54 protein-coding genes and 1 tRNA gene (1 of these 55 cut by a window edge) are annotated in these 55810 nt (G+C 71.8%); 39 read left to right on the top strand and 16 right to left on the bottom strand.

Translation table 11 applies throughout. From position 1 onward, the window contains the following. The 11 genes from murD to AB0M92_RS23145 form a co-directional block, all read left to right on the top strand. Positions 1-1241, top strand: the 3' portion of a protein-coding gene (gene murD / locus AB0M92_RS23195) for a UDP-N-acetylmuramoyl-L-alanine--D-glutamate ligase (protein ID WP_366104184.1). The gene continues 187 nt to the left of window position 1, outside the view; the window shows 1241 of its 1428 coding nt (coding positions 188-1428); its start codon lies beyond the left edge, outside the window; the stop codon is at positions 1239-1241. Between the two features lie 80 nt (positions 1242-1321). Then, positions 1322-2728: a putative lipid II flippase FtsW gene (gene ftsW, locus AB0M92_RS23190; RefSeq protein ID WP_366104183.1), complete on the top strand. Its 1407-nt coding sequence runs from the start codon at positions 1322-1324 to the stop codon at positions 2726-2728. Positions 2729-2734: 6 nt separating this feature from the next. After that, entirely contained in the window at positions 2735-3829 is a 1095-nt protein-coding gene (gene murG, locus AB0M92_RS23185) for an undecaprenyldiphospho-muramoylpentapeptide beta-N-acetylglucosaminyltransferase (protein ID WP_030863673.1), read from the top strand. A gap of 16 nt (positions 3830-3845) precedes the next feature. Then, the gene (locus AB0M92_RS23180) at positions 3846-4706 is read left to right on the top strand and encodes an FtsQ-type POTRA domain-containing protein (protein ID WP_366104182.1); all 861 of its coding nucleotides are present in this window, start codon (positions 3846-3848) and stop codon (positions 4704-4706) included. 280 nt (positions 4707-4986) lie between these two features. Further along, on the top strand, positions 4987-6192 hold the full coding sequence (ftsZ, locus tag AB0M92_RS23175; protein ID WP_366104181.1) for a cell division protein FtsZ: 1206 nt from the start codon (positions 4987-4989) through the stop codon (positions 6190-6192). Then, positions 6189-6977 (top strand): peptidoglycan editing factor PgeF, encoded by a 789-nt coding sequence (pgeF, locus tag AB0M92_RS23170; RefSeq protein WP_366104180.1) that lies wholly within the window; start codon positions 6189-6191, stop codon positions 6975-6977. Before ftsZ ends, pgeF begins: the two co-directional genes overlap by 4 nt. Beyond that, positions 6964-7683: a YggS family pyridoxal phosphate-dependent enzyme gene (locus tag AB0M92_RS23165; protein ID WP_366104179.1), complete on the top strand. Its 720-nt coding sequence runs from the start codon at positions 6964-6966 to the stop codon at positions 7681-7683. The genes pgeF and AB0M92_RS23165 overlap by 14 nt, the downstream gene beginning before the upstream one ends. A gap of 149 nt (positions 7684-7832) precedes the next feature. Continuing rightward, entirely contained in the window at positions 7833-8441 is a 609-nt protein-coding gene (gene sepF / locus AB0M92_RS23160; RefSeq protein ID WP_048480482.1) for a cell division protein SepF, read from the top strand. 60 nt (positions 8442-8501) lie between these two features. Next, positions 8502-8798 carry a YggT family protein gene (locus tag AB0M92_RS23155; protein ID WP_030155988.1) on the top strand — a complete coding sequence of 99 codons (297 nt, stop codon included), beginning with the start codon at positions 8502-8504 and terminating at the stop codon, positions 8796-8798. A gap of 82 nt (positions 8799-8880) precedes the next feature. After that, positions 8881-10155 (top strand): DivIVA domain-containing protein, encoded by a 1275-nt coding sequence (locus tag AB0M92_RS23150; RefSeq protein ID WP_366104178.1) that lies wholly within the window; start codon positions 8881-8883, stop codon positions 10153-10155. A 112-nt stretch (positions 10156-10267) separates the two neighbouring features. Next, a tRNA-Arg gene (locus AB0M92_RS23145) sits at positions 10268-10340 on the top strand. A 67-nt stretch (positions 10341-10407) separates the two neighbouring features. Here the strand turns inward: AB0M92_RS23145 and ileS are convergent. Further along, positions 10408-13554 carry an isoleucine--tRNA ligase gene (ileS, locus tag AB0M92_RS23140; RefSeq protein WP_366104177.1) on the bottom strand — a complete coding sequence of 1049 codons (3147 nt, stop codon included), beginning with the start codon at positions 13552-13554 and terminating at the stop codon, positions 10408-10410. Positions 13555-14197: 643 nt separating this feature from the next. On the opposite strand from ileS, the gene AB0M92_RS23135 reads away from it, so the two are divergent. The 5 genes from AB0M92_RS23135 to AB0M92_RS23115 all read left to right on the top strand — a co-directional run bounded on the left by AB0M92_RS23135 (position 14198) and on the right by AB0M92_RS23115 (position 18889). Beyond that, positions 14198-15028 (top strand): TraR/DksA family transcriptional regulator, encoded by an 831-nt coding sequence (locus tag AB0M92_RS23135; protein ID WP_366104176.1) that lies wholly within the window; start codon positions 14198-14200, stop codon positions 15026-15028. 114 nt (positions 15029-15142) lie between these two features. Further along, positions 15143-15703 carry a signal peptidase II gene (gene lspA, locus AB0M92_RS23130; RefSeq protein ID WP_366104175.1) on the top strand — a complete coding sequence of 187 codons (561 nt, stop codon included), beginning with the start codon at positions 15143-15145 and terminating at the stop codon, positions 15701-15703. 74 nt (positions 15704-15777) lie between these two features. Further along, positions 15778-16719: an RluA family pseudouridine synthase gene (locus AB0M92_RS23125; protein ID WP_366104174.1), complete on the top strand. Its 942-nt coding sequence runs from the start codon at positions 15778-15780 to the stop codon at positions 16717-16719. Continuing rightward, on the top strand, positions 16716-17189 hold the full coding sequence (locus AB0M92_RS23120) for a GNAT family N-acetyltransferase (protein WP_366104173.1): 474 nt from the start codon (positions 16716-16718) through the stop codon (positions 17187-17189). The genes AB0M92_RS23125 and AB0M92_RS23120 overlap by 4 nt, the downstream gene beginning before the upstream one ends. A 107-nt stretch (positions 17190-17296) precedes the next feature. Beyond that, positions 17297-18889, top strand: coding sequence for a Na+/H+ antiporter (locus AB0M92_RS23115; RefSeq protein ID WP_366104172.1), 1593 nt, complete (start codon positions 17297-17299; stop codon positions 18887-18889). Positions 18890-18966: 77 nt separating this feature from the next. On the opposite strand, the gene AB0M92_RS23110 is transcribed toward AB0M92_RS23115, so the two are convergent. From AB0M92_RS23110 to AB0M92_RS23100, 3 genes are read right to left on the bottom strand one after another with little or no spacing between them, the layout of a single operon-like run. Next, the gene (locus AB0M92_RS23110) at positions 18967-19983 is read right to left on the bottom strand and encodes an SDR family NAD(P)-dependent oxidoreductase (RefSeq protein ID WP_366104171.1); all 1017 of its coding nucleotides are present in this window, start codon (positions 19981-19983) and stop codon (positions 18967-18969) included. Further along, positions 19980-21164, bottom strand: a complete 1185-nt coding sequence (locus AB0M92_RS23105; protein WP_366104170.1) for a UDP-N-acetylglucosamine--N-acetylmuramyl-(pentapeptide) pyrophosphoryl-undecaprenol N-acetylglucosamine transferase — start codon at positions 21162-21164, stop codon at positions 19980-19982. Before AB0M92_RS23105 ends, AB0M92_RS23110 begins: the two co-directional genes overlap by 4 nt. Before the next feature lie 59 nt (positions 21165-21223). Next, positions 21224-22093: an IS5 family transposase gene (locus AB0M92_RS23100; protein WP_366104169.1), complete on the bottom strand. Its 870-nt coding sequence runs from the start codon at positions 22091-22093 to the stop codon at positions 21224-21226. A 273-nt stretch (positions 22094-22366) separates the two neighbouring features. Here AB0M92_RS23100 and AB0M92_RS23095 point away from each other — a divergent pair, with 273 nt between their 5' ends. Then, complete coding sequence (locus tag AB0M92_RS23095; protein ID WP_366104168.1) at positions 22367-23068, top strand: response regulator transcription factor; 702 nt, start codon at positions 22367-22369, stop codon at positions 23066-23068. Further along, complete coding sequence (locus AB0M92_RS23090) at positions 23065-24468, top strand: HAMP domain-containing sensor histidine kinase (RefSeq protein ID WP_366104167.1); 1404 nt, start codon at positions 23065-23067, stop codon at positions 24466-24468. Before AB0M92_RS23095 ends, AB0M92_RS23090 begins: the two co-directional genes overlap by 4 nt. A gap of 15 nt (positions 24469-24483) precedes the next feature. Here AB0M92_RS23090 and AB0M92_RS23085 read toward each other — a convergent pair whose 3' ends face one another. Next, a complete protein-coding gene (locus AB0M92_RS23085; RefSeq protein ID WP_366104166.1) occupies positions 24484-25536 on the bottom strand; it encodes a mechanosensitive ion channel domain-containing protein in 1053 nt (350 codons plus the stop codon). A gap of 57 nt (positions 25537-25593) precedes the next feature. Here AB0M92_RS23085 and AB0M92_RS23080 point away from each other — a divergent pair, with 57 nt between their 5' ends. Next, positions 25594-26172 (top strand): dienelactone hydrolase family protein, encoded by a 579-nt coding sequence (locus AB0M92_RS23080; protein WP_366104165.1) that lies wholly within the window; start codon positions 25594-25596, stop codon positions 26170-26172. A 74-nt stretch (positions 26173-26246) separates the two neighbouring features. Here AB0M92_RS23080 and AB0M92_RS23075 read toward each other — a convergent pair whose 3' ends face one another. The 5 genes from AB0M92_RS23075 to AB0M92_RS23055 form a co-directional block, all read right to left on the bottom strand. After that, complete coding sequence (locus AB0M92_RS23075) at positions 26247-27188, bottom strand: zinc metalloprotease (protein WP_366104266.1); 942 nt, start codon at positions 27186-27188, stop codon at positions 26247-26249. 233 nt (positions 27189-27421) lie between these two features. After that, entirely contained in the window at positions 27422-29086 is a 1665-nt protein-coding gene (locus tag AB0M92_RS23070) for an alkaline phosphatase D family protein (protein ID WP_366104164.1), read from the bottom strand. A gap of 144 nt (positions 29087-29230) precedes the next feature. Continuing rightward, complete coding sequence (locus AB0M92_RS23065; RefSeq protein WP_366104163.1) at positions 29231-30025, bottom strand: thioredoxin domain-containing protein; 795 nt, start codon at positions 30023-30025, stop codon at positions 29231-29233. 52 nt (positions 30026-30077) lie between these two features. Continuing rightward, entirely contained in the window at positions 30078-30767 is a 690-nt protein-coding gene (locus AB0M92_RS23060; protein ID WP_366104162.1) for a hypothetical protein, read from the bottom strand. A gap of 146 nt (positions 30768-30913) precedes the next feature. Then, the gene (locus AB0M92_RS23055) at positions 30914-32239 is read right to left on the bottom strand and encodes a DUF2252 domain-containing protein (protein WP_366104161.1); all 1326 of its coding nucleotides are present in this window, start codon (positions 32237-32239) and stop codon (positions 30914-30916) included. A 170-nt stretch (positions 32240-32409) separates the two neighbouring features. Between AB0M92_RS23055 and dnaE the strand changes: the two genes are divergently transcribed. Continuing rightward, the gene (gene dnaE / locus AB0M92_RS23050; protein ID WP_366104160.1) at positions 32410-35952 is read left to right on the top strand and encodes a DNA polymerase III subunit alpha; all 3543 of its coding nucleotides are present in this window, start codon (positions 32410-32412) and stop codon (positions 35950-35952) included. A gap of 106 nt (positions 35953-36058) precedes the next feature. Here dnaE and AB0M92_RS23045 read toward each other — a convergent pair whose 3' ends face one another. After that, positions 36059-36226, bottom strand: coding sequence for a hypothetical protein (locus tag AB0M92_RS23045; protein WP_366104159.1), 168 nt, complete (start codon positions 36224-36226; stop codon positions 36059-36061). A 222-nt stretch (positions 36227-36448) separates the two neighbouring features. Between AB0M92_RS23045 and AB0M92_RS23040 the strand changes: the two genes are divergently transcribed. The 4 genes from AB0M92_RS23040 to AB0M92_RS23025 all read left to right on the top strand — a co-directional run bounded on the left by AB0M92_RS23040 (position 36449) and on the right by AB0M92_RS23025 (position 40510). Next, on the top strand, positions 36449-37756 hold the full coding sequence (locus AB0M92_RS23040) for an NYN domain-containing protein (RefSeq protein ID WP_366104158.1): 1308 nt from the start codon (positions 36449-36451) through the stop codon (positions 37754-37756). Between the two features lie 155 nt (positions 37757-37911). Further along, on the top strand, positions 37912-38886 hold the full coding sequence (locus AB0M92_RS23035; protein WP_366104265.1) for an ABC transporter ATP-binding protein: 975 nt from the start codon (positions 37912-37914) through the stop codon (positions 38884-38886). Next, complete coding sequence (locus tag AB0M92_RS23030; RefSeq protein ID WP_366104157.1) at positions 38883-39737, top strand: ABC transporter permease; 855 nt, start codon at positions 38883-38885, stop codon at positions 39735-39737. Before AB0M92_RS23035 ends, AB0M92_RS23030 begins: the two co-directional genes overlap by 4 nt. Before the next feature lie 89 nt (positions 39738-39826). Continuing rightward, positions 39827-40510, top strand: coding sequence for a hypothetical protein (locus AB0M92_RS23025; protein WP_366104156.1), 684 nt, complete (start codon positions 39827-39829; stop codon positions 40508-40510). Between the two features lie 29 nt (positions 40511-40539). Here AB0M92_RS23025 and ybaK read toward each other — a convergent pair whose 3' ends face one another. From ybaK to AB0M92_RS23010, 3 genes are all read right to left on the bottom strand, one after another. Next, positions 40540-41031, bottom strand: a complete 492-nt coding sequence (ybaK, locus tag AB0M92_RS23020; protein WP_366104155.1) for a Cys-tRNA(Pro) deacylase — start codon at positions 41029-41031, stop codon at positions 40540-40542. A 13-nt stretch (positions 41032-41044) separates the two neighbouring features. Further along, entirely contained in the window at positions 41045-41785 is a 741-nt protein-coding gene (locus AB0M92_RS23015; RefSeq protein ID WP_366104154.1) for an LON peptidase substrate-binding domain-containing protein, read from the bottom strand. 61 nt (positions 41786-41846) lie between these two features. Then, positions 41847-43448, bottom strand: coding sequence for an oxidoreductase (locus AB0M92_RS23010; protein WP_366104153.1), 1602 nt, complete (start codon positions 43446-43448; stop codon positions 41847-41849). A 125-nt stretch (positions 43449-43573) separates the two neighbouring features. Between AB0M92_RS23010 and hisD the strand changes: the two genes are divergently transcribed. The 8 genes from hisD to hisF are packed head-to-tail and all read left to right on the top strand — an operon-like array spanning position 43574 to position 49311. Next, complete coding sequence (hisD, locus tag AB0M92_RS23005; RefSeq protein ID WP_366104152.1) at positions 43574-44896, top strand: histidinol dehydrogenase; 1323 nt, start codon at positions 43574-43576, stop codon at positions 44894-44896. Continuing rightward, complete coding sequence (locus AB0M92_RS23000) at positions 44893-46029, top strand: histidinol-phosphate transaminase (protein ID WP_366104151.1); 1137 nt, start codon at positions 44893-44895, stop codon at positions 46027-46029. Before hisD ends, AB0M92_RS23000 begins: the two co-directional genes overlap by 4 nt. After that, on the top strand, positions 46026-46619 hold the full coding sequence (gene hisB, locus AB0M92_RS22995) for an imidazoleglycerol-phosphate dehydratase HisB (RefSeq protein ID WP_030155936.1): 594 nt from the start codon (positions 46026-46028) through the stop codon (positions 46617-46619). The genes AB0M92_RS23000 and hisB overlap by 4 nt, the downstream gene beginning before the upstream one ends. Before the next feature lie 2 nt (positions 46620-46621). Further along, positions 46622-46789, top strand: coding sequence for a hypothetical protein (locus AB0M92_RS22990; protein WP_366104150.1), 168 nt, complete (start codon positions 46622-46624; stop codon positions 46787-46789). Further along, positions 46786-47436: an imidazole glycerol phosphate synthase subunit HisH gene (gene hisH, locus AB0M92_RS22985; RefSeq protein WP_366104149.1), complete on the top strand. Its 651-nt coding sequence runs from the start codon at positions 46786-46788 to the stop codon at positions 47434-47436. The genes AB0M92_RS22990 and hisH overlap by 4 nt, the downstream gene beginning before the upstream one ends. Further along, positions 47436-48167: a bifunctional 1-(5-phosphoribosyl)-5-((5-phosphoribosylamino)methylideneamino)imidazole-4-carboxamide isomerase/phosphoribosylanthranilate isomerase PriA gene (gene priA / locus AB0M92_RS22980; RefSeq protein ID WP_366104148.1), complete on the top strand. Its 732-nt coding sequence runs from the start codon at positions 47436-47438 to the stop codon at positions 48165-48167. Before hisH ends, priA begins: the two co-directional genes overlap by 1 nt. Beyond that, positions 48164-48559, top strand: coding sequence for a RidA family protein (locus tag AB0M92_RS22975; RefSeq protein WP_366104147.1), 396 nt, complete (start codon positions 48164-48166; stop codon positions 48557-48559). The genes priA and AB0M92_RS22975 overlap by 4 nt, the downstream gene beginning before the upstream one ends. Further along, entirely contained in the window at positions 48556-49311 is a 756-nt protein-coding gene (gene hisF, locus AB0M92_RS22970; protein ID WP_366104146.1) for an imidazole glycerol phosphate synthase subunit HisF, read from the top strand. The genes AB0M92_RS22975 and hisF overlap by 4 nt, the downstream gene beginning before the upstream one ends. Before the next feature lie 80 nt (positions 49312-49391). Here the strand turns inward: hisF and AB0M92_RS22965 are convergent, their stop codons facing one another. Continuing rightward, positions 49392-49880, bottom strand: coding sequence for a hypothetical protein (locus AB0M92_RS22965; RefSeq protein WP_366104145.1), 489 nt, complete (start codon positions 49878-49880; stop codon positions 49392-49394). A 223-nt stretch (positions 49881-50103) separates the two neighbouring features. Next, entirely contained in the window at positions 50104-50736 is a 633-nt protein-coding gene (locus tag AB0M92_RS22960) for a TIGR03085 family metal-binding protein (RefSeq protein ID WP_366104144.1), read from the bottom strand. An 84-nt stretch (positions 50737-50820) separates the two neighbouring features. Here AB0M92_RS22960 and hisI point away from each other — a divergent pair, with 84 nt between their 5' ends. From hisI to AB0M92_RS22925, 7 genes are all read left to right on the top strand, one after another. Next, the gene (gene hisI, locus AB0M92_RS22955; RefSeq protein ID WP_366104143.1) at positions 50821-51183 is read left to right on the top strand and encodes a phosphoribosyl-AMP cyclohydrolase; all 363 of its coding nucleotides are present in this window, start codon (positions 50821-50823) and stop codon (positions 51181-51183) included. 19 nt (positions 51184-51202) lie between these two features. Continuing rightward, positions 51203-52693: an anthranilate synthase component I gene (locus AB0M92_RS22950; RefSeq protein ID WP_366104142.1), complete on the top strand. Its 1491-nt coding sequence runs from the start codon at positions 51203-51205 to the stop codon at positions 52691-52693. Between the two features lie 14 nt (positions 52694-52707). Further along, positions 52708-53361, top strand: coding sequence for a TIGR02234 family membrane protein (locus tag AB0M92_RS22945; protein ID WP_366104141.1), 654 nt, complete (start codon positions 52708-52710; stop codon positions 53359-53361). Positions 53362-53474: 113 nt separating this feature from the next. Next, positions 53475-53726: an HGxxPAAW family protein gene (locus AB0M92_RS22940; RefSeq protein WP_366104140.1), complete on the top strand. Its 252-nt coding sequence runs from the start codon at positions 53475-53477 to the stop codon at positions 53724-53726. A 69-nt stretch (positions 53727-53795) separates the two neighbouring features. Continuing rightward, positions 53796-54278, top strand: a complete 483-nt coding sequence (locus AB0M92_RS22935; RefSeq protein WP_366104139.1) for a DUF2752 domain-containing protein — start codon at positions 53796-53798, stop codon at positions 54276-54278. Between the two features lie 171 nt (positions 54279-54449). Continuing rightward, positions 54450-55259 (top strand): indole-3-glycerol phosphate synthase TrpC, encoded by an 810-nt coding sequence (gene trpC, locus AB0M92_RS22930; protein WP_359176260.1) that lies wholly within the window; start codon positions 54450-54452, stop codon positions 55257-55259. 8 nt (positions 55260-55267) lie between these two features. Continuing rightward, positions 55268-55477, top strand: a complete 210-nt coding sequence (locus tag AB0M92_RS22925) for a tryptophan synthase subunit(beta) (RefSeq protein ID WP_366104138.1) — start codon at positions 55268-55270, stop codon at positions 55475-55477. Positions 55478-55810: the final 333 nt, after the last annotated feature.

Genomic DNA, 55810 nt, shown 5'->3' with positions numbered 1-55810 from the left:
GGCTCGCGGACGCCGAGACGCTGCCCGAGGGCACCGACCTGGTGGTGACCTCGCCCGGCTGGAAGCCGCAGAGCCCGCTCTTCGCCGCCGCCGCGGCGGCCGGCGTCGAGGTCGTCGGTGACGTCGAGATCGCCTGGCAGCTGCGCGGCCCGGACGCGGCCCCCTGGCTGGCGATCACCGGCACCAACGGCAAGACCACCACCACCCAGATGCTCGCGTCGATCCTGAGGGCGGCGGGCCTGAAGACCGCGGCCGTCGGCAACATCGGCACCCCGATCATCGACGTGGTGCTCGGCGAGGAGAAGCACGACGTGCTCGCCGTCGAACTCTCCAGCTACCAGCTGCACTGGGCGCCCTCGCTGCGCGCCCACTCGGCGGCCGTGCTCAACCTGGCCCCGGACCACCTCGACTGGCACGGCACGATGGAGGCGTACGCCGCCGACAAGGGCCGTATCTACGAGGGCAACACCGTCGCCTGCGTCTACAACGTCGCCGACCCGGCCACCGAGAAGCTCGTCGAGAACGCCGACGTCGAGGAGGGCTGCCGGGCGATCGGCTTCACCCTCGGCGCCCCCGGGCCCTCCATGCTCGGCGTCGTCGACGGCATCCTCGTCGACCGCGCCTTCGTGGAGAACCGGCAGAAGAACGCCCAGGAGCTCGCCGAGGTCAAGGACGTCAACCCGCCGGCCCCGCACAACATCGCCAACGCCCTCGCCGCGGCGGCCCTGGCCCGCGCCTTCGGCGTCGAGCCGCGCGCGGTCCGCGACGGGCTGCGCGACTTCCGCCCCGACGCGCACCGCGTCGCGTTCGTGGACGAGGTCGCGGGGGTCTCGTACGTCGACGACTCCAAGGCGACCAACACGCACGCCGCCGAGGCCTCCCTGGCGGCCTTCGAGCCCGTCGTGTGGATCGCCGGCGGGCTCGCCAAGGGGGCGACCTTCGACGAGCTCGTGCAGAAGTCCGCGAACCGGATGCGCGCCGCGGTGCTGATCGGCGCCGACCGGGCACTGATCGCCGAGGCGCTGGCGCGACACGCCCCCGAGGTCCCGGTCGTCGACCTCGACCGGACCGACACTGGGGCGATGCTCGCAGCGGTCCGGGAGGCGGCCCGGCTCGCAGAGCCCGGCGACACGGTTCTGCTGGCCCCGGCCTGTGCCTCGATGGACATGTTCGCGAACTACAACAAGCGCGGGGACGCATTCGCGGACGCGGTGCGCGAGCTGGCCGCCGAGAACGCGTAGGTCCGGCCGGCCGTTTCTCAGGTCGGCGAGTCCTCCCCGACCGGCTGCTCGCCTCGTACGAGTGGAGGGGAAGGTCACACATGCCGGCCAAGCAAGTGCTGCCGGGGCGGCGGCCGTCCGCCGTGAAGGCCGCCAAGTCCGTGAACGGCGCCAAGTCCGCCAGGACGGTCAAGGCGCAGGGCCGCAGGCGTCCGGCCTCCGGCGGGCAGCGGCCCGCCGGGCGCGGGCCGCTGGAGCGGCTGCGGCGTACGCAGCGGCAGTTGCGCAAGGCCTGGGACCGGCCCCTCACAGCGTATTACCTGATTTTCGGCAGCTCCCTGCTCATCACCGTGCTCGGCCTGGTGATGGTCTACTCGGCCTCGATGATCAAGGCGCTCCAGCTGGGCCTGGGCGACGCGTACTTCTTCAAGAAGCAGTTCCTGGCCGCCCTGATCGGCACCGTACTGCTGCTCGTCGCCTCCCGGATGCCCGTCAAACTGCACCGGGCGCTGTCGTACCCCGTACTCGCCGGAACCCTGTTCCTGATGGTCCTGGTCCAGGTCCCCGGGATAGGGGTCGCGATCAACGGCAACCAGAATTGGATCTCCCTTGGCGGTCCGTTCATGCTCCAGCCCAGTGAGTTCGGCAAGCTGGCCCTGATCCTGTGGGGCGCCGACCTGCTGGCCCGCAAGGGCGACAAGGAGCTGCTGAGCCAGTGGAAGCACCTGCTGGTGCCGCTGGTCCCGGTCGCCTTCCTGCTGCTCGGGCTGATCATGCTGGGCGGCGACATGGGCACCGCGATGATCCTCGGGGCCATCCTGTTCGGCCTGCTGTGGCTGGCCGGGGCGCCGACGCGGATGTTCGTGGCGGTGTTGGCCTTCGCGGGTGTGATCGTCGCACTGCTGATCAAGACCAGTCCGCACCGGATGGACCGGCTCGCCTGCCTGGGCGCGACGGATCCCGGCCGGGGCGACCTGTGCTGGCAGGCCGTGCACGGGATCTACGCTCTCGCATCGGGCGGATGGTTCGGTTCCGGTCTGGGCGCCAGTGTGGAAAAATGGGGACAACTGCCCGAAGCCCACACCGACTTCATCTTCGCCATCACCGGGGAGGAACTGGGTCTGGCGGGGACGCTGTCGGTACTCGCCCTGTTCGCGGCTCTAGGCTATGCGGGTATCCGCGTGGCCGGACGCACGGAGGACTCCTTCGTACGGTATGCCGCGGGAGGCGTGACCACCTGGATCACGGCGCAGGCCGTGATCAACATCGGTGCGGTGCTCGGTCTGCTGCCGATCGCCGGAGTCCCGCTCCCGCTGTTCTCGTACGGCGGGTCCGCGCTGCTGCCGACCATGTTCGCGGTCGGACTGCTCATCGCCTTCGCGCGTGAGGAGCCGGCGGCGCGCGCGGCGCTCGCGATGCGCCAGCCGAAGACCGGCTGGAAGCGGACCGGGCAGAGATGGAAGTCGATGAGACGGAGCGTCAAGAGGCGTCCGTCCGGAGAGCGGTGAATTTCGGTGCATGTCGTACTCGCCGGTGGGGGGACCGCCGGCCACATCGAGCCGGCGCTCGCCCTCGCGGACGCCCTGCGCAGGCAGGACCCTTCCGTGGGCATCACCGCCCTCGGCACGGAGCGCGGGCTCGAAACCCGCCTCGTGCCCGAGCGCGGCTATGAGCTGGGGCTGATCCCGGCCGTCCCGCTGCCCCGCAAGCCCACCCCCGAGCTGATCACCGTCCCCGGGCGGCTGCGCGGGACGATCAAGGCCGCAGAGGAGATCCTGGAGCGCACCAAGGCCGACTGCGTCGTCGGCTTCGGCGGCTACGTGGCCCTGCCCGGCTACCTCGCCGCCAAGCGGCTCGGGGTGCCGATCATCGTCCACGAGGCCAATGCCCGGCCGGGACTGGCCAACAAGATCGGCTCCCGCTACGCGCACGCCGTCGCGGTCTCCACCCCCGACAGCAAACTGCGCGGCGCCCGCTACGTGGGCATCCCGCTGCGCCGCTCCATCTCCACCCTGGACCGGGCCGCGGTCCGCCCGGAGGCGCGCGCCGCCTTCGGCCTGGACCCGAACCTGCCGACCCTGCTGGTCTCCGGCGGCTCGCAGGGCGCACGCCGCCTCAACGAGACCATCCAGCAGGTCGCTCCCACCCTCCAGCGCTCCGGGATCCAGATCCTGCACGCGGTCGGTCCGAAGAACGAACTGCCGCGTGTCGACAACATGCCCGGGATGCCGCCTTACGTGCCGGTACCGTACGTGGACCGGATGGATCTCGCGTACGCCGCCGCCGACATGATGCTGTGCCGCGCGGGCGCGATGACCGTCGCCGAACTCTCCGCCGTCGGGCTGCCCGCCGCGTACGTACCGCTGCCGATCGGCAACGGCGAACAGCGGCTCAACGCCCAGCCGGTGGTCAAGGCCGGCGGCGGCCTGCTCGTCGACGACGCGGAGCTGACGCCCGAGTGGGTGCTCAGCCAGGTCCTCCCGGTGCTCGCCGACCCGCACCGCCTGTACGAGATGTCCCGCGCCGCCGCCGAGTTCGGCCGCCGCGACGCCGACGACCTGCTCGTCGCGATGGTGTACGAGGCGATCGCCGCACACAGGAACCGCTAGCGCAGGAGGCACAGGAGTGGCCGGAGCGACGACCGCACAGCGCGGCAATCCCGGGTCCGCCCGGAAGGGCAAGGGCTCCGGCTCTCCCAAGCCGCCCAAGCCGCCCAGGTCGTCGGGACCGTCAGGGGGATCCGGCCCGCAGGGCCCCGGTGTCCAGCGCCTCGTCAGGCGCCTGCGGCACCGGGGCCCCGTGCTGCTCACCCTCCTCGCCGCCGTCCTCCTCACGGGGGGCGGCAGCTGGGTGCTCTACGGCTCCTCCTGGCTCCGCGTCGAGAAGGTGACCACGAGCGGCACCCGGGTGCTCACCCCCGAGCAGGTGCTGGCCGCCGCGGCCGTACCGGTCGGGGCGCCGCTCGTGAGCGTGGACACCGACGAGATCGCGGGCCGCGTCCGCAGCCGGCTGCCCCGCGTCGATTCGGTCGACGTGGTGCGGGCCTGGCCGCACGGGATCGGGCTGAAAGTGACGGAGCGCAAACCCGTCCTGCTCATCAAAAAGGACGCCAAGTTCGTGGAAGTGGACGCTTCGGGTGTGCGATTCGACACGGCCGCGAAAGCTCCCGCGGGCGTTCCGGTCCTCGAATTGTCAGCGGCACAGTCGCCGAGCGGCCGCCGCTTCGACGAGGAACGGCTGCTGCACGAGGCCGTGGGCGTCGCCGGAGACCTCCCCGAGGCGGTCGCCAAGGAGACCGTGCAGGTCAAGGTGGGCTCGTACGACTCGGTCGTACTGGAGTTGACCCGCGGGCGGACCGTGGTGTGGGGCAGCGGCGAGCAGGGCGAGGCGAAGGGACGCGCGCTGAGCGCCCTGCTGAAAGCCGCGCCCAAGGCTGACCACTTTGACGTGAGCGTCCCCACCGCCCCTGCGGTGTCCGGGAGTTGACGTCGGGTCGAACGGCGACGCACCCTGGTTGGCCACCGATACGGGTGATCACATAGGGTGAAAAGAAAAACGGGAGGTTCGGCGTGTTCGTTGAACACGCGCTACTTGTCGACTTAGTGTCCTGTTCGGAAGAGTCCAGGGAACAGGCACATACTTAACCCTAAACTTCAGGGTTAGGGTTCGGGTCGGCGCGTTCGGACCGTCCCACATTTCGGCATCAGTCGTCGCAACGCAGGCCCGCGAGGCGGCGACACGTAACTCGAGGCGAGAGGCCTTCGACGTGGCAGCACCGCAGAACTACCTCGCAGTCATCAAGGTCATCGGTGTCGGCGGCGGTGGTGTCAATGCCATCAACCGAATGATCGAGGTCGGTCTCAAGGGCGTCGAGTTCATCGCCATCAACACGGACGCCCAGGCGCTGTTGATGAGCGACGCCGACGTCAAGCTCGACGTCGGCCGTGAACTCACCCGGGGCCTCGGCGCCGGCGCCAACCCGGCAGTCGGTCGCAAGGCGGCAGAGGACCACCGCGAGGAGATCGAGGAGGTCCTCAAGGGGGCCGACATGGTCTTCGTCACCGCCGGCGAGGGCGGCGGCACCGGCACCGGCGGCGCACCCGTCGTCGCCAACATCGCGCGCTCGCTCGGCGCCCTGACGATCGGTGTGGTCACCCGGCCGTTCACCTTCGAGGGCCGGCGCCGCGCGAACCAGGCGGAGGACGGCATCGCCGAGCTCCGCGAAGAGGTCGACACCCTCATCGTCATCCCCAACGACCGGCTGCTGTCCATCTCGGACCGCCAGGTCTCGGTCCTGGACGCCTTCAAGTCGGCCGACCAGGTCCTGCTCTCGGGTGTCCAGGGCATCACCGACCTCATCACCACCCCGGGTCTGATCAACCTCGACTTCGCGGACGTCAAGTCCGTCATGTCCGAGGCCGGCTCGGCCCTCATGGGCATCGGCTCGGCCCGCGGCGACGACCGCGCGGTGGCCGCGGCCGAGATGGCGATCTCCTCGCCGCTGCTGGAGGCGTCCATCGACGGAGCCCGCGGTGTGCTGCTCTCCATCTCCGGTGGCTCGGACCTCGGTCTCTTCGAGATCAACGAGGCCGCGCAGCTGGTCAGCGAGGCCGCCCACCCCGAGGCGAACATCATCTTCGGCGCGGTCATCGACGACGCGCTCGGCGACGAGGTACGGGTCACCGTCATCGCCGCCGGCTTCGACGGCGGACAGCCCCCGGCCCGCCGGGACAACGTCATCGGTGCGGCGTCCACCAAGCGCGAGGAGCCGGCCCCGGCGCCGGTCCGCGCGGCCGAGCCGGCCCGTCCGGCCTTCGGCCAACTGGGTACGGTCACCCCGCGCGAAGAGGCCCCGGCCCCGGCCGAGGCGGCTCCGATCGAGACCGCGGCCCCCGCGCCGCAGGTCCCGACGGCCCGGCCGTACCAGGACAGCCCGGCCGAGGAACTGGATGTCCCGGACTTCTTGAAGTGACGCTGGACCAGTACGACGAGAGCGGCGCCCACTTCGCCTTCACCGACCGGTGGGGCGGGGTGAGCGCCGTTCCGTACGAGGAGCTCAATCTCGGCGGCGCGGTCGGAGACGACCCCACCGCCGTTCTCGCGAACAGGGCGGCCGCCGCAGCGGGCCTGGGCATCGAGCCGGACCACGTGGTCTGGATGAACCAGGTCCACGGCCGTGACGTGATGGTGGTCCCCGGACCCTGGGGCGCCGGCGCCGACGTCCCGGCGGTGGACGCGGTGGTGACCGCACGCCGGGGGCTCGCCCTCGCGGTGCTCACCGCGGACTGCACCCCGGTCCTGCTGGCCGACCCGGTCGCGGGGGTCGCGGGCGCGGCCCACGCGGGGCGGCCCGGACTGGTCGCCGGAGTGGTGCCCGCCGCGGTGGAGGCGATGGTCGCCCTCGGCGCCGAACCCGGCCGGATCATCGCCCGTACCGGCCCCGCGATCTGCGGGCGCTGCTACGAGGTGCCGGCCGAGATGCGGGCGGCGGTCGCCGAGGAGGTGCCGGCCGCCCACGGCGAGACGAGTTGGGGGACCCCGTCCGTCGACGTGGTCGCCGGGGTGCACGCACAGCTCGCGGAGGCGGGGGTGGTGAACCGGCACCGTTCGCCGGTCTGCACACTGGAGTCGCGAGACCACTTCTCGTACCGCCGCGACCGGGTGACCGGACGGCTTGCCGGATATGTCTGGTTGACGGAGCTTGACCGGGGGGCGACCCCCGGACCCCCGGGGGAAAAGAAGAATGACGGACCGTAAGACGGAGCTCGCGCAGAACCTCGCGCGGGTGGAGGAACGCATCTCGTCCGCCTGCGCGGCCGCGGGACGGGCGCGGGACGGGGTGACGCTCATCGTCGTCACCAAGACCTACCCCGCGAGCGACGTACGACTGCTGGCGGACCTGGGGGTCCGTCATGTGGCGGAGAATCGTGACCAGGACGCCGCCCCCAAGGCCGTGGCCTGCGCGGATCTGCCGCTCACCTGGCACTTCGTGGGCCAGTTGCAGACGAACAAAGTCCGCTCCGTGGCGGGATACGCGCATGTCGTGCAGTCCGTCGACCGGCCCAAGCTGGTCGCGGCGCTGTCGGCGGCCGCCGAGGGGGCCGGGCGCGAACTCGGCTGCCTCGTACAGATCGCCCTCGACGCCGAATCGGGGCAGCGCGGCACCCGCGGCGGCGCGGCTCCCGAGCAGCTCGCCGAACTCGCGGACCTCGTGGCCGGGGCGCCCGGACTGCGGATCGACGGCCTGATGACCGTCGCCCCGCTGGCCGGGCCCTACGCGGGACGCGAACAGGCCGCTTTCGAGCGGCTGGTGGAATTGTCATCCCGCCTGCGCGCGGACCATCCGGCTGCCACGATGGTGTCGGCCGGGATGAGCGCAGACCTGGAACAGGCCGTTGCGGCCGGTGCGACACATGTACGCGTCGGCACTGCGGTACTCGGCGCGAGACCCCGGCTCGGGTAACGTCGCGAAGAAAGTCGGACCACAGCAGAAAATATGGTCATTCCCGCTGACGGGCGGACAGACCACGTGGATCGCGGGCAGTTGGTGACTTTGGTGACACAGCGACACCTGCGACAGGGCGATCCACCACAGAGCGGAGGATTCAGAGAATGGCCGGCGCGATGCGCAAGATGGCGGTCTACCTCGGCCTCGTGGAGGACGACCGGTACGACAACCCGGGGTACGACCCCGACGACGAGTTCGAGCCCGAGCCGGAACCGGAGCGGGACCGCCGGCGCCAGCAGGCCGTGCACCAACCGCCCGTAACGGACGAACCGGTACGAGTTGCCCAGCCTCCCGCGCAACGGGAACCCATCCCATTGCCGGTAGAAAACGGACGTCCTGCGCGAATTGCCCCCGTGGCATCCATCACACCTGAACGCTCGAACCTGGAGAAGAACGCCCCCGTGATCATGCCCAAGGTCGTCTCCGAGCGGGAGCCGTACCGCATCACGACGCTGCACCCCCGGACCTACAACGAGGCCCGTACCATCGGGGAACACTTCCGTGAGGGCACTCCGGTGATCATGAACCTCACGGAGATGGACGACACGGATGCGAAGCGACTTGTCGACTTTGCCGCCGGCCTCGTCTTCGGTCTGCACGGCAGCATTGAACGCGTGACACAGAAGGTGTTCCTGCTGTCGCCTGCTAACGTCGATGTCACGGCGGAGGACAAGGCCCGCATCGCGGAGGGCGGGTTCTTCAACCAAAGCTAGACCGATCCGTCAGACACGGGGCCGGGGACTGAGCGAGAGCAGGGGAGAGGGAAGCGCGGGATGGGCGTCGCACTGCAGGTGGTCTACATCGCGCTGATGTGCTTCCTTATCGTGCTGATCTTCCGACTGGTGATGGACTACGTCTTCCAGTTCGCACGTTCATGGACTCCGGGCAAGGCGATGGTGGTCGTCCTTGAGGCCACCTACACTGTCACCGATCCACCGCTCAAGCTTCTCCGGCGTTTCATTCCGCCGTTGCGTCTCGGGGGCGTGGCACTCGACCTGTCCTTCTTCGTTCTGATGATCATCGTTTACATCCTCATCAGTTTCGTGAGCACCGCTGCGAGAAGCGTGTGAACGATGAGCTTCCCCGTGAGCGCGGGGACAGTCCCGATACGGTCTTGCCGACTGCCGACGACTACGTAGAGGTGAAGAAGACATGCCGCTGACTCCCGAGGACGTGCGGAACAAGCAGTTCACGACCGTCCGCCTCCGAGAAGGCTATGACGAGGACGAGGTCGATGCCTTCCTCGACGAGGTCGAGTCCGAACTGACGCGCCTGCTGCGCGAGAACGAGGACCTGCGCGCCAAGCTGGCCGCCGCCACGCGTGCCGCCGCGCAGAACCAGCAGCAGCAGGGCATGCGCAAGCCCGAACCCCAGGACCAGCGCGGCCCCGGAGGCCCCGGCGCCCCCGTGCCCGCCGCCATATCCGGCCCGCCGGCTCAGCAGGGCCCGCCGCAGATGGGTCCGCCCCAGCTGCCGGGTGGCCAGCCGCAGCTTCCGGCCGGCCCCGGCGGACACGGACCGCAGGGTCCGGGCGGCCCGGGTCCGATGGGCGGCCCCATGCACACCATGGGTGGCCAGCAGCAGATGGGCCAGCAGGGCATGGGTCAGCAGGGCATGGGTCAGCAGGGCATGGGCCAGCAGTCCATGGGCCAGCAGTCCATGGGCGGCCAGAACCCGCTCGGCCAGCAGATGCAGCCCATGGGCCAGCAGATGCAGCCGATGGGCCAGCAGATGCAGCCCATGGGTCAGCCGATGCAGCAGATGCAGCAGCCGCAGCTCCCGCAGCAGGGCCCCGGTGGCGACAGCGCCGCCCGCGTCCTGTCGCTGGCGCAGCAGACCGCCGACCAGGCGATCGCGGAGGCCCGCTCCGAGGCCAACAAGATCGTCGGCGAGGCGCGCAGCCGCGCCGAGGGCCTGGAGCGGGACGCCCGCGCCAAGGCCGACGCGCTGGAGCGGGACGCGCAGGAGAAGCACCGCGTCGCGATGGGTTCCCTGGAGTCCGCCCGCGCCACGCTGGAGCGCAAGGTCGAGGACCTGCGGGGCTTCGAGCGTGAGTACCGTACGCGCCTGAAGTCCTACCTGGAGTCGCAGCTGCGCCAGCTGGAGACCCAGGCGGACGACTCCCTGGCCCCGCCGCGCAACCCGGCCGGCCCGGCGCTCCCGCCGTCGCCGACCCCCTCGATGGCTCCGGCCGGAGCCATGGGCCACGCGATGAGCAACCCGTCGATGGGCGGCCCGTCGCCCATGGGCGGTCCCTCGCCGCTGGGTGGCCCGTCCCCGATGGGCGGCCCCTCGTACGGTGGCCAGCAGCAGATGTCCCCCGCGATGACGCAGCCGATGGCTCCGGTGCGGCCGGCCGCGCCGCAGCCCATGCAGCAGGCGCCGTCGCCGATGCGCGGTTTCCTCATCGACGAGGACGACAACTAGGCGGCACGCCCTCTGCGGCGACGTCGGCAGTCACGGGCCGGGCCCGGTTCCCCCACGGGGGTACCGGGCCCGGCCCGTTTTGCGGCCGGATATCATCGGCCCCGCGCGCGGTGGGCCGGTAGCGCAGGGGTCGTCGCGCCGCCTCCGCAGGAGGGAAGACGCCGGTTCGAATCCGGCTCGGTCCGCCGCGTGTGCGAAACGACGAACGGCGCCCCCCGGGACGGGGGGCGCCGTTCGGTTCTTCCCGCTCGGTTACGCCTTGCGGAGGCGGAAGGTCAGGCCGAGGGACTCGTCCGTGAACGGCTCGCCGTACGCGGCGTCCGCGTCGCCGGACGCGTAGTCCGTCGACAGGACCTCGTCCGCGATCAGCGACGCGTGGTCCGTCAGGGCCGTCACGACCTCCGGGTCCGAGGACGACCAGCGCAGGGCGATGCGGTCCGCGACGTCCAGGCCGGAGTTCTTGCGGGCCTCCTGGATCAGGCGGATCGCGTCACGGGCCAGGCCCGCCAGCCGCAGCTCCGGGGTGATCTCCAGGTCCAGGGCCACCGTCGCGCCGGAGTCGGACGCCACCGACCAGCCCTCGCGCGGGGTCTCGGTGATGATGACCTCCTCCGGGGAGAGGGAGATCTCCTCGCCGTTCAGCGAGATCACCGCGGAGCCGGACCGCAGCGCCAGCGACAGCGCCGCGGCGTCGGCCGCCGCCACCGCCTTCGCCACGTCCTGCACGCCCTTGCCGAAGCGCTTGCCCAGCGCCCGGAAGTTCGCCTTCGCCGTCGTGTCGACCAGTGAGCCGCCGACCTCCGACAGGGAGGCCAGGGAGGAGACGTTCAGCTCCTCCGTGATCTGGGCCTGGAGGTCCGCCGACAGGGCGTCGAAGCCCGCCGCGCCGACCAGGGCCCGGGAGAGCGGCTGGCGGGTCTTGACGCCCGACTCGGCCCGCGTCGCGCGGCCCAGCTCCACCAGACGCCGGACCAGCAGCATCTGCTGGGAGAGGGTGGGGTCGATCGCCGCCGTGTCCGCCTGCGGCCAGGAGGAGAGGTGCACCGACTCGGGCGCCTCCGGGGTGACCGGGACGATCATGTCCTGCCAGACCCGCTCCGTGATGAACGGGGTGAGGGGGGCGAGCAGGCGGGTGACCGTCTCCACCACGTCGTGCAGGGTGCGCAGCGCGGCCGCGTCGCCCTGCCAGAAGCGGCGGCGCGAGCGGCGCACGTACCAGTTGGACAGGTCGTCCACGAAGGAGGACAGCAGCTTGCCGGCGCGCTGGGTGTCGTACGACTCCATCGCCTCGGTGACCTCGACGACGAGGGCGTTCAGCTCCGAGAGCAGCCAGCGGTCCAGGACCGTGCGGTCCGCCGGCGCCGGGTCGGCGGCCGACGGGGCCCAGTTCGACGTACGGGCGTACAGCGCCTGGAAGGCGACGGTGTTCCAGTACGTGAGGAGGGTCTTGCGGACGACCTCCTGGATCGTGCCGTGGCCCACGCGCCGCGCCGCCCACGGGGAGCCGCCGGCCGCCATGAACCAGCGCACCGCGTCCGCGCCGTGCTGGTCCATCAGCGCGATCGGCTCAAGGGTGTTGCCCAGGTGCTTGGACATCTTGCGGCCGTCCTCGGCGAGGATGTGGCCCAGGCAGACCACGTTCTCGTAGGAGGACTTGTCGAAGACCAGGGTGCCGACCGCCATCAGCGTGTAGAACCACCCGCGCGTCTGGTCGATGGCCTCCGAGATGAACTGCGCCGGGTAGCGCTTCTCGAAGATCTCCTTGTTCTTGTGCGGGTAGCCCCACTGCGCGAACGGCATCGAGCCCGAGTCGTACCAGGCGTCGATGACCTCGGGCACGCGCACGGCCTCCAGCGAGCAGCCCTCGTGGGTGCAGGTGAAGGTGACGTCGTCGATGTACGGGCGGTGCGGGTCCAGGGCGGAGAGGTCCGTGCCCGTCAGCCCGCTCAGCTCCGCCCGGGAACCGATGCAGGTGAGGTGGTTCTCCTCGCAGCGCCAGATCGGCAGCGGGGTGCCCCAGTAGCGGTTGCGGGAGAGCGCCCAGTCGATGTTGTTGTTCAGCCAGTCGCCGAAGCGGCCCTGCTTGACCGAGTCGGGGAACCAGTTCGTCTTCTCGTTCTCCCGCAGCATCGCGTCCTTGACGGCGGTGGTGCGGATGTACCAGGAGGGCTGCGCGTAGTAGAGCAGGGCCGTGTGGCAGCGCCAGCAGTGCGGGTAGCTGTGCTCGTAGGCGATGTGCTTGAAGAGCAGGCCGCGCGCGTCGAGGTCGGCGGTCAGCTTCTCGTCGGCCTTCTTGAAGAAGACGCCGCCGACCAGCGGGACGTCCTCCTCGAAGGTGCCGTCGGGGCGGACCGGATTCACGACGGGCAGGCCGTACGCGCGGCAGACCGCGAGGTCGTCGGCGCCGAAGGCCGGGGACTGGTGGACCAGACCCGTGCCGTCCTCGGTCGTGACGTACTCGGCGTTCACGACGTAGTGGGCGGGCTCGGGGAACTCGACGAGGTCGAAGGGGCGCTGGTACGTCCAGCGCTCCATCTCCTTGCCCGTGAAGGTCTGGCCGGTGGCCTCCCAGCCCTCGCCCAGGGACTTCTCCAGCAGCGGCTGGGCGACGACCAGCTTCTCCTCCCCGTTGGTGGCCACGACGTAGGTGACCTCGGGGTGGGCCGCCACGGCCGTGTTGGACACCAGGGTCCACGGGGTCGTCGTCCAGACCAGCAGCGCGGCCTCGCCGGCCAGCGGGCCGGAGGTCAGCGGGAAGCGGACGTAGACGGAGGGGTCGACGACCGTCTCGTAGCCCTGCGCCAGCTCGTGGTCCGAGAGGCCGGTGCCGCAGCGCGGGCACCAGGGGGCGACCCGGTGGTCCTGGGTGAGCAGGCCCTTGTTGAAGATCTCCTTCAGCGACCACCACACGGACTCGACGTACTCGGGGTCCATGGTCCGGTACGCGTCGTCCAGGTCGACCCAGTAGCCCATCCGGGTCGTGAGCTCGGCGAACGCGTCGGTGTGGCGGGTCACGGACTCGCGACACTTGGCGTTGAAGTCGGCGATGCCGTACGCCTCGATGTCCTGCTTGCCGTTGAAGCCGAGCTCCTTCTCGACGGCGAGCTCGACGGGCAGGCCGTGGCAGTCCCAGCCGGCCTTGCGGGCCACGTGGTAGCCGCGCATGGTGCGGAAGCGCGGGAAGACGTCCTTGAAGACGCGGGCCTCGATGTGGTGCGCGCCGGGCATGCCGTTGGCGGTGGGCGGGCCCTCGTAGAACACCCACTCGGGGCGGCCCTCGGACTGCTCCAGGGTCTTGGCGAAGGTCTTGCTCTCCCGCCAGAAGTCGAGGACCGCGTGCTCAAGGGCAGGCAGGTCGACCTGGGCGGGTACCGGGCGGTACTGCGGCGGTGTGGTCATGAGGCTGAACTCTTCCTCCGGCGGGGTGTCACTTCCGTCCGGAGGGACGAGAGCCGTCCTCGTTCCCGAGGCCGCGCTGCTCCCGCGGTACCACCCTCCTTGGCCGCCGGACACGTGATCCGGTGGCCCCCTCATTGGGGTGCGAAGCCGGTTCTACTGGCCCCACGGGGATCCGTGCGGGCTTTCTTCCGGCGGCTCAGGGGTGATCCTTCGCATCGCGCTCGCCCCCGGGCTCTCACCGTCCCCGGGTCGCTCATGGCTGCGTCCGAAACTACTCGTCCCCGTCCATGCCTTTCGCTGGGCCCAGTGTACGGGGCGGGGACGCGCTCGGCAGACCGGTTTACGGGGGGTCGGAGCGGGGGTTCCCGAGGGGCTCGGGGCCGGTCCCGGGGCCGGTCCCGGGGCCGGTCCCGGGGCGGGCCGCGGAGCGGGGCCGGGCGGGTCGCGGGGTGACCCGAATGGGCTGACGGGCCCGTCCGGGATCCAGTGGGACGGGAGTGGCGGATTACCGGGCTTCCTGCTGGGCACAACGGATGCAGGTTGGCATCGATGGACGCGTGCCCCGTTGCCGCGAGGCCGGAGTCGATTTATCGTTCCGGCACGATTCGCGAGCAAGATCACAGTATGTGAAGGGGCCGCGGCCATGGTGGCGAAGAAGACCGCCGGGAGAACTGCCGAGAAGGCTGTCGGAAAGGCCGCCGGGAAGGTCGCGGCGGCGAAGGACGCGGCTCCGGCCCGGAAGAAGACGACCGCCGCCGGGAAGAAGACGGTCGTGAACTCCGTGACGAAGGCGCCGGCGAAAGCGGCGGCCAAGAAGGTGCCCGCAAAGAAGGTGCCCGCAAAGAAGGTGGCCGCAAAGAAGGCGGCCGACGGGAAGGCGACCGGCGTCGGGAAGACGACCGCGAGGAAGGCCACGGCCAAGGCGGCCGCGGCCGAGGGGGCGGCGCAGGCCGCGCAACAGACGGGAGCCCGGAAAGTGGTTGCCAAGAAGAGCACCGGCACGGCCAGGAAGACGGCCGCGGCCGCCACCAGCGGGTTGCCGAAGGCGAGGGTCACGGCAGCAGCGGCCCTGGCGCCGGGCGAGCTGGCCGTACGGCCCGGCGAGGACCCCTGGACCCCGGCGGAGGTGGCCGAGGCCCGTGCCGAGCTCCAGAGCGAGGTGCTGCGGCTGCGCGACGAGCTCCAGGCCTCCGACGAGGCCATCTCGGGCCTGATGCGGGACTCGGGCGACGGCGCGGGCGACGACCAGGCGGACACGGGCACCAAGAACATCACCCGCGAGTCCGAGCTGGCCCTCGCCGCGAACGCCCGCGAGATGCTCGAACAGACCGAGCGGGCCCTGGAGCGGCTGGACGCCGGCACGTACGGACTCTGCGAGAACTGCGGCAAGCCCATCGGCAAGGCCAGGATGCAGGCGTTCCCGCGCGCGACGCTGTGCGTGGACTGCAAGCAGAAGCAGGAGCGGCGGCACTAGGGGGTGTCTTTCGGAGGTGCCGGCGGTGACGGCCGGGCTGCCGCCGCGGGCGGACCCTGACGTACTCTCGTGTCTCGTCAGGGTCAGCCTGTTCGAGCTAGTCGAGGGACTCACGTGGCAGAGGCGGAGAGCATCATCGGTACGCCGGAGGTCGGGGACGACACCCAGCCGGAGTCCGCCGCGCCCAAGGGGCGTCGGCGGATCGTCGCGCTGCTCGTCGTCGCGCTGCTCGCCTACCTGCTCGACTTCGGCAGCAAGATGCTGGTCGTCGCGAAGCTGGAGCACCAGCCGCCGATCCGGATCATCGGCGATCTGCTGAAGTTCGAGGCGATCCGCAACCCGGGCGCCGCGTTCGGCTTCGGCGAGGCCTTCACCATCATCTTCACCTGCATCGCGGCCACCGTGATCATCGTGATCGTGCGGCTGGCCCGGAAGCTCTACAGCCTTCCGTGGGCGATCGCGCTGGGCCTGCTGCTGGGCGGCGCGCTGGGCAACCTCACCGACAGGATCTTCCGTTCGCCGGGGGTGTTCCGGGGGGCCGTGGTCGACTTCATCGCACCCGCCCACTTCGCCGTCTTCAACCTCGCGGACTCGGCGATCGTGTGCGGCGGCATCCTGATCGTGCTGCTCTCGTTCAGGGGCCTGGACCCGGACGGCACCGTCCACAAGGACTGATCGCGGGCTCATCGCGAGCTCATCGCGGGCTCATCGCGGGACGGGCGCGCCGTCGAGTCCTGCATACTCGACGGGTGAGTACGATTCCCGAGATCCGCACCCTGCCCGTTCCCGATGGCCTCGAAGGCGAGCGCGTGGACGCCGCCATCGCCCGTATGTTCGGTTTTTCCCGGACGAAGGCGGCCGAGCTCGCCGCCGCGGGGAAGGTGTCGGTCGACGGCAGCGTCGTCGGGAAGTCCGAGCGCGTGCACGGTGGCGCCTGGCTCGAAGTCGAGATGCCCGCGCCGCCGCGGCCGATCGAGCTCGTCGCCGAGCCGGTCCCGGGCATGGAGATCGTCCATGACGACGACGACATCGTCGTCATCATGAAGCCGGTGGGCGTCGCCGCCCACCCGAGCCCCGGCTGGACCGGCACCACCGTCATCGGCGGCCTCGCCGCCGCCGGCTACCGGATCTCCACCTCCGGCGCGTCCGAGCGCCAGGGCATCGTGCACCGCCTCGACGTCGGCACGTCCGGCCTGATGGCCGTCGCCAAGTCGGAGCGCGCGTACACCTCTCTGAAGAACCAGTTCCGCGAGCGGGTCGTCGACAAGCGCTACCACGCGCTCGTCCAGGGCCACCCGGACCCGATGAGCGGCACGATCGACGCGCCGATCGGCCGCCACCCCAGCGCGGACTACAAGTGGGCCGTCACCCAGGAGGGCAAGCCCTCCGTCACCCACTACGACCTGATCGAGGCCTTCCGCGCGGCCTCGCTGCTGGACATCAAGCTGGAGACCGGGCGCACGCACCAGATCCGCGTGCACATGTCCGCGCACCGGCACCCGTGCGTCGGCGACCTCACGTACGGCGCCGACCCGACGGTGGCGAAGCGGCTGGGCCTGACCCGGCAGTGGCTGCACGCGGTGCGGCTCGGCTTCGAGCACCCGGCGGACGGCCAGTGGGTGGAGTTCGAGAGCACGTACCCGGCGGACCTCCAGCACGCGCTGGACGTGATCCGGGCGGAGAGCGAGTGACCTCGCCGGCCGAGGTCCGGGTCGCCGTCTCGGAGGAGGACCTGAAGGCCTGCTTCGCCGTGCGGACCGAGGTGTTCGTGGTCGAGCAGCGCGTGCCGGAGTCGATCGAGTACGACGCGTACGACGCCGTCGCCGTGCACGTGCTGGCGGTGGCGCCGGACGGGGAGCCCCTGGGCACCGGCCGGCTGCTGCACGGGCCGGCCGCGCTGGGCAAGACCGGCGGCGACCTTGCGGTCGGCTCGCTGGGACGGCTGGCCGTGCGCAAGACCGCGCGCGGTCTGGGCGTCGGCGTGGCGCTGGTACGGGCGATCGAGGCCGAGGCGGTCCGGCTCGGCCTGGCGGCCGTGGACCTGGGCGCGCAGACGCACGCCCTCGGTTTCTACGAGGCACTGGGGTACGAGGCCTACGGCCCGGAGTTCGAGGACGCGGGCATCCCGCACCGGGCGATGCGCCGCACCCTCCTGCCGTAACGGCCCGATCGGCGGGACACCCCCCAACGGATGACCGCCCCGCCAGGCGGGCGAGGCTTCGCCGGGGCGCGGGTTCCCGCGGCCCGGCCGTACGGCAGGGTGGGGGAGTGGATCAGCTCGCTCTGCTCTTCGTACTGTTGCTCGGGGCCGTGGTCACCGTGCCGCTCGGGGACCGGCTCGGGCTGCCCGCGCCCGTCCTGATGACCGTCGGCGGGGTCGCGCTCGCGCTGGTGCCGGCCGTGCCCAACGTCGACGTCCCGCCCGAGTACATCCTGCCTCTCGTCCTGCCCCCGCTGCTCTACGCCTCGGCGCAGCGCACCTCCTGGCGGCAGTTCGCCGCCAACGTCCGGCCCATCCTCCTGCTCGCCGTGGCCCTCGTGTTCGTCACGACCGCCGCCGTCGCCGCCGTCGCGAACGCCGTCGTCCCCGGCCTGCCGATCGCCGCCGCGGTCGCGCTCGGCGCGCTCGTGGCCCCGCCCGACCCGGTCGCCGCGACCGCCGTCGCCGGAGCGCTCGGGCTGCCGCGCCGCATGGTGTCGATCCTGGAGGGCGAGGGCCTCTTCAACGACGTCACCGCGATCGTGCTCTACCACGTGGCCATCTCCGCCGCCGTCAGCGGCACCTTCTCCTGGCCGGACGCGCTGGGGGAGTTCGTGCTCTCCGCCGTGGTCGCGGTGGCCGTCGGGCTCGGACTGGGCTGGGCCGCCAACGCGCTCATGAGCGGGCTCGGCGACGCCACGCTCCAGATCGGGCTGACGCTGCTCGTGCCGTTCGTCTCGTACGTGGTGGCCGAGGAGTTCCAGGGGTCGGGAGTACTGGCCGTGCTGACGACGGCCCTGTTCCTCGCCGAGTACGCCTCCGACGCGGACGACGTGCTGGGGCGGCTCGCCGGGCACACGTTCTGGGAGGTCGTGGACATGCTGGTCACGGGTGTGGCGTTCGGGCTGATCGGCCTGGAACTGCACAACGTGTTCGGCGTCGCCGCCGGCCGCGAGTGGGAGATGGCGGGGTGGGCGGCCGCCGTGATCGCGGTCGTGGTCGGCGTACGGCTGCTGTGGCTGCTGCCGGCCGGGTGGCTGGCCAAACGGCTGCACAAGCGGCGCGACTACGACGAGGAGATCCCGCTGAGCTGGCGGGAGAGCGTGGTCATGTGGTGGGCCGGGATGCGCGGAGTGGCCTCGGTGGCGCTGGCGCTGGCCATCCCGCTGAAGGTGGACGACGGGGCGCCGTTCCCGGCGCGCGACCAGATCATCTTCATCGCCTTCGCCGTGATCATGGTGACGCTGGTCTGCCAGGGGCTGACGCTGCCGCGGCTGGTGCGGCTGCTGGGCGTGGAGGCCGACGTGGACGCCGAGCGGGAGACGGAGCGCAAGCTGGCGATCCGCGCGGCGAAGGCCGCGAAGCGCAGGCTGAAGGAGATCGAGGAGGTGGAGGACCTGCCGGAGGACCTCGTGGAGATGCTGTACCGGCGGGCGTACGACGTGGGGGCCAGGATCAGCCCCGAGATGGTGGACGAGGAGCGCCGGGAGGCGTACGCGAAGCGGGTGGAGCGGATCCGGGACGTCCAGCGGATCCAGCGGGAGATGATGTCGGCCGCACGGCACGAGGTGCTGGCCGCGCGCAGCGAGCCGGGCGCGGACCCGGAGATCGTGGACCGGGTCCTGCGCCACCTCGACGTCCGCAGCCTCCGCAGCAGCTAGGTGGTGTGCGCAAAGTCCCGCCTGTCCCGCCACTTCGCGGACACCCCCTAGCGAGCCGCAAGCGGCCGGTCAGACGGTCAGACCTGGTAGCGGGACGGGGCGAAGAGGTCCTGGTGGGCGGCGATCCACTCGGAGGTGCGGGTCAGCCCCTCCGTGAGGGAGACCCGCGGTTTCCAGCCCGCCCACTCCCGGGCGCAGGAGTTGTCCGACAGGAGGCGCTGGACCTCGCTGCCCGCCGGGCGCAGGCGGGACGCGTCCACCACCACCTCCGCGTCCCGGCCCGAGGCCGCGATCAGCGCCCGCGCCAGGTCCCCGATCGAGATCTCCTCACCCGTACCGAGGTTGACCACCTCGCCCAGTGCCCGGTCGCACTCCGCCACCGCCAGGAAGCCCTCCGCCGTGTCCGTCACGTACGTGAAGTCCCGCGTGGGGGCCAGCGAGCCCAGCCGGACCTCCCGCACGCCCGCGTGCAGCTGTGCCAGGATCGTCGGGATCACGGCCCGCGCCGACTGGCGGGGCCCGTACGTGTTGAACGGCCGGACCACCGTCACCGGCAGCTCGAACGCGTGGTGGAACGAGAGCGCCATCATGTCCGCGCCGATCTTCGACGCCGAGTACGGGGACTGCGGCTGGAGCGGATGCGATTCGGCTATCGGGGCCGTCAGCGCCGTTCCGTAGACCTCGCTGGTGGACGTGTGCACCAGGCGGCGCACCCCGTGCCGGCGGCAGGCCTCCGCCATGTTCTGCGTACCGGTCACGTTCGTCTGGACGTAGGCCCCCGGCGAGGCGTAGCTGTACGGGATCCCGATCAGCGCCGCCAGGTGGAACACGGTGTCGCAGCCCTCGACCGCGTCGCTGACCCGGCCCGCGTCACGGATGTCGCCCGCCCACATCTCGACCGGCCCGCCGGGGTCGGCGAGGTGGCGCGCCAGGTGCCCCTTCTCCGCGTACGGCTTGTAGTGGACGAAGGCGCGGACCCGGGCGCCCCGCTCCACCAGCAGGTCGACCAGGGTGGACCCGATGAACCCCTCGGCTCCGGTGACGAGGACCGTGCGGCCGGTCCAGGGGTTCACGGCGTTCGTGCCGGTGTTCATACGCGCTCCAAGGTGGGGAGGGGGAGGCCGGCGACGCGGAGGACCTCCGCCGCCAGCAGTTCGGCGGCCCGGGCGTGCGGGCCGGGGTCGGCGGCGCCGGCCATGGCGGCCAGCCGGGCCGGATCGGCCAGCAGCGGGCCGAGGAGGACCGCCAGCCGGTCGGCGGTGGTCGCGGCGTCCGGCAGCAGCAGGCCCGCCCCCGCGTCGACGAGGACCCGGGCGTTGTGGGTCTGGTGGTCGCCCGGGGCGTGCGGGTACGGGACGAGCACGGCCGGGACCCCGGTCGCCGCCAGCTCGGCCACCGTCGCGGAGCCGGCCCGGCACACCACCAGGTCGGCGGCCGCGTACACGAGGTCCATCCGGTCCAGGTACGGCACGGCCCGGGCGATCCGCTGCCCGCCGCAGGCGGCGAGATCGGCGGCGGTGTCCGCCAGTGCCCGCGGGCCCGTCTTGATGAGCAGCTGTACGTCGTCCCGCCCCTGCCAGAGCCCGGCCAGCCCGACCGCGGCCCCGGTCAGGCGCACCGCGCCCAGGCTGCCGCCGTTGAAGACGACCAGGCGGCGGTCGTCGGGGACGTGCAGGGCCCGCCGGGCCTCGGCGCGCAGCGCCGCCCGCTCCGGGCGGGAGCGCTCCGACAGCCGCGCGAGGGCCGCCGAGATCGGCATTCCGGTGGTCAGCGCCCGCGCCCCGCCCGCCAGATGGGAGCGGCTGCGGTCGAAGGCCACGGCGATGTGCGGGGTGAGCCGGGCCGCGAACTGGTTGGCGCGGCCCGGCACCGCGTTGGACTCGTGGATGACGGCCGGCAGACCGGCCATCCTGGCCCCCAGCACGGCCGGCGCGCTCGGGTAGCCGCCCATGCCGACGACGGCGTGCGCGCCCTGGGCCCGGATCACCGAGCGCGCCTGCCCGGCCGAGCGCAGCAGCGCGGCCGGGAGCAGATAGCGCTTCGCGCCGAGCGAGGGGTCGAACGGGATCATGTCGACGGTGTGCAGTCGGTATCCGGCGCCCGGGATCAGCTCGGTCTCCAGGCCCCGCTCGGTCCCGATGAACGAGACCACGGCATCCGGGACGGCCGCGCGCAGTGCCTCGGCGAGGGCGAGCCCCGGGTAGATGTGGCCTCCGGTGCCGCCCGCGCCGATCACCACGGACAGGGGCCGGAGGGAGGTGCGTCGTGTGGTCATGGGCGCAGCCTCCCGGTGCGCCCTAAGAAGGTTCTAAGAGGTCGTTTTATCCCGCTGTTTCATCCAGATATGGGGTGGTTGGTGGGCTTTTTTGGGTCGCGCCAGGAGATGGTGTTCTCGCCGGTGATGCGGCGGGCCATGAGGTCGGTCATCGCCAGGTTGACCAGGGCTTCGGAGCGGGTGGTCAGGGTTTCGTAGTCGCGGGCCAGGCGGCGGTGGAGCATGAGCCAGCCGTAGGTCCGTTCCACTGCCCAGCGTTTCGGGATCGGGGTGAAACCCCTGGTCCCGGGTTTGCGGGCGGTGATTTCCATGTCGATGCCGAGGGCGGCGGCGTGTTCGACGAGGTGCTGGCGGTAGCCGCCGTCGACCCACACCTTCCGGACGGTGGGGTGTTCGGCGGCGACCCGGTCGATGAGCCGGGTGCCGGCAACGGAGTCCTGGACGCTGGCCGCGGTGACCAGCACCGCGAGGAGAAGCCCGAGGGTGTCGGTGACGATGCTCCGTTTGCGGCCCGCGATCTTCTTGCCCGCGTCGATGCCCTGGCTGGAGGCGGGGACGCTGGTGGAGGTCTTGACGCTCTGCGCGTCGATCACACACGCCGATGGCTCCGAGTCCCGTCCCTCCTTCTCCCGCAGCAGCTGGCGGAGGAGACCGCCCAGCTGGGCAAATATCCCCTCCTCCGCCCACCTGGCGAAGTAGCCGTAGACGCTCTGGTGCGGCGGGAAGTCATGCGGCAGGTAGGCCCACTGGCAGCCGGTGCGATCCACGTAGAGGATCGCGTTCATGATCTCGCGCAGGTCATGCCGCGGTGGCCGGCCGAAGTCCAAAGCCCGGCCACGGCGCTCGAAACGCCAGGCCGACAGCACCGGCTCGATCAAATCCCAGCGTGCATCGGACAGATCACTCGGATACGGACGCCGCGTCGTCATGAATCCGGCGTACCGCCACGGACCGAGTGCGCCCAGGCGCACAGCCGCGACACCCGAAGCACGGGCCACCAAGGGTCGGACATCCCGGAATGAGACGGGAACACGACCCATCCCGCCCCACCGGTCACCCCACCCGGCCCACAGTCGTCAACTGCATACGTGGCCACGACCGCACCACGACCGACCATCTTGAGAATTGCATCAAAATAGGCTGATGCGGATTAAAACGACCTCTAAGAGGTTCTCTCAGAACTGTTTGGCAGGCTTTGCCCCATGAACACGGGCACGGGTGGCGCGCAGCGGATCCTGGTCGTGGACGACGAGCCCGAGGTGCGGGCCGCCGTCCAGGACGGGCTGGCCGTCGAGGGGTACGAGGTGCGGGGGGCCGGCGACGGGCTGGCCGCGCTGTCGCAGGTGGCGCTCTGGCAGCCCGACGCGGTGGTGCTCGACGTGATGATGCCCGTACTGGACGGGCTCGGGGTCTGCCGGCAGCTGCGCGCGCTGGGCGACCGTACGCCCGTACTCGTCCTGACCGCGCTGGACTCGGTCAGCGAGCGGGTCGACGGCCTGGAGGCGGGCGCCGACGACTACCTGGTCAAGCCGTTCGCGCTGGACGAGCTGGTGGCCCGCGTCCGGGCCCTGCTGCGGCGGGCCGCTCCCGATCCGGCCGGTGCGGCCCCGCTCGGGTTCGCGGACCTCGTACTCGACCCCGGGACGCGGACCGGAAGGCGCGGAGGGCGGCCGCTGGAGTTCAGCCGGACCGAGGCGGCGCTGCTGGAGCTGCTGCTGCGCCATCCCGGGCAGGTGCTGCCGCGGGAGCTGATCCTGGAGCTGGTGTGGGGGCGGGACTTCGGGCCGGACTCCAATTCCCTCGCGGTGTACGTGGGCTACCTGCGGCGGAAGCTGGAGGCCGGCGGCGAGCCGCGGCTGGTGCACACCGTCCACGGTGTCGGGTACCGGCTGGGAGCGGCGTGAGCGGCGGCGGGCGCGGCCGGCGCCGGCTCGGGGCGGCCTGGCGCAGACGCCGGCCGCTGCGGACCCGGCTGGCGCTGGCGGCCACCGCGGCCGTGGCGCTGGTCGCGGTCGGGGTGTGCACGGCGGCCTTCTTCGTCGTACGGAGCGCCCTGTACGAGCAGCTGAACCTGAGCCTGACCCAGTCCGCGCGGCTCGCGGCGCAGCGCAATCCGGACTCCGGGCCGGGGACCCTGGCCGGGGAGTGCCGGTTCCTGGCGGCGCCCGCCTGCGCCGAGGTGGTGCCGGCGGACCCGGCGAAGGACCCGGCGGCTCCGTACCTGCTGCCGGTGGACGCCGCGACGCGGGCGGTGGCGGCCGGGCGGCACGCGCCGTTCTACACGGACATCGTGCACGCCGGGCATCCGACGCGGATGCTGACCACCGACTACGCGAAGGGGCGGGCGCTCCAGGTCGCGCTGCGGGCCGACACCGTCGAGGACGGGATCGAGGAGGCGGCCTGGTGGCTGGCGCTCATCGGCGCGGGGGGCGTGCTGGTGGCGGCCGGACTCGGGTACTGGGTGTCACGCACCGGCCTGGCCCCGGTGACCCGGCTGACGGCCACCGCCGAGCGGATCGCGGCGACCCGCGATCCCCGGCACCGGATCGAACTGCCGCCGCCGGGGCCGCCGGGCTCGCCCGCCCGGGAGGACGAGATCACGCGGCTGGCCGGGAGCTTCAACACCATGCTGGGCGAGCTGGAGCAGTCGGTGACGGCGCAGCGGCGCCTCGTCGCGGACGCCTCGCACGAGCTGCGGACCCCGTTGACGGCGCTGCGGACCAACGCGGAGCTGCTGGCGCGGGTGGAGCGGCTGACGCCGGAGCAGCGCGAGCGGGCCTCGCTGGCGCTGGGGCGGCAGCTGCGGGAGGTGACCGGGCTGGTGAACGACCTGATCGAGCTGGCCCGGGACGAGGAGCCGCAGCCGCTGGTGGAGCAGGTGCGGCTGGCTCCGCTGGTGGAGCACTGCGCGGAGGCGGCCCGGGCGCACCGGCCGTCGGTCCCGGTGCACGTCCGCGTGGAGGAGGTGGTGGTGGCGGGGGTGCCGGCGAGGCTGACGCGACTCCTGTCGAACCTGCTGGACAACGCGGCGAAGTTCAGTCCGGCGGGGGCTCCGGTCGAGGTGGAGCTGGTGGCGCGGGCCGGGGGCGGGGCCGAGCTGACGGTACGGGACCACGGGCCGGGCATCGCGGCCGAGGACCTGCCGTACGTCTTCGACCGCTTCTACCGGGCGGGCGCGGCGCGGGCCCTGCCGGGCTCGGGGCTGGGACTGGCGATGGCCCGCCAGATCGCCCGGGCGCACGCGGCGGAGCTGGTGGCGGAGGCCGCCCCGGGCGGGGGCGCCTTGTTCCGGCTGACGTTCTGACCCCGGCTCCGGCCGTCAGGACCCGCCCGGGCGGGGATCCGCCGGGGCGGTGGCGATGCGGGGGAGGGCGTACGGGTGGTGGGCCAGCAGCCAGCCGATCAGGCGTTCGCGGACCTGGCAGCGGACCGTCCAGATGTCCGTCGCGTCCTTCGCGGTGACCACGGCCCGGACCTGGATCGTGTGCGGGGTCGTGTCCGTGACCGCGAGGGTGCCGGTGCGGCCGTCCCACTCCGGGATCTCCTCCAGGATCTCGTGGAGCCGCTCCCGCATGAGGTCCAGCGGTGCGCTGTGGTCCAGGTGCCAGAAGACCGTTCCGGTCATCTGGGCGCCGCCGCGCGACCAGTTCTCGTACGGCTTCCCTGTGAAGTACGACACGGGCATCGTGATCCGCCGCTCGTCCCAGGTGCGGACCACCAGGAAGGTCAGGGTGATCTCCTCGACCGTTCCCCACTCCCCGTCCACGACCACCGTGTCCCCGATCCGCACCGTGTCGCCGAAGGCGATCTGCAGTCCGGCGAACAGGTTGCCCAGCGAGGACTGGGCCGCGATGCCCGCCACGATGCCGAGCACGCCCGCCGAGGCCAGCACCGAGGCGCCGACCGCCCGCATCGGCGGGAAGGTGAGCAGCATCGCCGCCACCGCGACCACCACGACCACCGCCGTGACCGCCCGGTGGATCAGCGTCACCTGGGTGCGCACCCGGCGCACCCGCGCGTCGTCCGGGTTCTGCGCGGCGTAGCGGGCGTACGAGGAGTCCACGACCGCCGTCGCGATCCGCACCAGAAGCCACGCCGCCGAGCCGATCAGCACGAGGGTCAGCGCACGGCCGACGGCGAAGACGTACTCCCGCGGAATCCCCATCCGCCGGTGGGCCCCGTACAGCAGCGTCGTGCACAGGACGAGTTGGAACGGCGGGCGGCAGTGGCGCAGCCGCGCCCACAGAGAGGTCTCGCCGTGCCGGGCGTCGGTCCGGCGCAGCAGCAGGTCCAGCAGCCATCCGGCGAGCAGGGTGACGGCCAGGGCCCCGCCGACGACGGCGATCGGGCGCAGAACGGTGTCCGTGTCCATGCACGTCAACGTAACCGGAACGGGCGCTCCGACCCCTCGCATTCAACCAATGGCACGATGGGGTGCATGAACATCGTGCTCTTCCATTCGACGTACGGGCTGAGGCCCGCGGTGCACGCGGCGGCCGACCGGCTGCGCGCGGCCGGTCACCGGGTCCAGGTGCCGGATCTCTTCGAGGGGCGCACCTTCGAGACGGTCGAGGAGGGCATGGCGCACCGGGACGAGATCGGCCGCGACGAGCTGCTCAAGCGTGCGGTGCTGGCCTCCGCCCCCCACTCCGACCAGGGTCTGGTCTACGCGGGCTTCTCCTTCGGCGGCTCCGTCGCCCAGCACCTGGCCCTCGCCGACGAGAAGGCGCGCGGGCTGCTGCTCCTGCACGGCACGGCGGACCTGGACGAGGACACCGCCGTCGACGAACTGCCGGTGCAGCTGCACATCGCGGATCCCGACCCGTTCGAGACGCACGACTGGCTGACGGCCTGGTACCTGCGGATGCAGCGGGCGGGCGCGGACGTGGAGGTGCACCGCTACCCGGGCGCCGGGCACCTGTTCACGGATCCGGGCCTCGACGACTACGACGCCGAGGCCGCGGAGCAGACCTGGAAGGCCGCGATCGGCTTCCTCGACAGTCTGTAGCGGGCGGCCGACGGCGAAGGGGCAGGGCACGCACCGCGTGCCCTGCCCCTTCGCCGTTTCGTGTCACGTCGTGACTAGGCGCGGTACGCGCTCCACATGCTCTTCATGCGGGACACCTGGCCCGCGGTGAACTGGTACATGCACGAGTCGTACGTGTAGTCCATGAAGTTGTGGATCGGGTCGGCGCCCGCGGCGGAGCAGGTGTCGCGGCCGGTCGGGCACTCGAAGGCCGCGCTCTTCTCGGCGGGGGTGTCGGAGACGGAGTCGCCGCTGCCCGAGCAGCCGCCCTGGAAGGTGTGGTACAGGCCCATCCAGTGGCCGACCTCGTGGGTGCCGGTGTCGCCTTCGTTGTAGTTGGCGGCGGAGCCGCCCGGCAGCGAGGTGTTGAGCAGGACCACGCCGTCCATCTTCGGCTGCGAGGCGTACGAGCTCGGGAAGGTCGCCCAGCCGAGCAGGCCGCCGCCGAGGTTGGCGGTGTAGACGTTCAGCGCGTTCTTGCCGCCCTTGCGCAGGGCGTTCTTCATGTTCTTCTCGGCCGTGGTGCCGTCGGACACGTTGTACCAGGACGAGTTGTCCGTGTAGTCGGTGCCGGCCAGGGTGAACTGGAAGCCGGAGTCGACGTTGCCGGTGCCCTTGCCGCTGTACGCGGCGTTGAGCACCGCGATCTGGTTGTTGATGTCCGCGGCGGTCAGCTTGCCGGCGGAGCCGGACGTGATGACGTGGAAGTACACCGGGATGCTGGTCGCGGCGGCGGACTCGCCGGCGCGCATCAGGCGCTGCGGGCCGAGCTCGGCGTTCTTCTTGGCCAGGTCGGCGTCCATGGCCTTGACCTGTGCGTCCGTCACCTCGTTGGGGTCGGCCGCGCTCTTGTCCTTCGGGCGGGCGACACGGGCGCCCGCGGAGGCGGTGCCGGCGTCGGCACAGGCCTCGGCGCCGGTCTTGGGTGCCGCGGCCACGGTGGTGGGGGCCGTGAGCGGGGCGAACGCCAGGGTTCCGGCCAGAACGGCCGTTCCCATGAGGCGGCGGCGGAGCATGGGGGATATGCGGGCGGAAGCGCGCACGTTGACTCCTCGCGAAGCGTGGTGGGGGGTGAGGGATTTCCTCACGCTGGCGCGAAGCTTATGTGTCCATGTCATGCACTGAGCAAGCCCTTTACGTAAAAGATTTGTTGCTTCTGATGTCGAAGGGGCGCCTGGTATGCCCCAGGCGCCCCTTCTGACAAGAGATTTGACGGACCGTCAATAAAGCCTCAGCCCACCGGCTGGTACGACCGTTCCACCTTCTGCGTGCCGTTCGCCGTGCGGTACGAGCGGCTCCACGAGGTGGTGGCGGCTGGATTCCGCTTGTCGGACACCACGTAGTAGTCCATCTGCGAGCGCTCGGTCGTCACGTCCAGCACCCCGTAGCCGTGTGCGTCCATGTCCAGCCACTTCACGTGCCAGTTGGCGGCCTTGACCGCGGCCTCCGCTACGAGCGACGCGGTGTCCGCCGGCACGTGCAGGAGGTCGTCGATGTTGTCGGAGGTCACCGACGTCACCACGAACTCGGTGGCCGCCGTGCCCGAGCCCGGGTACGTCGCCATGTTCATCGGGACCTCGTTGGCCCACGCCATGTGGATGTCGCCGGTGAGGAAGACCGTGTTCTTGATCTTCTGGTCCTTGAGGTGGTTCAGCAGCTCCTTGCGGTCGTCCGTGTAGCCGTCCCACTGGTCCACGTTGATCGCGAGACCGCCCTCGGGCAGGCCCAGCAGCTTCGCCAGCGGCGCCAGCAGGTGGGCGGGCAGCGAGCCGAAGGCGACCGGTGAGATCATCACCGAGGTGCCGACCAGCTTCCAGGTCGCGTTGGAGCTCGCGAGGCCCGACTTGAGCCAGTCCAGCTGGGCCCGGCCGGTGATGGTGCGTTCCGGGTCGTCCACCGCGCCGCTGCCGACCTTGGCCTGCTGGGAGCGGAAGGTGCGCAGGTCCAGCAGGTGCAGGTCGGCGAGGTTGCCGAAGCGCAGCCGCCGGTAGACGGTGCCGGCCGTGGAGGTGCGCACCGGCATCCACTCGAAGTACGCCTGCTTGGCGGCGGCCGCGCGGGCCGCCCAGTCGCCCTCGGCGCCGGGGGTGTGGTTCTCGGCCCCGCCCGACCAGGCGTCGTTGGCGAACTCGTGGTCGTCCCAGATCGCGACGATCGCGTGTGCGGCGTGCAGCGCCTGGAGGTCGGTGTCGGTCTTGTACTTGCCGTGCCGGGTCCGGTAGTCGGCGAGGGTGAGGATCTCGTGCTGGGGCTCGTGCGCGCGCACGACGTACTTCGCCTCGGGGTAGGCCCCGTTCGCGTACTCGTAGATGTAGTCGCCGAGGTGCAGGATCGCGTGCAGGTCGGTGCGGGCGGCCAGGTGGCGGTAGGCCGAGAAGTAGCCGGACTCCCAGTTGGCGCAGGAGACCACGCCGAAGCGGACCCCGGGGGTGCTCGCGTCGTGGCCCGGTGCGGTCAGGGTGCGCCCGACCGGGGAGACGGCCGCGCCCGCGGTGAACCGGTAGAAGTACGGGGTCTGCGGCCGCAGTCCGCGGACGTCCGCCTTGACCGTGTGGTCGGTGGCGGCGGTCGCGGTGACGGAGCCGCTCGCCACGATGCGGGAGAAGGCCTTGTCCTCGGCGACCTCCCAGGCCACCGGGGTGGCCGGGCCGGCGCCGGAGCCGGGCACGGCCTCCGGGGTCGGGGTGACGCGGGTCCACAGCAGGATCCCGTCGGGCAGCGGGTCGCCGGAGGCGACGCCGTGCAGGAAGGCGGGCCCGTTCGAGGCCGCCGACGCGGAGGAGATGCCCAGGGCGGCCGTTGCGAAGGGCGCGAGGGCGGCGGTGGCCGCAGCGGCCTTGACGACCGTGCGGCGGCGCGGGGTCGCCGCAGTGGGGGAGGGGAGATGACTGGTCACGGACCGGCATATTACTGACGGGTACACCCATTCGAACACCCCTCGTAAGGCAACGGGCGGGCGAACTCTTCGAGTTCGCCCGCCCGTTGCCCCGTCCGGTCCGTCCGGCCTGCCCGTTCCGCCCGGTCTGCCCGTCTCGGCAGGTCAGCCCGCGATGGCCTTGTCGACCTCGGCCGTGAACTCCTCCGGGGTCATCTTGACCTCGACCTTCTTGTCACCCATCTTCAGCGACGGAGTGCCCGTCATGCCGCTCTTGTCGAAGACCTTCGACATCTCGATGGCCCAGCGGTTGTACGTGCCGTCCTCGACGGCCTTCTTGAACTCGGCGTTGCCCTTGAGCGCCGGCACCTGGTCCGCGATCTTCAGCAGGTAGTCGTCCTTGCCGAACTTGTCGTCGCGCTCCTCCGGGTGGTTCTCCTTGGAGTACAGGGCGGACTTGTACTCCAGGAAGGCCTCGGGGCTGACGTTCAGGGCCGCGCCCAGCGCGCTCAGCGCGTTCTTCGCACCGGTGCCGCCCATGCCCTTGTCGAGGAAGGTGGCGCCGATGTACTGGATCTTGTACTTGCCGGCGTCGACGTCCTTCTTGATCTGCGGGCCCACGGCCTGTTCGAACTGGGAGCAGACCGGGCAGCGCGAGTCCTCGTAGACCTCCAGGGTCTTCTTGGCGTCGGCCTTGCCTATGACGACCGTGGTGCCGTTGTCGCCCGAGGTGTTCTTCGGCGCGACCAGGGTCGCGTCGGCGGCCTTGTCCCACTCGCTCGGCTTGTTGGACTGGACGACCAGGTAGCCGACGCCGCCGGCCACGGCGAGGACGGCGACGACGGCGCCGGCCACCAGCACCTGGCGGCGCGCCTTGTCCTTCTTCGCCTGCTTCTCGCGCTCGGCGCGCAGCCGCTCGCGTGCCGCCGCCTTGTTCGCCTGGCTGTTGCGTGAACTCATGGTGATCTCCGTGGGGTGTGGCTCAAGGGAAAGGGGGACTGCGTACGCGGGGTCAGGCGCAGACGAGCGCGCCGCGTACGGGAGGTCCCCGGCGTCCCACGGAATGGGCGGGGAAGCGGGTACGGGCCCCCGCGCCCGCAACGGCCGGGCGCGGCATCCGCCGCACCGGGCCGGAGGCGGCGACAGCCGAGGCCGCGACCAGCAGCAGCGGCCGGAACGCGAGGGCGGCCACCGCGCGCAGCAGCTGGCCGAGCGCCCGCTCCCCGTACCGCAGCCAGGCCGCGGCGAGCAGCCCGACCGAGACGTGGGCGCCGAGCAGCAGCCACGGGGTCCAGGGCCCGGAGGAGGCCAGCAGGGCCACCGGGTCGGGGACGGCCCCGGGCACCTCGGCCAGCGGCCCGCCCAGTGGCGGGCCGCCGCACAGCTCGTCGAAGCCCAGTGCCCGCAGCGGCCCGGCGACGGGCCCGCCGGCCGGGCCGTAGCAGACGTGCTGCCCGGCGGTGAAGACCGTGTCGGCCGCCAGCTCCAGCGGAACGAGCAGTCCGGCGATGGGGCCGAAGCCCCGCTCGCGGCCGGCCAGCGCGTACGTGAGCAGGAACACGCCGGCGAAAGCCCCGGCCACGAGGGCGGGGGGCAGCGGGACGCGCGACATCAGGACGTGCGAGCCGGCCGAGAGCAGCACGACGAGCGCGCTGAACAGCGCGGCTCGCAGCCCTCTCGGTCCCGCCCTCGATATGTCCATCGCCGCGAGTCTGCCACGAGACCCTGTGAAGAGGGGTCCCAGGTCCCGGAACGGCCGGTTCCCACGGCCCGTCTCCGTCCGCTCGGCGCGCGGCCCCGTCGGCGCGCGGTCCCGTCGGTGCGCGACCCCCGTCGGTGCGTGACCCGTCAGTGCGTGATGCGGCCGTTGCGGAACAGGTCCACGAAGATCTGGTGGTCGGCGCGCGCCCGGGCCCCGTACGCGTGCGCGAAGTCGACCAGCAGCTCCGCGAACCCCTTCTCGTCGGCGGCGATCGCCGCGTCGATGGCCCGCTCGGTGGAGAAGGGCACCAGGGAGTGTCCGCTCTCGGCCTCGTCGGCCGAGGCGTGCATGGTCGCCGTCGCCCGGCCGAGGTCGGCGACGACGGCCGCGATCTCCTCCGGCTCGTCCAGGTCCGACCAGTCCAGGTCCACCGCGTACGGGGAGACCTCGGCCACCAGCTGGCCGGAGCCGTCCAGCTCCGTCCAGCCCAGCCACGGGTCGGCGTGGGCCTGCAGGGCGCGCTGGGAGATCACCGTGCGGTGCCCCTCGTGCCGGAAGTAGTCCCGGACGGCCCGGTCGGTGATGTGCCGGGAGACGGCCGGGGTCTGCGCCTGCTTGAGGTAGATCACGACGTCGTTCTCCAGGGCGTCGCTGTGCCCCTCCAGCAGGATGTTGTACGAGGGCAGGCCGGCCGAGCCGATCCCGACGCCGCGGCGGCCCACCACGTCCTTGACCCGGTAGGAGTCGGGCCGCACCAGGGACTCGTCCGGCAGGGTCTCCAGGTACCCGTCGAAGGCGGCGAGCACCTTGTACCGGGTGGCCGCGTCCAGCTCGATCGAGCCCCCGCCGGAGGCGAAGCGGCGCTCGTAGTCGCGGATCTCGGTCATGGAGTCGAGCAGGGAGAAGCGGGTGCGGGAGCGGGCCGAGCGCAGGGCGCCCAGCAGGGGGCCCTCGGCGGTGTCCAGGGTGAAGGAGGGCACTTCCTCGTTCTTGGCACCCGTGGCCAGGCGGTGGATCCGCTCGCGGTAGGCGGCCGCGTAGGTCCGCACGAGCTCGCTGATCTGCTCGTCGCTGAGCGCCTTGGTGTAGCCGATCAGGGCGACGGAGGCCGCGAAGCGCTTGAGGTCCCAGGTGAAGGGGCCGACGTACGCCTCGTCGAAGTCGTTGACGTTGAAGATCAGGCGGCCGTTGGCGTCCATGTACGTGCCGAAGTTCTCGGCGTGCAGATCGCCGTGGATCCACACCCGGCCGGTCCGCTCGTCCAGGTAGGGACCGCCGTGGCGGTCGCGCTCCAGGTCGGCGTAGAAGAGGCAGGCCGTACCGCGGTAGAAGGCGAAGGCCGAGGCCGCCATCTTGCGGAATTTGACCTGGAAGGCCGCGGGGTCGGCGGCGAGCAGCTCACCGAATGCGGTGTCGAACACGTCGAGTATCTGCTCGGCGCGCTGCTCGTTCGTCGTCTCGGGGACCGCCATGGCGGGTGCCTCCTGGTGCACGGGCTGGTACAGGTTCTGACCGACTGGACGTCGGGTGGGTCGTCCTGGTTCTGCAACGCCCGACCGTACCCGTCCGTGCCCGGGATCTGTCACTCCCGGGACGTAGGATTCATAGCTGCCGCCGCCCCCACCGTCAGGAGCCACCCGCCGTGACCAAGCCGCCGTTCACGCACCTGCACGTCCACACCCAGTACTCGCTGCTGGACGGTGCCGCGCGGCTGAAGGACATGTTCAACGCGTGCAACGAGATGGGCATGACGCACATCGCCATGTCCGACCACGGCAACCTGCACGGTGCGTACGACTTCTTCCACACCGCCCAGAAGGCCGGGATCACGCCGATCATCGGCATCGAGGCGTACGTGGCCCCCGAGTCCCGGCGCAACAAGCGGCGCATCCAGTGGGGCCAGCCGCACCAGAAGCGCGACGACGTCTCCGGTTCCGGCGGTTACACCCACAAGACCATCTGGGCCTCGAACGCCACCGGCCTGCACAACATCTTCCGGCTGTCCTCCGACGCGTACGCCGAGGGCTGGCTCACGAAGTGGCCGCGGATGGACAAGGAGACCATCTCCAAGTGGTCCGAGGGCCTGATCGCCTCCACCGGCTGCCCGTCCGGCGAGGTGCAGACCAGGCTGCGCCTCGGCCAGTTCGACGAGGCCGTGCAGGCCGCCTCCGACTACAAGGACATCTTCGGCGAGGGGCGCTACTTCCTGGAGCTGATGGACCACGGCATCGAGATCGAGCGCCGGGTGCGCGACGGGCTGCTGGAGATCGGCAAGAAGCTCGGCATCCCGCCGCTGGTGACGAACGACTCGCACTACACGTACGCGAGCGAGGCCACCGCGCACGACGCCCTGCTGTGCATCCAGACCGGCAAGAACCTCTCGGACCCGGACCGCTTCCGCTTCGACGGCACCGGCTACTACCTCAAGTCGACCGACGAGATGTACGCCATCGACTCCTCGGACGCCTGGCAGGAGGGCTGTGCCAACACGCGGCTGGTCGCGGACCAGATCGACACCGAGGGCATGTTCAAGTTCCGGAACCTGATGCCGAAGTTCGACATCCCGGAGGGCCACACCGAGGTCAGCTGGTTCCGCGAGGAGACCATGCGCGGCATGCACCGCCGCTACCCCGGCGGCATCCCGGACGACCGGATGCAGCAGGCCGAGTACGAGATGGACACGATCATCTCGATGGGCTTCCCGGGCTACTTCCTCGTGGTCGCCGACTTCATCATGTGGGCCAAGAACCAGGGCATCGCGGTGGGCCCGGGCCGCGGCTCCGCGGCCGGCTCGATCGTCGCGTACGCCATGGGCATCACCGACCTCGACCCGCTCACCCACGGCCTGATCTTCGAGCGGTTCCTGAACCCCGAGCGCGTCTCCATGCCCGACGTCGACATCGACTTCGACGAGCGCAGGCGCGTCGAGGTGATCCGGTACGTGACCGACAAGTACGGAGCCGACAAGGTCGCCATGATCGGCACCTACGGCACCATCAAGGCCAAGAACGCGATCAAGGACTCCGCGCGCGTCCTGGGCTACCCGTACGCCATGGGCGACCGCCTCACCAAGGCCATGCCCGCCGACGTCCTCGGCAAGGGCATCCCGCTCTCCGGCATCCTCGACCCGCAGCACCCCCGCTACGGCGAGGCCGGCGAGATCCGCGGGATGTACGAGAACGAGCCGGACGTGAAGAAGGTCATCGACACCGCCCGCGGTGTGGAGGGCCTGGTCCGCCAGATGGGCGTGCACGCCGCCGGCGTGATCATGTCCAGCGAGACGATCACCGACCACGTGCCCGTCTGGGTGCGGCACACCGACGGCGTGACCATCACCCAGTGGGACTACCCGAGCTGCGAGTCGCTCGGCCTGCTGAAGATGGACTTCCTCGGCCTGCGCAACCTCACGATCATGGACGACGCCGTCAAGATGGTGAAGGCCAACAAGGGGATCGACATCGATCTCCTGGCCCTCCCGCTCGACGACCCCAAGACCTTCGAACTGCTCGGCCGCGGCGACACCCTCGGCGTGTTCCAGTTCGACGGCGGGCCCATGCGCTCCCTGCTGCGCCTGATGAAGCCCGACAACTTCGAGGACATCTCCGCCGTCTCGGCCCTGTACCGGCCGGGCCCGATGGGCATGAACTCGCACACGAACTACGCCCTGCGCAAGAACAAGCAGCAGGAGATCACCCCGATCCACCCGGAGCTTGAGGGGCCGCTCGAAGAGGTGCTCGCGGTCACCTACGGCCTGATCGTCTACCAGGAGCAGGTCCAGAAGGCCGCCCAGATCATCGCCGGGTACTCGCTCGGCGAGGCCGACATCCTGCGTCGCGTGATGGGCAAGAAGAAGCCCGAGGAGCTGGCGAAGAACTTCGTCATCTTCGAGGCGGGCGCCAAGGAGAAGGGCTTCAGCGACCAGGCGATCAAGGCCCTGTGGGACGTCCTGGTCCCCTTCGCCGGCTACGCCTTCAACAAGGCCCACTCGGCCGCGTACGGCCTGGTCTCCTACTGGACCGCCTACCTCAAGGCGAACTTCCCGGCCGAGTACATGGCGGGCCTGCTCACCTCGGTCAAGGACGACAAGGACAAGTCCGCGATCTACCTGAACGAGTGCCGGCGCATGGGCATCAAGGTGCTCCCGCCGAACGTCAACGAGTCCGAGCCGAACTTCGCGGCCCAGGGCGACGACGTGATCCTCTTCGGCCTCACCGCGGTGCGCAACGTCGGCCAGAACGTCGTCGAGTCGATCATCAAGACCAGGAAGGCCAAGGGGAAGTACTCCACGTTCCCCGACTTCCTGGACAAGGTGGAGGCCGTCGTCTGCAACAAGCGCACCGTCGAGTCGCTGATCAAGGCCGGCGCCTTCGACGAGATGGGCCACACCCGCAAGGGCCTGGTCGCCCACCACGAGCCGATGATCGACAACGTGGTCGCGGTCAAGCGCAAGGAGGCCGAGGGACAGTTCGACCTCTTCGGCGCAATGGGTGACGAGGGCGCGAGCGACGAGCCGGGCTTCGGGCTCGACGTCGAGTTCTCCGACGTGGAGTGGGAGAAGTCCTACCTCCTCGCCCAGGAGCGCGAGATGCTCGGGCTGTACGTCTCCGACCACCCGCTCTTCGGCCTGGAGCACGTGCTCTCCGACAAGACGGACGCCGGCATCTCCCAGCTGACCGGCGGCGAGCACTCCGACGGCGCCGTCGTCACCATCGGCGGCATCATCTCGGGCCTCCAGCGCAAGATGACCAAGCAGGGCAACGCCTGGGCCATCGCCACCGTCGAGGACCTCGCCGGCTCCATCGAGTGCATGTTCTTCCCGGCGACGTACCAGCTCGTCTCCACGCAGCTGGTCGAGGACACCGTCGTCTTCGTCAAGGGCCGTCTCGACAAGCGCGAGGACGTCCCCCGGCTCGTCGCCATGGAGATGATGGTCCCCGACCTCTCCTCCGCCGGGACGAACGCCCCCGTCGTCCTCACCATCCCGACGGTCAAGGTCACGCCTCCGATGGTCACCCGGCTGGGCGAGATCCTGCGGCACCACCGGGGCAACACCGAGGTCCGCATCAAGCTCCAGGGGCCGCGCTCCACCACCGTGCTGCGCCTCGACAAGCACCGGGTCCAGCCCGATCCCGCGCTCTTCGGCGACCTCAAGGTGCTCCTCGGGCCGTCCTGCCTGGCCGGATAGCGCCGGTCGCGGGGGGCCTCGTACGGGCCCGCCGCCGTAGCGGTACGTGAAGAAGGGCGCGCCCAGAGCTCTGGGCGCGCCCTCGTACGTGGTGCTCGCGGAGGCGTCAGTTGTGGCCGAACTTCTTCTGCTTGCCCTTGCGCGCCATGTCCATCGGACTCGGGGCGCCGCCCGAGGGCTCGGACACCGATTCCGTCGAGCTCTTCGACGGATCCTGCGAGGACGAGCGGGTCTGCTGCTTCTGTTCGTGCTGGCGGTTCTTGTTCTTGGCCATGGTGGAGCCTCCGTGAGGGTCTAGGGGCCAGGACCGCCTTCACCCTCACACGGCGCCACAAACCGCGCATTTTGGATCTTTACTGCGTGTAGTCGGCCGCCCCTCCTCCCCGGCCCGGAAAACATCCGCCACGCCGATGATCGAGTTCCGGCCGTCAACACCCTTGCGGTCGGGCAGACTCGGGGAACCCGCGACACACACAGAGGATCCCCAGGGAAGAGGGTGGTACGCGTGGACCGCTGCGTCGTCCTGGTGGACGCCGGCTATCTGCTGGGCGCCGCCGCCAGTCTTCTCGCCGGGGAGCCCTCCCGCTCCCGCATCACCGTCGACCATGCCGCCCTGATCCAGGGCCTGCGCGAGCGAGCCGAGGCCGACACCGAGCAGCCCCTGCTGCGCATCTACTGGTTCGACGGCGCACCCGACCGGGTGCCCCAGCCCGAGCACCGGCGGCTGCGCGTCATGCCCCGCGTCACCGTCCGCCTGGGCGCCCTGACCCGCAGCGACGGCCGCTGGGCGCAGAAGGGGGTGGACGCCGCCATGCACGCCGAGCTCACCGAGCTGGCCCGCAACCGCGCCTGCTCCGACGTCGTGCTCGTCACGGGCGACGGGGACCTGCTGCCCGGCCTGATGTCCGCCAAGGAGCACGGGGTCGCCGTCCACCTGTGGGCCGTCCAGGCCGCCGACGGCGACTACAACCAGTCCGAGGACCTCGTCGCCGAGGCCGACGAGCGCCGCGTCCTGGACCGGGCCTGGATCACCCGGGCCGTCCGCGCCAAGGACCTCGCCGGACTGTGCGCGCCGCCCCCCGCGCCCCGCCCCGAGATCGCGGCCATCCTCTCCGCCCCGCTGCCCGAGGCGGCCCTCGCCGAGGCCGCCCGCAGCGCCGGGACCAACGGCGCCGCGGCCCCCGCCCCCGCCGAGCCCGAAGGCGCCGGCGCCCCCGTGCCCGCCCCCGCCGCCGGGGGCAAGACCGTACCCACGCCCAAGGACCTCGCCGGCTCGCTGCGCGCACCCGGTCAGCAGCCCGGCCCCGCGGGCGGCCACGGCAACAACGTCCAGCCCCCGGCCGGCAGCGCCCTGCGCTGGTCCTCCGACAAGGGCTGGATCGACCGGGCCGGACCGCTCGGCGAGCCCGCCGAGACCGCCTCGCTGCCCACCCTCGCCCAGCTCACCAGCGCCGAGCAGCGCTGGGCGGACCGCGAGGAGGACATCACCACCGTCGGCGGCGACCCCTTCGAGGTCGGCCAGGTGTTCGCCCGGCGCTGGATGGAACGCCTGCCGGAAACCGTCCACCTGCAGAAACTCGCCACGATGTACCCGCGGATCCCGCACCGCATCGACGGGGAGCTGCTGCGCTACGCGGCCCGCTTCGGGCTGCTCGCGCACAAGGACGACCAGATCGACGAGCACGACCGCTACGCCATCCGCGCCGGGTTCTGGCGGGAGATCGACGTCCGCGCCGCCGCGGAACACGTCGCCGGCACCCCCTCCGCCGTGGCCGCGGCACCGGCCTCGCCGACGGCCGAGTAGGTCCCGACCACGTCGCCGGCACCGGCGCCGGACAGGACGTCGGGGACACCTCCCGGCGGTGGCCGGACGAAAGCCGCGTAGGCTGCTCCCTCGTGAGTACGGGCACAGCAGCAGCACAACCGAACACGGCAGCGGCCGCGGACGCGGCCTCGGACGTGGTCTGCGCGGTGCGTGACCTGGTCAAGACGTATCCCGCGGTACGGGGACGGCGAGGGGCTCCCGCCCTGCCCGAGACCCGCGCCACCGACGGGATCTCCCTGGACGTGCGGCGCGGCGAGATCTTCGGCCTGCTCGGCCCCAACGGCGCCGGCAAGTCCACCCTGGTCCGCCAGCTCACCGGCCTGATGCGGCCCGACTCCGGCTCCGTGAACCTGCTCGGCCACGACCTCGTACGCCACCCCGAGCGGGCGGCCCGGCTGCTCGCCTACCTCGGGCAGGAGTCCACCGCCCTCGACGAGCTCACCGTCGCACTGGCCGCCGAGACCACGGGACGGCTGCGCGGGCTCGACGTACGGACGGCGCGGGCCGAGCGGGACGCCGTACTGGAGGAGCTCGGGCTGACCGCGATCGCCGGGCGGCCCCTGAAGAAGCTCTCCGGAGGGCAGCGGCGCCTGGCGTGCTTCGCCGCCGCGCTGGTCGGACAGCGGCCGGTGCTGGTCCTCGACGAGCCCACGACCGGCATGGACCCCGTGGCCCGGCGGGCCGTGTGGGCGGCCGTGGACCGGCGACGCGCCCAGTACGGGGCCACCGTCCTGCTCGTCACGCACAACGTCATCGAGGCCGAGACCGTCCTGGACCGGGTCGCCGTCATCGACCAGGGCCGGGTCATCGCCTGCGATTCCCCGGCCGGGCTGAAGGCGCGGGTCTCCGGCGAGGTCCGGCTGGAGCTGGTGTGGCGCGAGAGCGCCCCGATGGACGTGCCCGAGGTCGCGCGGCTCGGCGGGGACGCCGTCGTGTCGGGACGCCGCTGGGTGATGCGACTGGCACCGGACGAGGCGCGCGCCGCGGTGGCCGCGGTCACGGGCGGGGCGGCCTTCGCGGCCCTCGACGACTTCACCCTGGCGACACCCAGCCTGGAGGACGTGTACCTCGCCCTCGGCGGGAAGACGAAAGGGCTGGTCAAGTCATGAGCGAGCGCACATCCGGCGCGGTGGCACAGGCCGTCGGGCCGGCTCCGGCGCCGGGGGCGGCCGCGGCCGCGGCGACGGGCCCCGTGTCCCGTCCGGCGGCGCCCCTGGCACCGCAGGCGCGGCTGTTTCCCGCGCTGGCCGCCGTGTACCGGGCGCAGCTGTCCCGGGCCCGGGTGTCGCGGATCCCGCTGCTGTTCGTGGCCACCTTCCAGTCCGTCGGGATCATGATCCTGATGCGGGGCGTGGTGGACGGCGGCTCGGAGGCGCGGGCCGTCGTCGCCGGCTCCTCCGTGCTGGTCGTCGCCTTCGTCGCGCTGAACCTGCTCGCCCAGCACTTCGGGCAGCTGCGCGCCAGCGGCGGGCTGGACCACTACGCCACGCTGCCCGTGCCGCCCGCTTCCGTGGTGCTGGGCGCGGCCGCCGCGTACGCCTCCTTCACGCTGCCGGGCACGCTGGTGACTGCGGTGTTCGGATGCCTGCTGTTCGGCCTGCCGATGGGCGGCCTGTGGATCCTGGCGGCGGTGGTGCCGCTGGCCGGGGCCGCGCTGGCCGGGCTGGGGGCGGCGCTCGGACTGCTGGCGCCGCGGCAGGAGCTGGCCACGCTGGCCGGGCAGCTCGGCATGTCGGCGGCGCTGCTGCTGGGGGTGCTGCCGCCGGAGCGGATGCCGGACGTGATCGTGTGGGCGCGGGACCTGCTGCCCTCCACCTACGGGGTGGAGGCCTTCGCCCGTACCTTCGCACCGCATCCCGACTGGGCGGCGGTCGGACTGGACCTCGGGGTGTGCGGGGCGGTGGGCGTGCTCTCGCTGGCCCTCGCGACGTGGGCGTACCGGCGGGCGGCCGTCCGCTGAAGCGGCGGACGCCCGGGGGAGCGCCGGGGCGCTCGCCGCAGGGCGGTCCTGCTGATGTCGGCGCCGTCGGCACCTGGCACGATGTGGGGGTGACCGAAGCCGTGACCACGCCCTCCCCGCACGAACCGCCGCCGCCGCCCGAGAAGCCGGGCGGTTCCGCCGGGGGCATCACCCCCGCGGACATCCGCGACGGGGCCGCCGTGGCCCTGGTGATCGGGGCGGCCGGGGTGCTGCTCGGGGTGCTGTGGGCGTGGCTGGCGCCGAAGGCGCAGTACGTCTCGAACGGCGAGGCCGTCTTCCTGAAGAACTCCGAGAGCGAATCCCGGATCGGGGCCGACGGGACGTTCTTCCTGCTGTCGCTGGGGCTCGGCCTGCTGAGCGCCGTGCTCGTGTTCCTGTGGCGGCGCCGCGGCGGTGTCCCGCTGGTCATCGGGCTGATGATCGGATCCTGCTTCGCCTCCCTGGTGGGGTGGCGAACGGGGCTGTGGCTCGGGCCGTCCTCGGACGTGGCCGCCGCCGCCGTGAAGGCGGGGAAGGGGGTGGCGTTCGACGCGCCCCTCCAGGTGCTGGCGCAGGGGGTGCTGCTGGTCTGGCCGATGGTCGCCGTGGCCGTCCACCTCGGCCTGACGGCCCTGTGGACCCCGCACGACCCGGACCCGTCCGACACCGAACCCGAATGGGGGGCCTACCCCGCGCCCCACGTCCACGGGGCTCCCGCCCCGGCGGCGCCGGACCCCTCGGACCCGGCCTCGCCGGAGCCCCCGAGGCGCTGACCGCCCGCACCGCGCGCAGCGGATCCCGCCTACGCGCGGGCGATCGGGGCCACGGTGGCGTCCGTGAGCGTCGCCAGGGTGGCGGGCGGGAGCTCCACCTCCAGGCCCCGGCGGCCCGCCGAGACGCAGATCGTTGCGTGCGCCCCCGCCGACTCGTCCACCACCGTCCGCAGCCGCTTGCGCTGGCCCAGCGGGGAGATGCCGCCCCGCACGTAGCCCGTGGTGCGCTCCGCCAGCGCCGGGTCGGCCATGGCCGCCCGCTTTCCGGAGACGGCGGTGGCGAGCGCCTTCAGGTCCAGGCTCCCCGACACCGGGACCACCGCCACCGTCAGCACGCCGTCCACCTCCGCGACCAGCGTCTTGAAGACCCGGTCCGGGGAGACCCCCATGGCCTGGGCCGCCTCCTCGCCGTACGAGGGGTGCGCCGGATCGTGCTCGTACGAGTGCACCGTGAACTGCGCCCGGGCGGAGTTCAGGGCCGCGATCGCCGGAGTCCCCGCAGGGGCTTTCTTCTTCGCCATCAGTCCTTCGCCATCAGTTCGGGCTCGTCGGCGCGCGCGTCAGGTCCACCGCCGGCAGCGACGGCAGGTGGCGGATGACGGCCGTCTCCGCGCGCAGCAGCTTCAGTTCCTCCGCGAGCCGCGTCGCGGTGTCCGGCGCCTGCAGCAGCCGCTGCTTCGCCGGGATGTCCAGTACGGCCGCGGCCGCCACCAGGTACGAGACCACCGACGGCTCGTCCGGCAGGTCCGCCGCCGAGGCCAGGGACCGCTCCCGGGCGCCGGCCAGCCGCTTCTGGTAGTTGCGGAAGGCCCGCAGGACCCCCTCCGCCAGCGCGCCCGCGCCCTCGCCCGCGTCCTCCGGCAGCTCCTCCAGCTCCGCGACCAGGTACGGGCCCGAGGCGTCCACCGACAGCAGGCGCACCCGCGCCGTACCGGTGGCGAGCACCTCGAAGCTGCCGTCCTCCCGCTCCCGGATCGTCGCCGCGTCCGCGATGCAGCCCACCCGGTGGAAGGCCTGGACCGGGTCCGGGCCGAAGCCCGCCGTCGGGCCCCGCTCGGGCAGCGCCGTCTGGTCCGGCAGGCCCGGCGCGGTGGGCGCGACCTCCCGGCCGTCGCGGATGGCCACGACCGCGAAACGGCGCGGCTCCTCGTCGCCGGTCTTCAGCAGCTCGCGCATCATGGCGCGATAACGCTCCTCGAACACGTTCAGCGGGAGGACGAGTCCCGGGAACAGCACCGAGTTCAGCGGGAAGAGGGGCAGGCGAACGGAGGTCACGAGGCACAGGGTAGTGGCCGGGGGCCAGGGCCTGTCACCTCAGTTGTTCGCACGCGCCCGGTCACCCGCGCCTCAGCAGCCGTGAGGCTCCCGCCGCCACCGTCGTCGCCAGGGTCCAGCCCAGCAGGACCAGCGCCGCCGAGCCCCACTGCCAGCCGCCCTGTACGTCCCACTGGCCGTCCTGGCCGAGATCGATCACCGGGAGCAGCAGGTCCAGGGCGTACAGGGCGGCGTCCCAGTGCGGGTGCTCGTCCGCCTTGATCGGGGGCGGCTCGTGCCGGGAGAACAGCAGGGCGCCCGCCGCCCACAGCACCGCCATCCACAGCGCGGCCCGGCCCGGGCGGTACCCGTACGCCACGGTCCAGTCCTGGAGGTACCCCCAGGCCTTGAGCGCCGGCGGCAGGGTGGCCCGGCGCCGGCGCTGCTTGGCCAGCAGCACCTCGCGGGCGTCCGAGTCCTCGCCGCTGGCGCGCAGTACGGAGGCCAGCCGCTCGTACGGCTCCGGCGAGTACTCGCGGGTGGCCGCCGCCACCCAGTCGAGGCGGCGCGCCAGCGGGAAGTGGCCGCGCGGTGCGAGGTTCTCGTACGCGAAACCCTCCATCGAGAACCCGCCCGGGCCGGGCCAGCTGGTGGAGGTGTCGACCAGCTTGACCACCTTCGCCCCCGACAGCACCACCCGTCCCCGTTCCGGCCGCTCCCCGACGAACCGCAGCTCCGGGGTCTGGATCCGGCGCAGCGAGACCTCCTGCTCCTCGGTCAGGACGAACCGGGCGCCGTAGAAGTCGACGGCGTCGCCGAAGCGGCCGTCGTCCAGGCGCAGCCCGCCCCGGCACTCGAAGCGCTGGGCCCGCTGCCCGCGCGTGGGCGTCTGGCCGAGCCCGTACGGGGGAGTGGAGGAACCGGAGTCGCCGGGTACGTAGTCCAGGGCGATCGAGGTCAGGTACAGGGTCCGCTCGACGGTCAGCTGCGGGGCGTTCAGCGCGCGCCGCCCGTGCGGATTGCGCAGCCGGGCCCCGCGCAGGTTCATCGACACGCCGACCTTCGCGCCGCGCAGGCTCACCTCCCCGTCCGTTTCCAGCAGCTCGCCCTGGAAGTCCTGCGCGACCGACATCCCGTCCGCGGCGATGGCCCGGCCCTTGTTGTCCCGGCGCACCACGGCCTGGCTGATCAGCAGGTCGGTCCCGATCTGCGCGTCGGTCAGCCGGATCCCGCGGGCCACGCGGCAGCGCGGCAGGTGCAGATCGCCCTCGGTGTGCAGCCGGGAGGCGTCCAGCCGCGGTATCGCGCAGTTGATCATGCGCAGCGTGATGAACCGGGTCTCCGACAGCTGGATCTCACTGTCGAAGCGACAGGACTGGAGTTCGACGTACGGCTGTACGGTGCCGCCGGACAGGTCGAGCCGCCCCGTGATCCGTACGCCGCGCAGCTTCAGCGAGGCCACCCGGCCCGGCACCGGCGGCGGCCCGTGGAGCAGCAGCAGCGCCACCACCTGGGCGCGGACGCTGCGCCCGGCGCCCCAGCTGCGCCCGCTGTCGTGCGGATCGTCCTCGTTGGCGGCGCGGGCGCTGAGATCGCAGACGATCCCCGTCCGGTACGCCTGCCACATGCGGCGTTCGGGATCGGTGAGATCCGCGGGCTGCTCGCCCGCCCGTGCCTCCGCCATGGCGGCCCCCCTCCGCTGCGCATACGTGTAGGGGGAACGCTAAGGGGCGCCCGTGACATCCGGGGCGTGTATCAGCCAGTGATACGGGCGGACGGTGGCGGGAGACGGTCTGAGAGAATTGGGAGGTGATCTCTCGTATCGACCTGCGCGGTGACGCCCTCCCCGAGGGCGGCGCCCTGCGCGACCTGCTGCCCCGTGCCGAGTTCGACGTGGAGGCCGCCCTGGAAAAGGTGCGGCCCATCTGCGAGGACGTCCATCATCGCGGCACGGCGGCGCTGATCGAGTACGCGCAGAAGTTCGACGGCGTCACGCTGGAGCAGGTCAGGGTCCCCGCCGCGGCCCTCAAGACCGCCCTCGAAGAGCTGGACCCGGCCGTGCGCGCCGCGCTGGAGGAGTCCATCCGGCGCGCCAGGATCGTCCACCGCGAGCAGCGCCGCGGTGAGCACACCACCCAGGTGGTCCCCGGCGGAACCGTGACCGAGAAGTGGGTTCCGGTCGAGCGCGTGGGTCTGTACGCCCCGGGCGGCCGCTCCGTGTACCCGTCCTCCGTCGTCATGAACGTCGTCCCGGCGCAGGAGGCGGGCGTCGAGTCGATCGCGCTCGCGTCCCCGCCGCAGAAGGAGTTCGGCGGGCTGCCGCACCCGACGATCCTCGCCGCGTGCGCGCTGCTCGGCGTGGACGAGGTGTACGCGGCAGGCGGCGCCGTGGCCGTCGCGATGTTCGCGTACGGCACGCAGGACTGCCTCCCCGTCAACATGGTGACGGGCCCCGGCAACATCTGGGTGGCCGCCGCCAAGCGCTACTTCACCGGCCGCATCGGTATCGACACCGAGGCCGGCCCCACCGAGATCGCGGTCCTCGCGGACTCCACGGCCGACCCGGTGCACGTCGCCGCCGACCTGATCAGCCAGGCCGAGCACGACCCGCTGGCCGCCGCCGTGCTCGTCACGGACTCGGAGGAGCTCGCGGCCGCCGTCGAGCGCGAGCTGGAGCCGCAGGTCGCGGCCACCAAGCACGTCGAAGACCGGATCAGGCCGGCGCTCGCGGGCAGGCAGTCCGCGATCGTGCTGGTCGACAGCCTGGAGGACGGCCTCAAGGTCGTCGACGCGTACGGCGCCGAGCACCTGGAGATCCAGACCGCCGACGCCGCCGCCTGGGCCGCCCGCGTGCGCAACGCCGGTGCGATCTTCGTCGGCCCGTGGGCCCCGGTCTCGCTCGGCGACTACTGCGCCGGGTCGAACCACGTACTGCCCACCGGCGGCTGCGCCTGCCACTCCTCCGGCCTGTCCGTGCAGTCCTTTCTGCGCGGCATCCACATCGTCGACTACACGCGCGACGCCCTCGCCGAGGTCACCCACCACGTGGTGACCCTCGCCGAGGCCGAGGACCTGCCGGCGCACGGCGCGGCCCTCAAGGCGCGCTTCGGGTGGAAGGTTCCCGTCACGTGACCTCGTACGACCAGGTCGGCATCGACGACCTCCCCATCCGGGACGAGCTGCGCGGCAAGACCCCGTACGGCGCACCGCAGCTCGACGTGCCCGTCCAGCTGAACACCAACGAGAACCCGTACGAGCTGCCCGCCGAGCTCGTCGCGCGGATCGCCGAGCGGGTCGCCGAGGCCGCCCGCACGCTCAACCGCTATCCCGACCGGGACGCGGTCGAGCTGCGGACCGAGCTGGCCGCGTACCTCACCCGCACCGGCAAGCACCCGGTCGCGCGGGAGAACGTATGGGCCGCCAACGGCTCCAACGAGGTCATCCAGCAGCTGCTGCAGACCTTCGGCGGGCCCGGCCGGACCGCGATCGGCTTCGAACCCTCGTACTCCATGCACGCGCTCATCGCGCGCGGCACCGGCACGGCCTGGATCTCCGGCCCGCGCCGCGAGGACTTCACGATCGACGTGGAGGCGGCCGAGCGGGCGATCGCGGAGAGCAAGCCGCACGTCGTCTTCATCACCTCGCCCAACAACCCCACGGGTACCGCGGTCGGGGCGGAGACCGTCCTCGCGCTCTACGAGGCCGCGCAGGCGGCGCGTGCCGATCAGAGTTCGGCCTCCCTGGTCATCGTGGACGAGGCGTACGTGGAGTTCAGCCACCGGGACTCGCTCCTGCCGCTGATCGAGGGCAGGCCGAACCTGGTGGTCTCCCGGACCATGTCCAAGGCCTTCGGCGCGGCCGGGCTGCGCCTGGGCTACCTGGCCGCCCACCCGGCCGTGGTCGACGCCGTCCAGCTCGTACGCCTGCCGTACCACCTGTCGGCCGTCACCCAGGCGACGGCGCTGGCCGCCCTGGAGTACACGGACACCCTGCTCGGCTACGTCGAACAGCTCAAGGCCGAGCGGGACCGCCTGGTCACCGAGCTGCGGGCCATCGGCTACGAGGTCACCGAGTCCGACGCGAACTTCATCCAGTTCGGGAAGTTCGAAGACGCGCACACCGCCTGGCAAAAGATCCTCGACCAGGGTGTCCTGGTCAGGGACAACGGCGTACCGGGCCGGCTGCGGGTCACCGCCGGCACCCCCGAAGAGAACGACGCGTTCCTGGAAGCGGTTCGCGCACTGAAGAAGGAGCAGCACGCATGAGCCGCATCGGACGGGTCGAACGGACCACGAAGGAGACCTCGGTCCTCGTCGAGATAAACCTCGACGGCACGGGCAAGGTCGACGTCTCGACGGGCGTGGGCTTCTACGACCACATGCTCGACCAGCTCGGCCGCCACGGCCTCTTCGACCTCACGGTCAAGACGGACGGCGACCTGCACATCGACAGCCACCACACCATCGAGGACACCGCCCTCGCGCTCGGCGCCGCCTTCAAGCAGGCCCTCGGCGACAAGGTCGGCATCTACCGCTTCGGCAACTGCACCGTGCCGCTCGACGAGTCCCTCGCCCAGGTGACCGTCGACCTGTCGGGCCGCCCGTACCTCGTGCACACCGAGCCCGAGAACATGGCGCCGATGATCGGCGAGTACGACACGACGATGACCCGGCACATCTTCGAGTCCTTCGTCGCGCAGGCCCAGATCGCCCTGCACATCCACGTCCCCTACGGCCGCAACGCCCACCACATCGTGGAGTGCCAGTTCAAGGCCCTCGCCCGCGCCCTGCGCTACGCGGCGGAGTTCGACCCGCGCGCCGCCGGCATCCTGCCCTCCACGAAGGGCGCCCTCTAGCCGTGAACGGCCTGAACACCATCCTCATCGTCCTCGGCCTCTTCCTGGCCGGCGGCGTGTACTCCTTCCAGAAGCAGAAGATGCCCAAGTCGGTCGTCATCCTGCTGGCCTTCGCCTCCGCGATGTGCCTCGCGGCGGGAGTCCTGCGAATCCAAGGAATCTGGGAATGAGCGCAGCCCGACCGACCAAGACGGTCGTCGTCTTCGACTACGGCTTCGGAAACGTACGTTCCGCCGAGCGCGCGCTGGCGCGGGTCGGGGCGGACGTCGAGATCACCCGCGACTACGACAAGGCCATGGACGCCGACGGACTGCTCGTCCCCGGCGTCGGGGCCTTCTCCGCGTGCATGCAGGGGCTCAAGGACGTCCGCGGCGACTGGATCATCGGCCGCCGGCTCTCGGGCGGGCGGCCCGTCATGGGCATCTGCGTCGGCATGCAGATCCTCTTCGAGCGCGGCATCGAGCACGGCGTGGAGACGGAGGGCCTCGACGAGTGGCCCGGCACCGTCGAGCCGCTGCGCGCCCCGGTCGTGCCGCACATGGGCTGGAACACCGTGGACGCCCCGGCCGACAGCCAGGCCTTCAAGGGCCTGGACGACGAGGCCCGCTTCTACTTCGTGCACTCGTACGCGGTCCGCGACTGGAGCCTGGAGGTCACCAACCCGGCGATCCGGGCCCCCAAGGTCACCTGGGCCACCCACGGCGAGCCCTTCGTCGCGGCGGTGGAGAACAGGGCCCTGTGGGCCACCCAGTTCCACCCCGAGAAGTCCGGCGACGCCGGTGCCCAGCTCCTCACCAACTGGATCGAGACCCTCTGATGACCGCCAGCAAGCTCGAACTGCTGCCTGCCGTCGACGTCCGCGACGGCCAGGCCGTCCGCCTCGTGCACGGAGTGTCCGGCAGCGAGACCTCGTACGGGTCCCCGCTCCAGGCCGCCCTCGCCTGGCAGGCGTCCGGGGCCGAGTGGCTCCACCTCGTCGACCTCGACGCCGCCTTCGGCACCGGTGACAACCGCGCCCTCGTCGCCGAGATCACCGGCGCCATGGACATCAAGGTCGAGCTGTCCGGCGGCATCCGCGACGACGCCTCGCTCGCCGCGGCCCTCGCCACCGGCTGCACCCGCGTCAACCTCGGCACCGCCGCCCTGGAGACCCCCGAGTGGGCCGCCAAGGCCATCGCCGAGCACGGGGACAAGATCGCGGTCGGGCTCGACGTACGCGGTACGACCCTCAAGGGCCGCGGCTGGACCAGCGAGGGCGGGGACCTCTACGAGACCCTCGCGCGCCTGGACTCCGAGGGCTGCGCCCGGTACGTCGTCACCGACATCGGCAAGGACGGCACGCTGACCGGCCCCAACCTGGAGCTGCTGAAGAACGTCTGCGCCGCCACCGACCGGCCCGTCGTGGCCTCCGGCGGCATCTCCTCGCTGGACGACCTGCGGGCGCTGGCCGGTCTGGTGCCGGCGGGCGTCGAGGGCGCCATCGTCGGCAAGGCCCTGTACGCGAAGGCCTTCACCCTGGAAGAAGCCCTGAAGGTGGTCTCCGCATGAGTTCCGACGAACCGCGCCGCATCTCTTCCGGCGGCCCCTACGAGGACGTGATCGGCTACTCCCGCGCCGTGCAGCTCCCGCACGGGCTCGTGCTCGTCTCCGGCTGCACCGCCGGCGACGCGGGCGGTCCGTACGACCAGACCGTGGCCGCGTTCGGCGTCGCCTTCAAGGCCCTCGCCCAGGTCGGACTCGGCCCGGAGAACGTGGTGCGCACCCGCATGTACCTCACCCACGCCCGCGACGTGGACGAGGTGGGCCGCGCCCACAAGACCCTCTTCGACGCCGTCCGGCCCGCCGCGACGATGCTGATCGTCTCCGGCTTCGTCGACCCGTCGATGGTCGTCGAGGTCGAGGTCGAGGCGTACGGCCCGGTGCAGGAGGCCTCCGCATGACCCTCGCCGTACGCGTGATCCCCTGCCTCGACGTGGACAACGGCCGCGTCGTCAAGGGCGTCAACTTCCAGAACCTGCGGGACGCCGGCGACCCGGTGGAGATGGCCAAGCTGTACGACGCCGAGGGCGCCGACGAGCTGACCTTCCTCGACATCACCGCGTCCTCCGGGAACCGCGAGACCACCTACGACGTGGTGCGCCGCACCGCCGAGCAGGTCTTCATCCCGCTGACCGTGGGCGGCGGCGTCCGCACCGCGCAGGACGTGGACAAGCTGCTGCGGGCCGGCGCCGACAAGGTCGGCGTGAACACCGCCGCCATCGCCCGGCCCGAGCTGATCCGGGAGATCGCGGAGCGGTTCGGCCGCCAGGTGCTGGTGCTGTCCGTGGACGCCCGCCGCACCGCGACCGGCTCCTTCGAGGTCACCACGCACGGCGGCCGCCAGGGCACCGGCATGGACGCCGTCGAGTGGGCGCACCGGGCGGCCGAGCTGGGCGCCGGGGAGATCCTGCTGAACTCGATGGACGCCGACGGCACGAAGGACGGGTACGACACCGAGATGATCGCGGCCGTGCGCAGGCACGTCACGGTCCCGGTGATCGCCTCGGGCGGCGCCGGCAAGCTGGAGCACTTCGCCCCGGCCATCACGGCCGGCGCCGACGCGGTGCTCGCCGCCTCGGTGTTCCACTTCGGCGACCTGCGGATCGGCCAGGTCAAGGAAACGCTGCGCGAGGCGGGCCACCCGGTCCGCTGACCCTCGCCGGGCCGCACCGGCCGGGGTGACGGGGGGCGAGCCCCCCCGTCACCGGCCGGGCGGCCGCGCCGGGAGACGACCTAGCGGAAGTCGTCGAACGAGCCGGAGTCGTCCTGCTGGTCCGGCGCCTGCTGCTCGGGCATCTGCTGCTCGGGCATCTGCTCCTGCGACGCCTGCTCCTCCGGCGCCTGCGGCTTCTCCTGCTTGTCCGTCTGCTGCTGCTCCTGGTCGCGCATCTGACGGAAGACCACCGCGGCGGCGTGGAAGTCGCCGGCCTTGTCACCCGGCTGCAGGGTGGCGACCGGCTCGCCCGCACACGCCGCGTCCTCGAACAGCAGGGCCTGCGAGTCGGTCCTGTTCACGACTTCGAGCACCTTCGACGAGGCGGACGGCAGCGCGTGGCACTGGTCCCCGCCGACATCCTTGACCTGGGCGTTCTTCTCGGCGTTCTGCTGGTCCACGTACACGTAGTCGAGGACCTTGCCCTCGTCGGCGAACGCCTGGGCTCCGGCGGGGAGGACCAGTGCGAGGGCTCCGGCGAGCGCGGCGGCAGTGGTGCGAAGACGCATGGGGTTTCCGTTCCTTCCACGGTGACGACACCGAACCGGTCGGCATCCGTGACGGAGCGTAGGGAGGGGCGGGGTGCGGAAACCTTTCGCCCCGGGGCGCCATGCCCGTTTTCACCGGCCCGGCGGTACCGGTGCTCCGCGGCGCCCCGCCCCGGAGCCCCCGCCCCGGAGCCCCCGCCCCGGAGCCCCCGCCCCGGAGCCCCCGCCCCGGAGCCCCCGCGCCTCAGATGCCGAGTTTGGCCGTCGTCAATTTCGCGACGGCCTCCTTCGGGCCGTCCAGTTCCACCGCGGCCGCGTCCTGGCGGCCGAAGCAGAAGAGGGTCAGCTCGCCCGGCTCGCCGGTGACCGTCACCACCGGGGTGCCCTTGTGCGCCACCGCGGTCTGCCCGTTCGGGCGGCGCAGCACCAGGCCCACCGGCGAGCGGCGGCCCGTGAGGCGGGCCAGCTTCTCCAGACGGGACCACAGGGCGTCCGAGAACACCGGGTCCAGCGCGCGCGGCGTCCAGTCCGGCTGGGCTCGCCGTACGTCCTCGGCATGGACGTAGAACTCCACCGCGTTGGCCGCCTCGTCGATCTGCTTCAGCGAGTAGAGGGACATTTTCGGCGGGCCGGTCCGGATCAGCTGGATCAGTTCCTCGTACGGCTTGGCCGTGTACTCGGCCATCGCCTTGTCCAGCCGGTCCTTCAAGACGTTCAGCAGCAGGCCGCCCGCCGCGTCCGGGCGGCGCTCCCGGACCACCACGTGCGCCGCCAGTTCCCGGGCCCGCCAGCCGTGGCACAGTGTCGGTGCCTCCGGTCCCGCGGCCTCCAACAGGTCCGCCAGCAGCAGGCGTTCGCGCTTCGCATGGGTAGACATGGGGGTCACCCTACGACCGGCGGCCCCGCTTCGCCCGCTCATCAGGCGGACGGTGATCCGTCACGGCCTCCCGGGCGCGGCACAATGGCCCCCATGAGTACGTCCTCCCTCGATCCCGCCATCGCCGCCCGGCTCAAGCGCTCCGCGGACGGTCTGGTCCCGGCCATCGCCCAGCAGTACGACACCGGTGAGGTGCTCATGCTCGGCTGGATGGACGACGAGGCCTTGCACCGCACCCTGACCACCGGCCGCTGCACGTACTGGTCCCGCAGCCGCCGGGAGTACTGGGTGAAGGGGGACACGTCCGGTCACTTCCAGCACGTGAAGTCCGTGGCCCTCGACTGCGACGGCGACACCCTCCTCGTCAAGGTCGACCAGGTCGGTGCCGCCTGCCACACGGGCGCCCGCACGTGCTTCGACGCCGATGTCCTTCCGCTGGCCGAATAGGCAGTTAGGGTCCCACCCCATGGATCTTGAGACGTTCCGCAAGCTCGCGGCGGACCGCCGCGTCATCCCCGTGAGCCGCAAGCTCCTGGCCGACGGTGACACCCCCGTCGGGCTCTACCGCAAGCTGGCCGCCGAACGCCCGGGCACCTTCCTCCTGGAGTCCGCGGAGAACGGCCGCTCCTGGTCCCGCTACTCCTTCGTCGGCGTACGCAGCGCCTCCACGCTGACCGTCCAGGACGGCCGCGCGCACTGGATCGGGACCCCGCCGGTCGGCGTGCCCACCGACGGCGACCCGCTCGAAGCCCTGCGCGCCACCGTGCAGACCCTGCACACGCCGCGCGACCTCGCCGCCGGGATGCCGCCCTTCACCGGCGGCATGGTCGGCTACCTCGGCTACGACATCGTGCGCCGCCTGGAGCGCATCGGCGAGCACACCGCCGACGACCTGCGGCTGCCCGAGCTGACCATGCTGCTCACCTCCGACCTGGCGGTCATGGACCACTGGGACGGCACGGTCCAGCTCATCGCCAACGCCATCAACCACAACGACCTCGACACCGGCGTGGACGAGGCGTACGCGGACGCCGTGGCCCGGCTCGACGCGATGGAAGCCGATCTCGCACGGCCCGCCCCGTACACGCCCACCCCGCTGCCCGCCTCCGAGCTCCCGGAGTTCTCGGCTCTCTGGGGCGGCGAGAAGTACCAGGAGGCCGTCGAGGACATCAAGGAGCGGATCCGGGCCGGCGAGGCCTTCCAGGTGGTGCCCTCGCAGCGGTTCGAGACCCCCTGCGCCGCCTCCGCGCTGGACGTCTACCGGGTGCTGCGGGCCACCAACCCGTCCCCGTACATGTACCTGTTCCGCTTCGAGAACGGCTTCGACGTCGTCGGCTCCAGTCCGGAAGCCCTGGTCAAGGTCGAGGACGGGCGGGCCATGGTCCACCCGATCGCCGGCACCCGCCACCGCGGGGCCACCCCGCAGGAGGACCACGAGCTCGCCGAGGAGCTGCTGGCCGATCCCAAGGAGCGCGCCGAGCACCTGATGCTCGTCGACCTGGGCCGCAACGACCTGGGCCGGGTCTGCGAGCCGGGATCGGTCGAGGTCGTCGACTTCATGTCGATCGAGCGGTACTCGCACGTCATGCACATCGTCTCGACCGTCACCGGGCGGGTCGCCGAAGGTCGCACCGCCTTCGACGTGCTGACCGCCTGCTTCCCGGCCGGCACCCTCTCGGGCGCGCCCAAGCCGCGCGCCATGCAGATCATCGAGGAGCTGGAGCCCACCCGGCGCGGCCTGTACGGCGGCTGCGTCGGCTACCTCGACTTCGCCGGGGACTCCGACACGGCCATCGCGATCCGCACGGCGCTGCTGCGCGACGGCACGGCGTACGTGCAGGCCGGCGCGGGAGTCGTCGCGGATTCGGTGCCCGAGCTGGAGGACCTGGAGTGCCGCAACAAGGCGGCCGCCGTGCTGCGCGCGGTGGGAGCGGCGAACCGGCTGAACGGCGCGTGACGCGGTAGGGGATAGTGGGGTGCGTGAGTGCCGTACCCCCACCCCGAAACGACGACGCCCCCGACGCCCCGCAGGCCCCGGACGGCCGCGGCGGACGCCGCAGCGTGGCCGTCGCCCTGCTGCTCGGCGCGCTCGGCGCCACCGTCGTCCTGCTCGCCTCCGGCCGCGTCTGGGCCCGGGGCACCGCCGCCGTGGGGGGCGGCTCGCTGCCGCTGACCGCGGACGGGCGGGCCGTCACCGGGCTGCCGGCGGCCCTGGCCATCGTGGGCCTCGCGGCCCTGGTGGCCGTGTTCGCCGTACGCGGCAGGAGCCGGCTGCTGGTCTCCGGGCTGCTCGCGCTGAGCGGCCTGGGCGCGGCCCTGGCCGCCGTACTGGCCGCGGACGACCGGCAGGCCCTGGACGCGCAGGCGGCCCGTACGACGGCGGACACCGCGGCGCAGGTGGGGGCGCTGACCCACACGGCCTGGCCCTACATCACGGCCGCCGGCGGGGCGCTGATCCTGATCGCCGGACTGCTGGCCCTGCGGTTCGGCAGCGGCTGGCCCGCGATGGGCGGCCGCTACGAGCGTGACGGCAGCCCGCGGCCCCGCAAGGCGGCGGTGGTGGACCCGGACCGGCCCGAGGACCTGTGGAAGGCCCTCGACCGCGGCGAGGACCCCACCCGCTGACCGCGCACGCCGCCCGGTGCGGGACAATGAGCACCGAGCATTCGACGCAAGCCGTGCTTCCGAGCACCCTGCGTCTTCTGAACACCCTGCGACAGAGCAACGAGGAGCAACTCATGGCGGGCACTAGCCACGGACACACCCCGGCCGCCTGGACCGGTGTCATCATCGCCTTCATCGGTTTCTGCATCTCCGGCGCCTTCATGGTGCTCGCCAACCCGCTCGGGTTCTGGGCCGGTCTCGTCGTCGTCGCGCTCGGCGGTGTGGTCGGTCTGGCGATGAAGGCCGCGGGCATGGGCATGCCGAAGGCAGCCCACCAGGACCTGGCCGTGGTCATCGCCGCCAACAAGGCCGCCGCCAAGGTCTGACCGGTGCACACCCGAAAGGCGCGGCCCCGTTGGGCTGCGCCTTTTGTCATGAGCGGAGACAATCAGCGCGTGGACGCCCCTCACAGCCCCTACGCCGTGCCTCCCGTGCCTCCCGTGCCTCCCGGGCCGGGGCCCGCGCCCGCGCCCGTCCGGAGCCGCCTGCGGCGGCTGGCCGCGCCGGGGCTGACGCTGGCCGCGGCGGGCCTGGCGTTTGCGTACGTGGGCGCCGTGGATCCCAATGAACCCGGTCACTATCCGGTCTGCCCGCTATTTCGGCTGACCGGAATCCTGTGCCCCGGATGCGGCGGTCTGCGCAGTGCGCACGCCTTCGCCCAGGGCGACCTGATCACCGCTTTGGGGGCAAATGCCCTGGCCGTCGCGGGCTACTTCGTCTTCGCGGGCTTCATGATGTTGTGGCTGGTTCGCGCCTACCGCGGCGGTCCGACCCCGCGCTTTGTCCTGCGGCGGCCGCACTGGTGGGCCGTCGGGGTGCTGGCCCTGGTCTTCGTGGTGGTCCGAAACCTGCCGTTCGGAGCCGCGCTGGCCCCGTGAGACCTGGAGATTCCCTTATGAATCCCGGATTCCGAATGTCCATTCCATGGGACGCCGTCAACCGCGTGCGGAGGGCAAGGCCTCCTGCGGATACCATTTGATTGCTGACCTTGCAGTTGTACGTGTCTGCAAGGCGGCCGACCGTCATCGACCCGGAAGGGGGCCGCTCGCGTGAGTGTGCTCGACGAGATCATCGAAGGGGTCCGCGAAGACCTTGCCGAACGGCAGGCCCGCGTGAGCCTCGACGAGCTCAAGGAGCGTGCCGCCAAGGCGCCCCAGGCCAAGGACGGCGTCGCTGCCCTGCGCGGCGACAGCGTCAAGGTGATCTGCGAGGTCAAGCGCTCCAGCCCCTCCAAGGGCGCGCTGGCCGCGATCGCGGATCCGGCCGGGCTCGCCGCCGACTACGAGGCGGGAGGTGCGGCGGTCATCTCCGTCCTCACCGAGCAGCGCCGTTTCGGCGGCTCGCTGGCCGACCTGGAGGCCGTCCGTGCACGCGTGGACATCCCGATCCTGCGCAAGGACTTCATCGTCACGGCGTACCAGCTGTGGGAGGCCCGCGCCTACGGCGCCGACCTCGTGCTGCTCATCGTCGCGGCCCTGGAGCAGGAGGCCCTCGTCTCCCTGATCGAGCGGGCCGAGTCCATCGGCCTCACCCCGCTCGTCGAGGTCCACGACGAGGACGAGGTCGAGCGCGCGGTTGCGGCCGGCGCCAAGATCATCGGTGTCAACGCCCGCAACCTCAAGGACCTCAAGGTCGACCGCTCCACCTTCGAGCGCGTCGTCGGCGAGATCCCGCCCCACATCGTCAAGGTCGCCGAGTCCGGCATCCGCGGGCCGCACGACCTGATCGCCTACGCCAACGAGGGCGCCGACGCCGTCCTCGTCGGGGAGTCCCTGGTGACCGGACGCGACCCGAAGGCGGCCGTGGCCGACCTCGTCGCCGCCGGCGCCCACCCCGCCCTGCGCCACGGGCGGAGCTGACCCGTCCCATGGCCCCCGACCGTCCCACCGTCCGCACCCGACCGGGCCACGGCCCGGCCGACGTGCCGACGGCGCACGCGCCCCTGGCGCGCGGCTGCCGCCCCCGCGGCTGCCGCGCCCCGGCCCGGCGCGTCCACGGGCGGCGGGTCCGGTACGTGATCGGCTCCGAGCCCGGTCAGGTCAACGGCATGCGATGGCGCACCGCAGGCGCGCCGTAACGAGGACCGGACCGGTCCGGTACGCCTGACCACGCCGTCGCCTTCCGACGGTGTGGGCGTACCGCCCCGCGCGGTGCTCGCTTACGGTCCGTCGCCCCGGGCCGCCGGCCCCGGGCACGGACCGCTGCGCCCGTACGCATCCCCACCCCCACAGCGGGGTGCGCGTGCGGCGGGCCCACGGCGCAATACGGTGCATCCATCCCATCGCACCCGTAGGAGTACTGGCCATGTCCAGCAACTCGTTCTTCGTTCCGGACCCGGAGGGTCACACCCCGAACGCCGAGGGTTATTTCGGTGAGTTCGGTGGCAAGTTCATCCCGGAGGCGCTGGTCG

This window comes from Streptomyces sp. NPDC051582 (assembly GCF_040681715.1).
Taxonomy (GTDB): domain Bacteria; phylum Actinomycetota; class Actinomycetes; order Streptomycetales; family Streptomycetaceae; genus Streptomyces.
Note: the sequence above shows the minus strand (reverse complement) of the source record. Positions and strands in the feature narration are given on the sequence as shown.

What these genes read in the sequence shown, in the direction of transcription:
- ftsW (WP_366104183.1), top strand. Translation starts at nt 1,322, where the DNA reads ATGCCGGCCAAGCAAGTGCTGCCGGGGCGGCGGCCGTCCGCCGTGAAG.
- priA (WP_366104148.1), top strand. Translation starts at nt 47,436, where the DNA reads ATGACCGCCAGCAAGCTCGAACTGCTGCCTGCCGTCGACGTCCGCGAC.
- AB0M92_RS22960 (WP_366104144.1), bottom strand. Translation starts at nt 50,736, where the DNA reads ATGTCTACCCATGCGAAGCGCGAACGCCTGCTGCTGGCGGACCTGTTG.
- AB0M92_RS23095 (WP_366104168.1), top strand. Translation starts at nt 22,367, where the DNA reads ATGAACACGGGCACGGGTGGCGCGCAGCGGATCCTGGTCGTGGACGAC.
- AB0M92_RS22975 (WP_366104147.1), top strand. Translation starts at nt 48,164, where the DNA reads ATGAGTTCCGACGAACCGCGCCGCATCTCTTCCGGCGGCCCCTACGAG.
- AB0M92_RS23155 (WP_030155988.1), top strand. Translation starts at nt 8,502, where the DNA reads ATGGGCGTCGCACTGCAGGTGGTCTACATCGCGCTGATGTGCTTCCTT.
- hisB (WP_030155936.1), top strand. Translation starts at nt 46,026, where the DNA reads ATGAGCCGCATCGGACGGGTCGAACGGACCACGAAGGAGACCTCGGTC.
- AB0M92_RS23060 (WP_366104162.1), bottom strand. Translation starts at nt 30,767, where the DNA reads ATGGACATATCGAGGGCGGGACCGAGAGGGCTGCGAGCCGCGCTGTTC.
- AB0M92_RS22940 (WP_366104140.1), top strand. Translation starts at nt 53,475, where the DNA reads ATGGCGGGCACTAGCCACGGACACACCCCGGCCGCCTGGACCGGTGTC.
- AB0M92_RS22950 (WP_366104142.1), top strand. Translation starts at nt 51,203, where the DNA reads ATGGATCTTGAGACGTTCCGCAAGCTCGCGGCGGACCGCCGCGTCATC.
- ybaK (WP_366104155.1), bottom strand. Translation starts at nt 41,031, where the DNA reads ATGGCGAAGAAGAAAGCCCCTGCGGGGACTCCGGCGATCGCGGCCCTG.
- hisH (WP_366104149.1), top strand. Translation starts at nt 46,786, where the DNA reads ATGAGCGCAGCCCGACCGACCAAGACGGTCGTCGTCTTCGACTACGGC.
- hisF (WP_366104146.1), top strand. Translation starts at nt 48,556, where the DNA reads ATGACCCTCGCCGTACGCGTGATCCCCTGCCTCGACGTGGACAACGGC.
- AB0M92_RS23150 (WP_366104178.1), top strand. Translation starts at nt 8,881, where the DNA reads ATGCCGCTGACTCCCGAGGACGTGCGGAACAAGCAGTTCACGACCGTC.
- AB0M92_RS23085 (WP_366104166.1), bottom strand. Translation starts at nt 25,536, where the DNA reads ATGGACACGGACACCGTTCTGCGCCCGATCGCCGTCGTCGGCGGGGCC.
- AB0M92_RS23105 (WP_366104170.1), bottom strand. Translation starts at nt 21,164, where the DNA reads ATGACCACACGACGCACCTCCCTCCGGCCCCTGTCCGTGGTGATCGGC.
- hisI (WP_366104143.1), top strand. Translation starts at nt 50,821, where the DNA reads ATGGCCCCCATGAGTACGTCCTCCCTCGATCCCGCCATCGCCGCCCGG.
- AB0M92_RS23135 (WP_366104176.1), top strand. Translation starts at nt 14,198, where the DNA reads ATGGTGGCGAAGAAGACCGCCGGGAGAACTGCCGAGAAGGCTGTCGGA.
- AB0M92_RS23045 (WP_366104159.1), bottom strand. Translation starts at nt 36,226, where the DNA reads ATGGCCAAGAACAAGAACCGCCAGCACGAACAGAAGCAGCAGACCCGC.
- AB0M92_RS22925 (WP_366104138.1), top strand. Translation starts at nt 55,268, where the DNA reads ATGGCCCCCGACCGTCCCACCGTCCGCACCCGACCGGGCCACGGCCCG.
- AB0M92_RS23165 (WP_366104179.1), top strand. Translation starts at nt 6,964, where the DNA reads ATGACGGACCGTAAGACGGAGCTCGCGCAGAACCTCGCGCGGGTGGAG.
- AB0M92_RS22965 (WP_366104145.1), bottom strand. Translation starts at nt 49,880, where the DNA reads ATGCGTCTTCGCACCACTGCCGCCGCGCTCGCCGGAGCCCTCGCACTG.
- AB0M92_RS23075 (WP_366104266.1), bottom strand. Translation starts at nt 27,188, where the DNA reads ATGGGAACGGCCGTTCTGGCCGGAACCCTGGCGTTCGCCCCGCTCACG.
- AB0M92_RS23030 (WP_366104157.1), top strand. Translation starts at nt 38,883, where the DNA reads ATGAGCGAGCGCACATCCGGCGCGGTGGCACAGGCCGTCGGGCCGGCT.
- sepF (WP_048480482.1), top strand. Translation starts at nt 7,833, where the DNA reads ATGGCCGGCGCGATGCGCAAGATGGCGGTCTACCTCGGCCTCGTGGAG.
- AB0M92_RS23110 (WP_366104171.1), bottom strand. Translation starts at nt 19,983, where the DNA reads ATGAACACCGGCACGAACGCCGTGAACCCCTGGACCGGCCGCACGGTC.
- AB0M92_RS23010 (WP_366104153.1), bottom strand. Translation starts at nt 43,448, where the DNA reads ATGGCGGAGGCACGGGCGGGCGAGCAGCCCGCGGATCTCACCGATCCC.
- AB0M92_RS23055 (WP_366104161.1), bottom strand. Translation starts at nt 32,239, where the DNA reads ATGGCGGTCCCCGAGACGACGAACGAGCAGCGCGCCGAGCAGATACTC.
- AB0M92_RS23080 (WP_366104165.1), top strand. Translation starts at nt 25,594, where the DNA reads ATGGGGTGCATGAACATCGTGCTCTTCCATTCGACGTACGGGCTGAGG.
- AB0M92_RS23065 (WP_366104163.1), bottom strand. Translation starts at nt 30,025, where the DNA reads ATGAGTTCACGCAACAGCCAGGCGAACAAGGCGGCGGCACGCGAGCGG.
- ileS (WP_366104177.1), bottom strand. Translation starts at nt 13,554, where the DNA reads ATGACCACACCGCCGCAGTACCGCCCGGTACCCGCCCAGGTCGACCTG.
- AB0M92_RS23100 (WP_366104169.1), bottom strand. Translation starts at nt 22,093, where the DNA reads ATGACGACGCGGCGTCCGTATCCGAGTGATCTGTCCGATGCACGCTGG.